The sequence below is a fragment of the uncultured Massilia sp. genome (genome assembly GCF_913773735.1).
Classification (GTDB): domain Bacteria; phylum Pseudomonadota; class Gammaproteobacteria; order Burkholderiales; family Burkholderiaceae_D; genus Telluria.
Genome location: NZ_CAJYEB010000022.1, coordinates 115343 through 171523 on the forward strand (window position 1 = coordinate 115343; position 56181 = coordinate 171523).

A 56181-nucleotide genomic window follows, 5' to 3' on the forward strand; every position below is an offset into this window, starting at 1 on the left:
GCTGGCGTAGTCGCGCCAGGTGCCGGCGACGACGAAGTCGCGGCTGCGCCCGCCCAGCGGCAGCGCCAGCGCCTGGCCGGGGCGCAGCCCGTACAGGTCGGCCAGCGCTTCCGAGATCCAGGCCGGGCGCGCGCCGGCCGGCACCGGCGCGCTGGGGCCGACCAGGGCCAGCAGGCGGCCCGGGTCGCGCGGGTCGATGTCGCGCGCGACCAGCGTCACCGCGGGCCGGGCGGCGTCCAGCGACAGCGCCCGCGTGCGCAGGAACTGTACGTCCTTCACGCCGGGCAGCGCGGCCAGCGCCGCCTGCTCGCGCGGACCCAGCGCGCCGGTGCCGCCGCCGCTCCTCACGTACAGGTCGGCGGGCAGGATGTGCAGCATCCAGTCGTCGACCGAGGCGCGGAAGCTGGCGACCATGATGCCCATCGCCACCATCAGGCTGAAGCTGGCGAGCACGCCGCCCAGCGCGACCGCCGCCTGGCCGGGCGCGTTGGCCAGGCGCGCCAGCGTCAGGGCCGGCACGGGGGCATGTGCGAGGCGCCCGCGCGCCAGGCGCTGCAGCGCGCCGAAGCTGGCCGCGGCCAGGCGCGGCATCAGGCCGATGCCGCCGACCAGCAGCAGCGCCACGGCGACGTAGCCGAACAGCGGCAGGCCCAGCACCGGCGGGGCGAACGCGCAGGCGCCGGCCAGGCCCAGGCACAGCAGCGAAGGCCAGACGCGCGCCAGGCGCGCCAGCGCGGCCTCGTCGTTGCCGGACTTGAGCGCGATCGCGGGACGGGCGCGCGCCGCTTCCAGCGCCGGGGCCAGGCAGCCGAGCAGCGCGACGCCCAGGCCCAGCGCGAAGAACACGGCGGCCGCCAGCGGCGCGAAGCGCACCTGCGGGCGCACGCCGGCGAAGTAGCCGGCGCCCAGGTCGCCGCCGAACAGCGCCAGCGCGCCGGCGGCCAGCAGGTAGCCGCCCAGGATGCCGAGCAGGGCGCCGAGCACGCCCAGGCTGGCGCCTTCGAGCAGCACCTGGCGCAGCAGCGCGCGCCGTTCCAGTCCGAGGGTGCGCAGCAGCGCGAACTGGCTGCGCCGGCGCAGCACGGACAGGGCCTGGGTGGAAAACACGAGGAAGGCGCCGGTGAACAGGGCCACGAGGGCGAGCACGGTGAGGTTGACGCGGTAGGCGCGGCTCAGGTTGGCGTTGCGGCTTTCCTGGTCGGCGTCGTTCGGGCGCGCCACCGTGAAGCGGCCGGGAAAGTCGCGTTCCAGCTCGGCCGCCAGCCGGCGTTCGAACCCGGCGCGGTCGACGCCGTCGCGCAGGCGCAGATCCACGCGCGACAGCTTGCCCAGCTGGCCCAGGCGCCACTGCAGGGCGCCGATGTCCATCACCGCGAGGCGCTGCCCGGCGCGCGCGCGCACGATGGAACCGGCCACGCGCAGCGGCACGTCGGCCGTGCCGGCGCGCAGCACCAGCGTGCCGCCGTCGTCGCGCACGCCCAGCCAGGCCCGGGCCGCCGGCGACAGGAACACGGCGTCGTCGGCCAGCACGTCGAACGGCCGGTCGGCGGCCGGCACCCCCAGCAGGTCGGGCGCGATGAAGCCGGCGCGCAGGGCGTCCAGGCCGATGACCTTGAGCGTGCCCCGGGCGGCCGGCACGGCGGCATCGACTTCCAGCACGGGCGAGGCGACGGCGACGCCGGCGTGCGCGGTCAGGCGCGGATAGATGCCTTCGTCGAACTGGGGCTCGCGGCCGAGCACCTGCACGTCGGCCTGGCCTGCCAGGCTCTGCACGGCGCTGGAAAACTCGTTGAACGCGGCGGCGTTGATCAGGTGGATGGCGAAGCCCATCGCCACGCCCACGGCGATGGCGACGACGGCCAGCAGCGCGCGCATCGGGTGCGCGCGCCACTCGCCCAGCAGCAGCCAGCGCCAGAGTGGACGGGCCGCGCGCGCGTTCAAGCCGGGCATTCCACGGCCAGCGCCTCGGCCTGGCGCCGGGCCTTCAGCTGGGCGGCCTCGCGCTTGGCGCCGCGCGCCCTGGCGGCGTCCTCGGCGGCCCAGCGCTGGCGCAGCTTCAGGCGCTCGCACTGCTTGTGGCGTGCGCCCGCGGCGCGGTCGGCGCGCTGGCGTGCGCGCTCCTGGCGCTCCTGGCGCTGCGCTGCCCGCTGTGCTGTCTGTTCCCTGGCGATGCGCAGCTTTTCGATCTCCAGCAGCGTGCGCGCATCGTTGCCCGGCACGGTGTTCTTGCCTTCCGGATCCACGCCGGCGGCGGGCGGCGGCAGTGCCATGGACGGGCCGTGCGCGCACGGGCGGTCGCCATAGCTGACCTTGCCGCCGTGGGTGCATTTGTAGACGGGCGCGGCGCCGGCGGGCGCGCTGGCCAGCGTCGCGACGGTCATCGCGGTGAAGAAAGCGAGGAAATGGCTACGGATCATGCATCGTCTCCCGGTCAAAGAATTTTGCCAGGATTCATGATGCCGAGCGGGTCGAGGGCGGCCTTGAGCGCACGCATCAGCGCCAGCTCGACCGGGGCCTTGTAGCGCGGCAGTTCGTCGCGCTTGAGGGCGCCGATGCCGTGCTCGGCCGAGATCGAGCCGCCGCAGGCGGCCACGCGGTCGTGCACGATGCGGTTGACCGGTTCCTGCTGCGCCAGGAAGTCGTCGTGCGCCACCCCCGGCGGCGGGGCGACGTTGTAGTGCAGGTTGCCGTCGCCCAAGTGGCCGAAGCACACCACTTGCACGCCCGGGTAGGCGGCGTCCAGCGCGGCGTCGGTGCCGGCGATGAACTCGGCCATGCGCGAGACCGGCAGCGAGATGTCGTGCTTGATGTTCTTGCCGGCCCTGGCCTGGGCCAGCGGGATGTGCTCGCGCAGCGCCCACAGGCCGCGCGACTGGGCGATCGAGGTGGCCACGACGGCATCGCGCGCGATGCCGGCCTCGAGCGCCTTGCCGATCGCCGCTTCCAGCAGCGCGACGCCGTGCCGCTCGGATTCGTGGCTGGACAGTTCCAGCAGCGCGTACTGCGGATGGCGTTCGCGGAACGGGCGCGGCAGCGCCGGGTAGTGCGCGGCCACCAGCTGCAGGCAGACGTCGCTCATCAGTTCGTAGCCGGTCAGCGTGGGGCCGCATTCGGCATCCATCAGCGCCAGCAGGTCGAGCGCGGCGGCGGGCGCGTCCAGCGCCACCAGCGCCGTCAGCGCCGCCTTCGGCAATGGGAACAGCTTCAGGACGGCGCCCGTGATCACGCCCAGCGTGCCCTCGGCGCCGATGTACAGGTCGCGCAGGTCGTAGCCGGTATTGTCCTTGCGCAGGCCGCGCAAGCCGTCCCAGACCTCGCCCTGGGCGGTGACGACTTCCAGGCCCAGGCACAGGTCGCGGGTATTCCCGTAGCGCAGCACGGCGGTGCCGCCGGCATTGGTCGACAGGTTGCCGCCGATGGTGCAGCTGCCTTCGGCCGCCAGCGACAGCGGGAACAGCATGCCCGCGTCCAGCGCGGCCTGCTGGACGGCGTGCAGGATGCAGCCGGCGTCCACCGTCAGCGTGCGGTTGGCGACGTCGACGGCGCGCACGCGGTCCAGGCGCCGCAGCGACAGCACGATGGCGTTGCCGGAGGCGTCCGGCACGCTGCCCAGCACCAGGCCGGTACGCCCGCCCTGGGGCACCAGCGGCACGCGGTGCGCGGCGCAGGCGCGCACGACGGCCGCCACGCCGGCGGTGTCGGCGGGCAGCACGACGGCGCGGGCGCTGCCGGTGAAGCGGCCGCGCCAGTCGGCCAGGAACGGCGCGGCGTCGGCGCCCGTCAGCACGTGGGCGGCGCCGGCGATCGCGCGCAGTTCGTCGAGGAAGCGGTCAGTCATGCGGCACTTTGACCTTGTCGAGCAATTCCTTGGCGAGCTGCTGCGCCTTTTTCTTGTACGGGCGCAGGTACAGCAGGGCGAAGGCGAAATACGCGCACACCAGCAGGGTTTCGCCCAGCGCCATGATGCGCGACAGCTCGCTGCGGTCGCTCCAGGCGCGCACGACGCCTTCGATGAAGTACACGAGGATCACCATCGACGACCATTGCAGCGTGTACAAGTCGCGCTTGAGGACGCCGCGCAGCGGCAGCAGCAGCGGCAGCGCCTTCAGGGCCAGCAGCGAGCCGCCCGGGTGCAGCGGCGCCACCACGATTTCCCAGGCCAGCAGCCAGGCGCACAGGATGACCAGGCTGGTCACCGCGCCCGTGTGGAACAACCTGTGCAATTGCATTGCCTAATCCATCCCATCCAGTTTGCCGTCCAGTGCGCGGCCGGCCAGGGCCAGGCGCCGGCCGAGCGCGACGGCGAGCCGCTTTTCGTCTTCCGTCACCGGGCGGTTGCCGTCCACGCCGGACCAGTGGGTCGCGCCGTAGGGACTGCCGCCGCTGGCGGTGGTCATCAGCTCCGGCTCGGTGTAGGGCAGGCCCATCACCATCATGCCGTGGTGCAGCAGCGGGATCATCATCGACAGCAGCGTCGATTCCTGGCCGCCGTGCAGGCTCCCCGTCGACGTGAACACGGCGGCCGGCTTGCCGGCCAGCGTGCCCGACAGCCATTGGCTCGACGTGCCGTCGAGGAAATACTTCATCGCCGCCGCCATGTTGCCGAACCGCGTCGGCGAACCGAGGGCCAGGCCCGCGCAGGCCGCCAGGTCCTCGGGTTCGACGTAGGGCGCGCCGCTGCGCGGGATGTCCGGTTCGGTCGCCTCGGTCACCGTGGACACCGCCGGCACCGTGCGCAGCCGCGCCTCCATGCCGGGCACGCCGTCGACGCCCTGGGCGATGAGCTCGGCCAGGCGGCGCGTCTTGCCATGCCGCGAGTAATACAAAACGAGGATAATCCGATTGGTTGGGTTCATCGTTGGTATTATAGGGCGCTTTATACAATGACACGAAGCGCGCGGCACGCTTTTTGGGGCCGTGCGTCCCGACCGTCCGCCTCGCCCCGTGCCCTGCCGATGCCCGTGAATTCCGTCGACAACCTGCCGCCCGCCCTGGCCGTCGCGCCCGACGCGCTCCCCGACCGCCCGCGCGCGCTGACCCGGGCCGAGGTGCGCGACCTGGTGCGTTTCGCGCGCCGCCGCCTCACCGAGGAGAGGCTGCCCCAGGTGGCGGCCAGCCTGACCTTCACCACCACGCTGGCGATCGTGCCGCTGCTCACCATCGTGCTGGCGATCTTCACCACCTTCCCGATGTTCGGCCGGCTGCGCCTGGCGCTCGACAACTGGTTCGTGCAGATGCTGATGCCCAAGGCGATCGCCAACACGATCATGGGCAACCTCACCCAGTTCGCCAGCAAGGCGACCGGCCTGTCGGCCGTTGGCGGCGTCGCGCTGCTGTTCACCTCGGCCGCGCTGATCGGCACCATCGAGCGCGCCTTCAACCAGATCTGGCGCGTGCGCCAGCCGCGGCCGCTGGTGCAGCGCGTGCTGGTGTACTGGGCGCTGGTCACGCTCGGGCCGCTGGCCATCGGTATCTCGCTGACGATCACGTCGCAGCTGTTCACCGCCACCAATGGCCTGACCGACGGCTTGCCGGTGCTGGGCGCGCTGTTCTATACGGCGGTGTCGGTGGCGCTGATCACGGCGGCCTACGCGCTGCTCTACATGACCGTGCCCAACCGCACCGTCGACTGGCGCGACGCCGCCTGGGGCGGCCTGCTGGCGGCGCTGGCGTTCGAGGTCGCCAAGCGCGTGTTCGCCATTTTCATCCGCCAGTTCCCGACCTACGCCATCATCTACGGCGCGCTGGCGGCGCTGCCGCTGTTCCTGCTGTGGCTCTACCTGTCGTGGATGATCACCCTGGTCGGCGCGCTGCTGACGGCCGCGCTGCCCATCGTCAAGTACGAGCGCTGGTGGTACGAGCCGGTGCCGGGCGGGGCCTTCGTCGACGCCATGGCGATCCTCAAGGTGTTGCACGGCAGCGCGCGCATGACGGGCACCGGGCTGGTGTCCTCGGCGCGCATCCGCCTGCATACGCGCATCGGCTACGACGAGATGACCGAGCTGCTGCAGCAGATGGTGGCGGCCGGCTGGGTCGGCCGGGTCCAGGCCGAGGCCCCGGCGCGGGGCCGCTGGCGCATGCAGGCGATGCGCACCGTGCGCGCCGGCAGCGACAACTGGGTGCTGCTGGTCGACCCCGGCCTGGTGCGGGTGGCCGACGTCTACCGCGTGTTCGCCTTCGGTGGCGCGGGCGAGCCCGATTTCTCGGCCGGCCCGGCCGGCGAACCGGCGCCGGACTCGCCGCTCAGGCTCGATACGGCGGCGCTCGCGCGCCGGGTCGAGGCGGTGGTGGAGGGCGGCCTGGACCAGACGCTGTCCGACCATTTCGGCGGCCCGCCGTCCGCGCCGCCCCCGCAGCCCGCTCCGGCCCGCTGAACCCCCGCCGCGGCGCGCGGTCCCACGCTGGACGGGGCCCGCACGACGGGGGGGCGCGTCCGCGCCCGCCGCCGGCCCCGCATCGTTCTTCATTCGACGGGGGAGGTTGCGATGGACATCCAAGTCAGGCACATCCAGGAAGCGCTGCGGGCGGCGGGGTGCGATCCGGGTCCGGTGGACGGCATCTGGGGCCGCCGGACCATTGCCGCGGTGACGGCATTCCAGCGCCGCGAGGGACTCGCGGCGGACGGCATCGTCGGACCGCGGACGTGGGCCGCCCTGCAGCGGGTGCTGCCGGCGGACGGCGCGGTGCGCACGCCGCTGCCGTGGCTGGCGGAGGCGCGGCGCCTGCTGTACACGCGCGAGATCCTGGGCGCGCGCGACAATCCCGACATCCTGCGGTGGGCCGACGAGCTCGACATCGCCTATGCCGGCGACGAGGTGCCCTGGTGCGGACTGTTCGTCGGCCACTGCATCGGCGCCACGCTCCCGGCCGAAGTGCTGCCCGCCGGCCTGCTGCTGGCCCGGTCGTGGACGGCGTTCGGCACGGCGGTGACGCCACGCGAGGGCGCCGTCATGGTGTTCTGGCGCGGCGCGCGCGCGTCCGCGCTGGGCCACGTGGGCTTCTACGCGGGCGAGAGCGGCGAGGCCTACTGCATCATCGGCGGCAATCAGGGCGACAGCGTGTGCTACATCTGGATGCCGAAGGCGCGCCTGCTGGGCGCGCGCTGGCCGGGGACGGCCGCGTTGCTGCAGGAGCAGGCCGGACCGATCCAGATGGCGGCGGGCAATGTCGAGGAGACGAAGATGAGCTGACGCGGTTCACCAGCTGAGTTTGCCCGTCAGCATCTGCCAGTACATGACCCAGTCGGCCCGGAACGCGTACCACGGGTAGCCGAACGTGGCGGGCCGGTTCTTTTCGTAGAAGGCATGGCCGATCCAGGCGCCGCCGTAGCCGCTGGCGAGGGCCACCAGCAGCCACCACGGATTCAGGCTGTCGACGTACTGCGCGATGCCGGCGATGGTCGACGACGTGCCGAGGAAGTGGGCGCGCCGGCACAATCGGTGCGCGTGCTGGGCCAGGTAGTACGGGTAGAACTGCGCGAAGCTGTCGTAGCGCACGGCGGCCATGGCCGGTCTCCTTGTCATGGGTGCGCGGCGTCGGGCTGCGCGTGGCGGCGTTCTTCCGCGAACACCGCCAGCGCCTCCAGCACCGCGTCGGGCTGCTCGGCCATCATCGCGTGGCCGGCGTCCACCGTGGCGATTCTGCCATGGCGCACGGCTTCCGTCAGGATCTGCGCGGATCGTGGCGGGGTCATCCTGTCGCGTTCGCCCATCACGAACAGGACCGGGCAGTGCAGCGCGGATGCCGCCGCCATGCCGCCGGCATAGGCGTTGCAGGCGGCCAGGTCGACGTGCAGCAGGCCCGGCGCGCGCGCGGCCAGCCCCAGCATCAGGCGCCGCGACGCCTCGCGCAGGCCGGCCTGCGCGCCCACGTCCGAATGCGACCACTTGGCCACCATCTCGATGGCGCCCGCGACGTCGTCGCGCGCCGCGGCGAGCAGCGCGTCGGCCACCTTCATCGGCCAGGCGGTGCCGAGCAGGGCCACGGCATCCACGCGCTCGGGGAAGCGCGCGGCGGCTTCCAGCGCCACCAGCGAGCCCATGCTGTGTCCGGCCAGCACGGCCTGGCGCGCGCCGGCGGCGTCGAGCAGCGCCGGCACCCAGTCGGCCAGCGCCTCCACGCTGGCCAGCGCGGCGCCGCCGCTGCGGCCGTGGCCCGGCAGGTCGGGCGCGCACACGTTCCAGCCGTGCGCCGCCAGCCAGGCCGCCTGCACGTTCCAGACCGAATGGTCGTTCAGCGCGCCGTGCAGCAGCACGAAGGTCGGCAGCGCGGGATCGAAGGCGCGCCCGGCGTCATTGCACCAGACTGGGGAGCCCTGCACGTGCAGGACGGTTTGCGCGGGAACGTTCATGGTCTTGCCCATCCATGGAAAGGGAAACGGCCGCATGCTAGCACCGGTTAGCGCTAACCGTAGCATTTACTCATCGTTGACATAAAAAAATTGGCCGGATGCGCACCCGGGCGGTGCGCAGCGCTGGATTTTTTGGGGAGCATCGGATAGAGTCCGATTATGAGTTCTACAACGCCGCAATCCTCTCCTATCAAGGGGGTCAACATGAAGGTTTCCGAGATCCTGCAGGTCAAGGGCGACATTCTGTACACCGTGTCTCCGGACACGCCGTTGGCCGACGCCGTCAATACCATGTCCGAGCACGACATCGGCTCGCTCGTCGTGATGGAATACGGCGACCTCGTCGGCATGCTGACCTTCCGCGAGGTCATCAAGGCGCTCAATGCCAACGGCGGGTCGGTCGGCGCGGGCACGGTGCGCAAGCACATGGACGAAGCCCCGATCACCGTCACGCCGGACACCGAGGTCAACGAGGTGCGCCGCATCATGCTGGAAAAGCATGCGCGCTACCTGCCCGTGATGAACGCGCGCACGCTGCTGGGCGTGATCTCGTTCTACGACGTGGCCCGCGCCGTGCTCGAAGCGCAGAGCTTCGAGAACCGCATGCTCAAGGCCTACATCCGCGACTGGCCTGCGGAGCAGATGGCCGAAGACTGACGCGGCCGCCAGGCCCGTTGCTGGAATGAACCGTCGCCCCGGCGCAGGCCGGGGCCTGGTGTCGCTCGCGCGATCGAACCGCGTGCGAACCAGGCCCCGGCACGCGCCGGGGCGACGTGCTTGCGCCGGGACTGCGAATCAGGCCGCGTGCGTGAGCGCGTCGCGGCCCAGCCATTCGATCAGGGCCTGCGGCGCCAGCGGGCGCGCGAACAGGAAGCCCTGGGCCAGCGGGCAGCCGAGCGCTTGCAGGATCTGCGCCTGGCGCTCGTCCTCGACGCCCTCGGCGATGATCGACAGGCCCAGGTTGCGGCCCAGTTCGATGACCATCTCCGCGATGCTGCTGCCGCGCGCCGAGCCGGTGATCTCGGTGACGAAGGCGCGGTCGATCTTCAGGCGGTCCACCTGCAGGCGCTGCAGGTAGGACAGCGAGGAGAACCCCGTGCCGAAGTCGTCGATCGCGATCGACACCCCGGTGCGCTTGATCTCCGCCAGCCGCTCGATCAGCAGGTCGGGCTCCTCCATCGCCATCGATTCCGTGATTTCCAGCTCGATCCGCTCCGGCGGCGCGCCGCTTTCCTCGATCGCGCGGCGCAGCATCGGGATGAACTGCGGATGGCGGAACTGCACCTGCGAGACGTTCACCGACATCGTGAAGTCCAGGTGGCCGGCCGCGCGCACGCGCATCAGCTCGGCGCAGGCTTCGCGCAGCACCCACGCGCCGATCTCGATGATCAGCCCCGAATACTCGGCGATCGGGATGAAGCGGTCGGGCGGCACGAAGCGGCCGTCCTCGGTGCGCCAGCGCAGCAGCGCCTCGGCGCCGAACGGGTGGCGCGTGGCCAGGTCGATCTGCGGCTGGTAGGCCAGGAACAGTTCGCCGCGCGCGAAGCCGCTGCGCAGCGCATGCATCAGGCGCACGCGTTCGCGGATCTCCACGCCCATGCCGCGCGAAAAGTAGAAATGGCCGCCGCGCTGCTGGGTCTTGGCGCGCTTGAGGGCGATGTCGGCATCCTTGAGCGCGTCGGCGGCGCTGCCGTCGTGCTCGCGCAGGCGCACCAGGCCCAGCGTGGCCGACACGCGCACGTCCTGGCCCTCGATCGAGAACGGTCCCGTGAACATCGACTGCAGCGCCAGCGGATCGAGTTCGGCGCACGGCCCCAGCACGGCGAAGATGTCGCCGCCGATGCGCGCCAGCGCCAGGCGCGCGTCCAGGCGCGCGCGCAGGCGCTGCGCCACGGCCACCAGCAGGGCGTCGCCGAACTGGTGGCCGAGGGCGTCGTTGGTCTCGGCGAAATGGTCGATGTCGACCAGGCACAGCGTGGCATCGGGACGGCCGTGGCTGCCCAGCGCGTCCTCGGCCAGCTCGACCAGGCGGGTGCGGTTCGGCAGGCCGGTGAGCGGGTCGTAGAAGGCGGCGCGCTGCAGGTCGGTCATCAGCGCCACGTTGTCGAGGCCGACCGCGATGCTGCTGGCGAACACGTCGACCAGGCCGCGGCGCAGCGCGTCGACCGGCTCGCGCAGGCGCAGGTAGGCGGCGAAGTCGCTGTGCGACTTGCCGCGGAAGTACAGGGTCAGGTGGTCGTCGGCGTAGACGTTGGCGCGCCGTTCCAGCGTGCGGGCGATGGCGTCGGCCAGCGGCGCGGCGGCCGGGGCCAGCGCGCCGTCGGCGACCAGTGCGGCGCAGTCGCCGCAGCTGGCCAGCACCTGCCAGGCCGCGGGCCGGCCGGCCGGGGCGCAGGCGCACAGCAGGCCGTCGGCCGGCTGGCCCAGCAGCAGGGCCGCCTCGCGCAGGATCCCCTGGGTCATCTCGCCCATCGAATGCAGTGCCATCAGCTCGGCGTTGGCGCGCACCACCTGGGCCAGCCCGGTGCGGCTCGCATCGAGCGCGCGCAGCTGCTCGTAGGCGCGGATGGCGGCCGCCACGCTGGTGTACAGCTTGGTGCGCGTGAGTTCGGACTTGGTGCGGTAGTCGTTGATGTCGTAGCCGCGGATCGCGTCCATCTCGGGCGCGTAGCCGGGCTGGCCGGTGCGCAGGATGATGCGCACGTCGTGCAGGCCGAGCGTGTCGCGGATGTAGCGCACCAGGTGCAGGCCGGCGTCGGCCTGTTCCATCACCACGTCCAGCAGGACGACGGCGATGTCGCGCTCGCGTTCGAGCACGCGTTCGGCTTGCGCGCGCGAATAGGCGTGGAGGAATTCCAGCGGGCGCCCGTGCATTTCCAGGCTGCCGAGCGCGAAGGTGGTGGTCGAGTGGACGTCGGCGTCGTCGTCCACGATCAGGACGCGCCATGCGCCCCCGGGGCCGCTTCCTGGCGCCGCGGGCGTCTCGTCGACGAACACCAGGTCGTCGTCCTGCACGGCGCCTGATAACGTGTTCGATGGGGGCATTGCTGCGTCTCCAGTAAGCGCGGTCGGATGGGGCTAGTATATATGCAATATTCTCGCCCATGGAAAAAATTCTTCACGGCAACACTCTTTCCGGGGGCCGGCGTTGCCGGGGTACCGCAGGGCCGGCATGCTGGTAGAATCGTCCATTCCTTTCCCACCACTTTCCTCTGAATTCATGTCCGGCAATACATTTGGCAAACTCTTTACCGTCACCACCTTCGGCGAATCGCATGGTCCCGCGATCGGCTGCGTCATCGATGGCTGCCCGCCGGGCATGGCCCTGTCGGAAAGCGACATCCAGCCCGAGCTGGACCGCCGCAAGCCGGGCACGTCGCGCCACGTGACGCAGCGCCAGGAGGCGGACCGGGTGGAGATCCTGTCGGGCGTGTACGAGGGCGTGACGACCGGCACGCCGATCGCGCTGCTGATCCGCAACGAGGACCAGCGCAGCAAGGACTACGGCAACATCGCCGAGACCTTCCGCCCCGGCCACGCCGACTACACCTACTGGCACAAGTACGGCGTGCGCGATCCGCGCGGCGGCGGCCGTTCCTCGGCGCGCCTGACGGCGCCCGTGGTGGGCGCCGGCGCCGTGGCGAAGAAATGGCTGCGCGAGCGCTTCGGCACCGAGTTCATGGGCTGCATGGGCGCGCTGGGCGACATCGACGTGCCGTTCCAGGGCTGGGAGCACGTGCGGGCGAACCCGTTCTTCGCGGCCACCGGCGACGCCGCCCTGATCGCGCGCATGGAAGCGGCGATGGACGAACTGCGCCGCGCCGGCGACTCGATCGGCGCGCGCATCGACGTGGTGGCGAAGAACGTGCCGGTGGGCCTGGGCCAGCCGCTGTACGACAAGCTCGACGCCGACATCGCCTACGCGATGATGGGCATCAATGCCGTCAAGGGCGTGGAGATCGGCGCCGGTTTCGCGTCGGTGGCGCAGAAGGGGTCGGAACACGGCGACGAGCTGACGCCGCAGGGCTTCGTCGGCAATCATGCCGGCGGGGTGCTGGGCGGGATCTCGACCGGGCAGGACATCACGGTGTCGCTCGCCATCAAGCCGACGTCCTCGATCCGCACGCCGCGCCGCTCGATCGACAAGGCCGGCAACCCGGTCGAGGTCGAGACCTTCGGCCGCCACGACCCGTGCGTGGGCATCCGCGCCACCCCGATCGCCGAGGCGATGCTGGCGCTGGTGCTGATCGACCATGCGCTGATGCACCGGGCGCAGTGCGGCGACGTCAGCGTCGGGACGCCGCGCATCGCGGCGCGCTAGCACGGCGCCACCCCGGCCCGCGCCGGGGGAGGCGGTTCAGGCGCGGCCCGCCACCGCCTCCACCTGCTGGCGGCGCTCGACCGTCCTGACGACCAGCGCGCGCAGGTCGTTCAGCAGCGAGAACTCGGTCTGGCTCAGGTAGACGGACGGGAAGCGGTCGTCCCAGTCGCCGTAGATGAAGCCCACCGGCTCGCCGTGCGTGCACAGCGGGATGATCACGAAGCAGCGCGCCTCGGGCAGCGCGTCCTTCCACCACTGCGGCAGCTTGCTGGCGAACTTCGGGTCGCGCGCGTTCTCGATGAAGATCACGCGGTCGCTGCCCAGCGAGGCGAAGAACACGTTGGCCTCGTAGGCGTCCTCGAACACCAGCTGCGGCAGCAGCGCCTTGGCGTGGTCGCCCAGGCCGATCTTGGCCGAGTACTTGCCGTCGCGGCGGCTGCGCAGGAAGCCGAAGGCGCGCGTGAACGACAGGCCGTGGTAGGCCGTCTCGATCGCCATCGACATCATCTGGCCCGGGCTGGCGCCGGCGCCGGCGTCGCGCATGTCGGCCACGCCGCGCATCAGGATCTTGTTGCCGGCCTCGCGCATGCGCGTCACCGCGGCGGTGCGGGCGCGCTTTTCCGGCGGATTCGCCAGCGGCGCGAGCGACAGGTCGGCCGCCGCTTCCGCCTTGGCCTTCTCGATGGCGCCGACGATGGTCTCCGGCGCGATGCCGATCAGCGGCGCGAAGCCGGCCGCCAGTCGCTGCACCTGCTCGGCGCCGGCCTCGTCGTTGTGCCACAGCGAGTCGGCGCACTGCGAGGACATGGTGCCGAGCGCGGCGAGCCAGTCGTCGTGGCCGAACTGCTCGCCCCGTTCGCCCGGCTCGACGCGGCGCATGCCGGCGATCAGGTTGCGCGGCAGGCCCCAGTGCTCGGCGGTGGCGCGGCCCACCTGTTCCAGCGTCAGGCCCAGCTGCGCCTTCGTCGCGGCGTCCACGGCCCCGGCCCCGGCGTCCTGGCCGGCCACGGCCTGCTGCAGCAGCACCCACTGTTCCGGCAGGTAGAAGGTGACCATCATGCGGCCCAGCGAATGCAGGATCGAGCACACCACGGCTTCCTCCGGGTCGCGCGCCTGCGCCTGCGCCGCGACCTGGTGCGCCACCATCCCGGCCAGCACCGCCTTTTCCATCTCGATGTGGGCCGGCAGCGAGTCCGGCGTGGTCTTGCTCAGTTCCTCGATCAGCTTCAGGCCCAGCGCCAGGTGGCCGATGGCCTCGGTGCCCAGCACCAGGATCGCCTTGGACACGGTGTTGATGCGCTGGCCGAAGGCCGAATACATGCCGCTGTTGGCCAGGCGCAGCACCTTCTGCGTCAGCACGGGATCGGACAGCACTGTCTCGGCCATCGAGAAGTCGCGCTCGTCCTCGCCGCGCATCGAGGCCAGGATCGCGTTGATGGCGCGCGTGAAGCCGGGCATGTCGCCGCGCCGGCGGATGCGCTCCCACAGCAGCGCGAGGGTGGCGTCGGCCTTCGGCGACCGTTCGATGCTGGTCTGGTTCATGGTTTGACCGCCTTGAGTTCGTCCGGCAGCAGTTCGGCGTACAGGTTTTCCTTCAGCGCGGCCATGGCCACGTTGGCCGGCATCGGCTTGCCGGTCAGGTAGCCCTGCACGTAGTCGCAGCCGCGGGTTTGCACGTACGCGAGTTGGTCCTCGGTCTCGACGCCTTCGGCCACGACCGACAGGTCGAGGTGCTTGGCCAGGTCGAGCACGGCGTTGCAGATGGCGGCGTCCTTGGCCGACGCCGGCAGGTCCTTGATGAAGGCGCGGTCGATCTTCAGCACCGAGATCGGGAAGCGCTTCAGGTAGGCCAGCGACGAATAGCCGGTGCCGAAGTCGTCGATCGCGATGCGCGCGTGGCGCTCGGTCATCTTGGCCAGGATCGCCTCGGCGTGCAGCGGGTCGACCATCAGCGTGCCCTCGGTGATCTCGAGCACCAGCTTGTCGCCCGGCGTGCCGGAAAACGCCAGCGCGTCGTCGAGCACGGCCAGGAAGCGGTCGCTGCGGAACTGGCGCGGACTGATGTTGACCGAGATGTAGAGCGTGCGCTTGGCCACTTCCTCGAACTGGCGCAGCTGCACCAGCGCCGCCTTCAGGGCCCAGGCGCCGAGCAGGTTGATCAGGCCGTTGGTCTCGGCGATCGGGATGAAGCGCACCGGCGGCACCATGCCCAGCACCGGGTGCTTCCAGCGCATCAGCGTCTCGAAGCCCTCGATCTGGCGCGAGACGGCGCTGACGATGGGCTGGTAGTAGAGCAGGAACTCGCCTTCGCGCACCGCCTGGAACATCGCCGCCTCCAGCGAGATGTCGTGCTGCGGCGTCCCGCCCGCCTTCATGTCGTGGACCACGCTGCGCCCGCCGCCGGTGTCCTTGCTGCGGCCCATGGCGGCATCGGCCATCGCCAGCAGGCGCACCTCGTCCTCGGCGTGTTCCGGGTAGATCGACACGCCGATCGAGGCGCCCAGGTAGACCGTGTGGCTGTCGACCTCGAACGGCGACTGCAGCGCGGCGAGCAGGCGCCCGGTCACGAGCTTGATCTGGGCGGGGTTGAAGGTGCCCGGCAGGACCGCGACGAATTCGTCGCCGCCCACGCGCGCCAGGGTGTCGCTGTCGCGCAGCGTGCGGCGCAGCCGGGTGGCGGCCTGGCGCAGCACGGCGTCGCCGACCGGGTGGCCGAGGCCGTCGTTGACCTTCTTGAAGCCGTCCAGGCCGATGGTGGCGACCGAGAAGCCCTGGCCGGAGCGGCGCGCATTCGCGATCACCATGCGGATGCGGTCCGACAGCAGCAGGCGGTTGGGCAGTTCGGTGAGGGCGTCGTGCGTGGCCATGTGGCGCAGGCGCTGCTCGGTGGCGCGTTGGCCCGCCATGTCGCGCCCGGTCACCAGCAGTTCGCGCGTGCCGGGCAGGGCGGCGATGCGCAGCTCGAACCAGTTCTCGGCGGCGGCGGCGCGCAGGCGCACCTCGACCAGCACCGGATTCTGGGCCCCCTGCGCCGAGGCGGCATCGACGATGGCGTTGCGCAGCGCCGGCTGGTCGGGTTCCGCGGCCAGCGCCAGCAGGGTCGTGCCGGCCAGCGGGGCGCCGGCGCCGAGGGCGCGCAGCGTGCGCTGGCTGGAGGCGCGCACCATGCCGCCCGGGTCGATGCGCAGGGCGATGTCGCCCATGGCTTCCAGGAAGACGTCCAGGCTCGCCGCGTCGGCCGCCTGCTGCGGGACGTCCTGCGGTACTGCGGTTGAACTGGCGCGCATTGTGGGAATATCTGCTTTCTGAACTGGGCGGGGACGCGTCCCCTGGAACCATGCGAGTGTACCAAATCAACAACCAATGTATCACCGAAAGATTCCAGCAGGAATTAAATAACACAAATCCCCGCATGCTGCCGGTACACGCTTGATGCACCGCAGCCGGCCATCGCCCATGCTCGTGCTTGCCCGGCCGACGCCTTTCGGCTAGCCTGGTTGTCTTGCCGATAAGATAATTCGCCGGTCGAACTGGAGCATTGTCGCTGATGTAGTGCAAATAGGAAACTTTTTCATTGTATATATGATGCTTAGTTGCAACAATAGCCGTATTCAATTGCATTTTGTTCATTAAATCGGCAATAAAATTGCGTGGGCGGCAGCTTCCTCGTCAAGGAGATGGGCATGAACCGATTCGACACCCATGAAGTCTTCAATCAGGCGCCGGCGTTCGCCGGCGTCAACCTGTTCCGCTGCGACCCCGCACTGCGCGAGGCGCTGGCGCGCGAAGGCGGCGGCTGGGCGGCCCCTGCGCTGGAGCAACTGGGCGAACGCCTGGGCAGCGCGGCCTGGCAGGAGCAGGCGCGCCTGGCCAACGCGCATCCGCCGCGGCTGGCGGGTACCGACGGCCAGGGCCGGCGCATCGACGAGATCGAATTCCACCCGGCCTGGCATGCGCTGATGGCGCTGCTGGTCGAGCAGGGCGCGCATTCGCTGCCGTGGGAAGCGCCGCGCGCCGGCGCCCAGGTGGCGCGCGCGGCCATGTACCTGCTGTTCGGCCAGCTCGAGAACGGGTCGCAATGCCCGGTCACGATGACCTATGCGGCGGTGCCGGCGCTGCGCCGGGCGCCGGCCATCGCCGCGCACTGGCTGCCGAAGATCCTGGCGCGCGCCTACGATCCGCGGTCGCTGCCGGTCGAGCACAAGCGCGGCGCGCTGGTCGGCATGGGCATGACGGAAAAGCAGGGCGGCACCGACGTGCGCGCCAACACCACGCGGGCGACGCCGCTCGCGCCCGGCGCGGCGCGCGCGCGCTTCGGCGCCGCGTTCGCCGACGCCTGGTCCCTGGTCGGCCACAAGTGGTTCTTCTCGGCGCCGCAGGCGGATGCCCACCTGGTACTGGCGCAGGCCGACGTCGACGGCCGGCCGGCGCTGTCGTGCTTCTTCGTGCCGCGCTACCTGCCGGACGGCAGCCGCAACGCGATCCGCGTGCAGCGCCTGAAGGACAAGCTGGGCAACCGGTCCAACGCCTCGTCCGAGGTGGAGTTCTGCGACGCCGTCGGCTGGCTGGTGGGCGAGGTCGGACGCGGCGTGCCGACCATCCTGGAAATGGGCAGCCACACGCGGCTCGACTGCGTGCTGGGCAGCGCCGGCATCATGCGCGCCGCGCTCACCCATGCGCTGCACCACGCGCGCGGCCGCGCCGCCTTCGGCCGGCCGCTGGCGCAGCAGCCGCTGATGCGCAACGTGCTGGCCGACCTGGCGCTGGAGTCGGAGGCGGCGACGGCGTTCGCGCTGCGGCTGGCGCGCTGTTTCGACCAAGGCAGCGACCAGGGCGGCCAGGCCGCCGACCCGCGCGAAGCGCTGCTGGCGCGCCTGCTGACGCCGGCCGGCAAGTACTGGATCTGCAAGCGCGGCCCGGCCTTCGGCGCCGAGGCGATGGAAGTCATGGGCGGCAACGGCTACGTCGAGGACGGGCCGCTGGCGCGGCTGTACCGCGAGTTCCCGGTGAATTCGATCTGGGAAGGCTCCGGCAACGTGATGTGCCTGGACGTGCTGCGCGCGCTGGGCAAGGGGCGCGAGGTCGCCGACGCGCTGGCCGCCGAGCTGGCGCTGGCGGCGGGCCGGGCGCCCGGCTACGACGCGTACTGCGCGGCGCTGCTGGACGACCTGGCGCGCGCCGCCACCGACGAGGGCGGCGCGCGCCGCCTGGCCGAGCGGCTGGTGGTGGCGGTGCAGGCGGGGCTGCTGCTGCGCCATGCGCCGCAGGCGGTCGCCCATGGCTTCCTCGTCTCACGCATCGGCGCCGACGCGGGCGGCGCGTTCGGACGGCTGCCGGCGGACGTCGATTGCGCGGCCATCCTCGCGCGCGCGCTGCCGTCGTGACGGGCGCATCGGCGGCGATATTTGCCGGGCAAGCGCCGGCGCCGACGACAAACGCGGGACAAACGGCGCCGCGGCTGGGATAATGGCGCCCTGATGCCGTCGCGGCGCCGCCGCCGGCGCGAACTCATCCTCCAGATTCTTCATGTCGACAATGAAACAAGATCCGCGCTTTCCGAACCTCTTCATCACGAACCATCCCCTGATCCAGCACAAGCTGTCCCACATGCGCGACCGCGGCACCTCGACCCGCACCTTCCGCGAGCTGCTCAAGGAGATCACCCTCCTGATGGGGTACGAAATCACGCGCGACCTGCCGCTGACGACCCGCGAGATCGAGACGCCGCTGCAGACCATCGACGCCCCGGTCATCGCCGGCAAGAAGCTGGCGATCGTGCCGATCCTGCGCGCCGGCGTCGGCATGAGCGACGGCCTGCTGGAACTGGTGCCGTCGGCGCGCGTCGGCCACATCGGCGTGTTCCGCGATCCGGACACCCACCTGCCGGTCGAATACCTGGTGCGCCTGCCGGACACCAACGAGCGCACGTTCATCCTGTGCGACCCGATGGTCGCGACCGGCAACTCGGCCGTGTACGCGGTGGACGTGCTCAAGAAGCGCGGCGTGCCGGACGAGCAGATCATCTTCCTGGCGCTGGTGGCGGCGCCGGAAGGCGTGGCGGTGTTCCACAAGGCGCATCCGGGCGTCAAGCTGTACGTGGCGTCGCTCGATTCGCACCTGAACGATCATGCGTACATCATCCCGGGCCTCGGCGACGCCGGCGACCGGATCTTCGGCACCAAGTAAGGCGACCACGGAGGCAGACACGATGAGCAACGGCGGTGCGGATGCGGAATTCTTCGAACGCCTGGCAGAGCTGAACGACAAGTTCGCACGCAGCCTGCCGCAGACCCTGGGGCGGCTGGCGCAAGCGCGCGCCGTCTTCGATCCGGCGGCGCCCCAGCCCGCGCTGGTCGAGCAGCTGCAGGCGGTGCTGCACACGCTGGCCGGCTCGTCGGCCACGTTCGGCTTCCATGTCCTCGGGCGCCAGGCGCGCGCGCTGGAGCAGCGCCAGCAGGTGCTGGCCACGTTCGACGACGCGGGCGCGCGCGAGTGGGAAGCCTGGCTGGCGGCGCTGGACGTGTTCATCGCCTGGGGACTGCGCGATCCCAAGGCCGCGTATCCCGAAGATGAGTCCGCCACCTAGATGTTGAACAAGTTTGTTGTCCGAAAGCCGTTTGATCCAACACAAACTTGCCCCCCATCGATCTCCTATATTCTGCTTACAGCCGAAGCAAAGACAGGCGGGTAAAAAGTTGGGCCAAGGAATCACTCAACAATCGTTACGTGCTTGTGGTGTATTTTTGCGAAAACCGTGTACATTCGGTTTTATTCGGTATAATGCGGGATCGTTGGATTCGAGGTAGTAGTGCAGTTAGTCTGTCATTTCTTTCTTGCTTCTTCAAACGATCATAAACGGACGACAGTCCACTTTAACTGAAATAGGAAATTGTAATGGCAACTGGCATCGTAAAATGGTTCAATGACTCCAAGGGTTTCGGCTTCATCACCCCGGACGAAGGCGGCGAAGATCTGTTCGCGCACTTCTCGGCGATCCAAACCCAGGGCTTCAAGTCGCTGCAAGAAAACCAGCGCGTGTCCTTCGACGTGACCTCGGGTCCGAAAGGCAAGCAAGCATCGAACATCCAGCCGCTGTAATGCGCTGAATCGCACATGCTAAAAAATCCCCGGAATTCCCGGGGATTTTTTTTATCCGTGCGCTGCCGGACATTCCCGATTCCGGCAAATTTGTGGCTCAGGCCTTGCGCGCATCGCGCCAGTAATCCGGCCGGGCGTACGCGCGGCGCAGGAAATCGACGAAAAGCCTGATCCGCAGCGGCAGGTGGCGGCGCTGCGCGAACACCGCGTAGATATCGTTGCCGGGCGCCGCGTGCGCTTCCAGCACCGGCACCAGCAGGCCCGCCTCGATCTCCGAGCCCACTTCCCACATCGAGCGCCAGGCCAGTCCGCGCCCGGCCAGCGCCCAGTCGTGCAGCACCTCGCCGTCGTTGCAGACCATGTTGCCGGCCACCTTGAGCGTGACGGTGCCGCCATCCACGCTGAAGGTCCAGCCGCGCTGGCTGCCCTCGCTGCTGATCGCCAGGCAGTTGTGGCGCGCCAGGTCGTCCAGCGTCTGCGGCGTGCCGTGGCGTTTCAGGTAGGCGGGCGCCGCCACGACCACCCGGCGGTTGTCGGCCAGCTTGACGCCCACCAGGTTCGAGTCCGACAGGCCGGCGATGCGGATCGCCACGTCCACCCCTTCGCCCACCACGTCGACGATGCGGTCGTTCAGGTTCAGGTTGACCGTGACGTCGCGGTGTTCGGCCAGGAAGGAGGGCAGCAGCGGCGCCACGTGCTGGCGCCCGAAGCCGGCCGGCGCCGACACCAGCAGGTGGCCGCTGGCGCGCGCGCTGCGCTCGGAGACGGCGGATTCCGCCTCTTCCAGCTCGGCCAGGATGCGCTGGCAATCCTCGAGGAAGGCGGCGCCCTCGTCGGTCAGGGCAAGCTTGCGCGTCGTGCGCTGCAGCAGCTTGACGCCCAGGCGCGCCTCGAGCGCGTCCAGGCGCCGGCCGATCATGGCGGGGGCGATGCCCTCGGCGCGCGCGGCCGCGGACAGGCTGCCGCGGGCGACGACCTCGACGAAGGTGGAAATCTGGCGGAACTGTCCCATCGGTATGCACGCTTCATCTGTGACAAAAACGCACAAATGAATGTATTTTTTGTCTCGTTTAGGTAGGCTGGAGTGAATATACTTGACGGGATAGCAAACGCCAAGCCCGATGCATCGGGCGCCTGGCGCAGCAGCGGATCTTCAACGACGACAACAGGAGCACGCCATGACCATCGCCACCCCAGCCGGAATGGAAATCCGGGCCGAGATCAAGCCCGGCTACGACCGGATCCTGACCCCCGACGCCCTCGCGCTGGTTGCCAAGCTGAGCCGCGAATTCGAACCGCGCCGCCAGCAGTTGCTGGCGGCCCGCGTCGCGCGCGCCAAACGCCTGGACGCCGGCGAGCGCCCGGACTTCCTGCCGGAGACGGCCGCCATCCGCGACGGCGACTGGCAGATCGCCCCGATCCCGCCGGCGCTCGCCTGCCGCCGCGTCGAGATCACCGGACCCGTCGAGCGCAAGATGGTCATCAATGCGCTCAATTCCGGCGCCGACAGCTACATGACCGACTTCGAGGATTCGAACACGCCGAACTGGGACAACCAGATCACGGGCCAGCTCAACATGATCGACGCCGTGCGCGGCACCATTGCGCTGGAACAGAACGGCAAGCAGTACAAGCTGAACGACAAGGTCGCGACGCTGCTCGTGCGTCCGCGCGGCTGGCACCTGGACGAGAAGCACGTGCTGGTGGACGGCAAGCGCGTGTCCGGCGGCATCTTCGACTTCGCGCTGTTCATGTTCCACAACGCCGGCGAACAGCTGGCCCGCGGCGCCGGTCCGTATTTCTACCTGCCGAAGCTGGAATCGCACCTCGAGGCGCGCCTGTGGAACGACATCTTCGTCATGACCCAGCAGGAGCTCGGCCTGCCGCAGGGCACCATCAAGGCGACCGTGCTGATCGAGACGATCCTGGCCGCCTTCGAGATGGATGAGATCCTGTACGAGCTGCGCGAGCACAGCGCGGGACTGAACGCCGGGCGCTGGGATTACATCTTCTCGTGCATCAAGAAATTCAAGCTGGACAAAGATTTCTGCCTGGCCGACCGTCCGAAGGTGACGATGACCGCGCCCTTCATGCGCGCCTATGCGCTGCTGCTGCTCAAGACTTGCCACAAGCGTGGCGCACCGGCGATCGGCGGCATGTCGGCCCTGATCCCGATCAAGAACGATCCCGAAAAGAATGCGGTCGCGATGGCCGGCGTGATCGGCGATAAATCGCGCGACGCCACCGACGGCTACGACGGCGGCTGGGTCGCCCACCCGGGCCTGGTCGAGCCGGCCATGACGGAATTCAAGAGAGTGCTGGGCGACCGGCCGAACCAGATCGACAAACAGCGCCCGGACGTCGAAGTGACGGCAGCACAATTGCTCGACTTTAAGCCCGAAGCGCCGATCACGGAAGCGGGCCTGCGCTACAACATCAATGTCGGCATCCACTACCTGGGCGCCTGGCTGGCCGGCAATGGCTGCGTGCCGATCCACAACCTGATGGAAGACGCGGCCACCGCCGAGATCAGCCGTTCCCAGGTGTGGCAGTGGATCCGCTCGCCGAAAGGCGTGCTGGACGACGGCCGCAAGGTTACCGCGCAGATGGTGCGCGAGATGATCCCGCAAGAGCTGGCCAATGCCAAGGCGGCCGCGCCGAACGGCGACAACCCGAGCTATGCGCGCGCGGCCGAGATCTTCGAGCAGATGTCGACGTCGGAAGACTTCGCGGAATTCCTGACCTTGCCGTTGTACGAGGAAATCTGACGGTCGGGGCGGTGCGCACCACCGGGGTCAGCGCCCGCCATTGACGTTCGCGGGCGCCGACCCCGGTGCGTGCCGCAGCCGCGCACAATGCGTGGCCCTCGACACCCTCAAAACACGTTCTTCCACTCGCGCAAGGCCGCAAACGCGGCCACCGCATCCCCGCCCGGCGCCAGCCTGCCCGCCGCCACGAGCGACGCGACGATCCCCGGTTCCGTCGCCCGCAGGAACGGGTTGGTCGCCTTTTCGATGGCGATGTTCGACGGCACCGTCGGCAGGTTGGTGCCGCGCATCCTGCTGTCGTTTTCCACCCGCATCTTCAGCGCCACGTTGCCGGGCTCGACGGCCTCGGCGAAACGCAGGTTCGACAGCGTGTACTCGTGCGCGCAATACACCAGCGTGTCGTCGGGCAGGGCGGCCAGCTTGGCCAGCGACGCGGCCATCTGCGCCGGCGTGCCTTCGAACAGGCGGCCGCAGCCGGCGCCGAACAGCGTGTCCCCGCAGAACAGCCAGTGCGCGCCCGGCGTCTCGCGCACGTAGGCGATGTGGCCCAGCGTATGGCCGGGCACGTCCAGCACCGACAAGGCCAGGTCCAGGCCGGGCACGCTCACGCGCTCGCCTTCCCCGAGCGGATGCGTGACGGCGTCGATGCCGTCGTTGCGCGGCCCGAACACGGGCACGCTGGCGTGCTCGAGCAGGCGCGCCACGCCACCGATGTGGTCAGCATGATGATGGGTGAGTAGAATGGCGGTCAGGGCGAGTCCATGCGCCTGCAGCGCTTGCAGGATCGGCTCGGCATCGCCCGGATCGACGACCGCCGCATTGGCGCCATCGTGGATGATCCACAGGTAATTGTCCTTGAAGGCCGGGACCGTCAATACGGACAGGTCGGTGCGTGCCGGGGGCAGCGATGGGGTCGGCGTGGAAGTCGGCGATGAGGTCATGGGAAGTTTGGAGTAAGGGTCATGCATGGATAGCACGGTATCCGAAAAATCCATTATAGCGCTCGACCACTGGCTGCAATCGCCGGCGGGCGCCTACGTGCGCGCCTGGGAGCAGGCGTGCCTGGACGAATTGACGGCCGATATCTTCGGCTTCAATGCCGTGCAGATCGGCCTGCCGCAGATCGATGCGCTGGCGGCCAGCCGCATGCCGAACAAGTGGCAGGCCGCGACGCGCACATCCACCGAGGACGAACTTGCCTTCGCCGGCGGTTGCAAGCAGATCGCCGTGGCCGTCGATTTCGAGGAGCTGCCGTTCGCCTCGCAGAGCCTGGACCTGGTGGTGCTGCCGCACGTGCTCGAATTCGCCGACGAGCCGCACCAGGTGCTGCGCGAGGTGGAGCGGGTGCTGATCCCGGAAGGGCAGTTGATCATCTGCGGCTTCAATCCGGCCAGCCTGTGGGGCGTGCGCCAGGGCATGGGACGCCTCACCAGCAGCGACTACCTGCCGAATGCCGGCGAGTTCATTTCTTTGCCGCGCCTGAAAGACTGGTTAAAATTGCTGAATATGGGCGCCACGCGCAGCCATTTCGGCTGCTATGCGCCGCCGTTTCGCACGACGCAGTGGCTGAACCGGTTCGCCTTCGTCGAGGGCGCCGGCCGGCGCTGGTGGCCCTACCTGGGCGCCGTCTACGTCGTGCACGCGATCAAGCGCGTCAAGGGAATGCGCATCATCGGGCCGGCCTGGAACAAGAAGTCGGCCAAGGCCCCGCAAACGGTGCCGGCCACGAACCGCAACGACGGCAACCGCTAACATCAATCAAGGAAACGAAGCAGCATGACCAAAGTAGAGATTTTCACCGACGGCGCCTGCAAGGGAAACCCGGGCACCGGGGGCTGGGGCGCGCTGTTGCAGGCCGATGGCGGCCACGAGAAGGAAATCTTCGGCGGCGAGGCGAACACGACCAACAACCGCATGGAACTGCGCGCCGTCATCGAGGCGCTGACCCTGCTCAAGCGCCCCTGCCAGGTGGTGCTGCATACCGACAGCCAGTACGTGCAGAAGGGCATCTCGGAGTGGATCCACGGCTGGAAGGCGCGCGGCTGGAAGACGTCCACCAAGGAACCGGTCAAGAACGACGACCTGTGGAAGGCGCTCGACGCCGCCCAGCAGCAGCATGCCGTCGAGTGGCGCTGGGTGCGCGGCCACAACGGCCACCCGGGCAACGAGCGGGCCGACGTGCTGGCCAATATGGGCTGCGCTTCCGTCAAGCGCTGACCCCGTCGTCATCCTGCCGCCCGCCGCGTCTGGCGCGCAAGGCGCGGGGCAGGGCGCCGCCACGCCGCCATGCGCGGTGTGCGACAGCCTCCGCCGGCGCCGCCGGGACCCCTTTGGTATACTCGGGGGTCTTTTCTTTTCATCCCTGAGAGTCCCACGCGCATGCGCCAAATCGTCCTCGATACCGAAACCACCGGCCTGAACCCGCGTACCGGCGACCGCATCGTCGAAGTCGGCTGCGTCGAAATCCTCGACCGCAAGATCACCGGCAACCACTTCCACGCCTACATCAATCCGGAACGCGACTCGGACGAGGCGGCGCTGGCGGTGCACGGCCTGACCACGGAGTTCTTGAGCGACAAGCCGAAGTTCCACCAGATCGCCGACGAACTGCGCGACTTCGTCCAGGGCGCGGAAATCATCATCCACAACGCGCCGTTCGACCTCGGCTTCCTGAACCACGAATTCCAGCGCATCGGCCTGCCGCCGTTCGTCGAGCATTGCAGCAATGTGATCGATACCCTGGTGCAGGCCAAGGAACTGCATCCCGGCAAGCGCAACTCGCTGGACGCCCTGTGCGACCGCTACGGCATCTCGAATGCCCACCGCAAGCTGCACGGCGCCTTGCTCGACTCGGAACTGCTGGCCGACGTCTACCTGGCGATGACGCGCGGCCAGAACTCGCTGTCGATGGACGTCGAGGTCGAAGTCGCGGGCGGCGGCCTGGTGCTGGAAGCGGGGCCGCTGGGCGAGATCGTCGTGCTCGCGCCGGCCGCGGACGAGCTCGCCGAGCACGAACTGGTGCTGGCCGCGCTCGACAAAGGCGTGAAAGGTGAATGTGTTTGGAGAAAATATTCCATTCAGGGGTGACAGAACGCAAGAACTCCCCTATAATGCACGTCATTGCAGCGACACAAACGCAGCAAAGCAGTAAAAAGCAGCATGAAGTAGCGATGCTGCGGAAAACAGCGGAAAAATAGTAGCAAGCAGGGCGGTTAGCTCAGGGGTAGAGCACAGCATTCACACTGCTGGGGTCGCAAGTTCGAAACTTGCACCGCCCACCAGGATTCCACGAAAAGGCCAGCGCAATGCTGGCCTTTTTGCGTTTGCACCGGCGCTCGCTGCCGGCACGTTGCAGCGGCGCGCGACCAGGAGAGGACAGCAGTGAGCGCAATCGAAAAAGCCAGCACCTTCGTCGGCAAGACCTTTTCCGTCTGGGTGCTGCTGTTCGCCGCCCTCGGCTATGTGGCGCCGGAGCTGTTCGTCGGCTTCCGGGCCTGGATCGCGCCGCTGCTCGGCATCGTCATGTTCGGGATGGGGCTGACGCTGTCGGCCGCCGATTTCCGCGACGTGTTCCGGCGGCCCGGCGACGTGGCGATCGGCGTCGTCGGCCACTACCTGATCATGCCGGGCCTGGCCTGGCTGCTGGCCGTGGGCTTGCGGCTGCCGCCCGACATCGCCGTCGGCGTGATCCTGGTCGGCTGCTGCCCGAGCGGGACCGCGTCGAACGTCATGACCTTCCTGGCCAAGGGCGACGTCGCGCTGGGCGTGTCGATCGCCTCGGTGTCGACCCTGGTCGCGCCGCTCGCCACGCCGGCGCTCGTGTCGCTGCTGGCCGGCACGTGGATGACCATCGATACCGGTTCCCTGTTCGTCGACATCCTGCAGGTCGTGATCGTGCCGATCGTGCTCGGCCTCGTCGCGAAGGCCCTGTTCCGCCGCCAGGCCGAGGCCGGCGCGCGCGCGCTGCCGCTGGTGTCGACGGTGGCGATCGTCGCCATCATCGCGATCATCGTCGGGCTGAACCGGACCGGGCTGCTGGCGAACGGGCCGCTGATCCTGGCGGCGGTCGTCCTGCACAACCTGCTCGGCTTCGCGCTCGGCTACCTGTTCGCCCGGCTGTTCGGCATGGACCTGGCCAAGCGCAAGGCGGTCATGATGGAGACGGGCATGCAGAATTCCGGCCTCGGCGCGGCGCTCGCGTCGGCGCACTTCAGTCCGCTGGCGGCCGTGCCCAGCGTGTTGTTCAGCGTCTGGCACAACCTGTCCGGCGCCGCGCTGGCGACCTGGTTCGCACGCCGCGACCGGTAGCGCGGCCGCGCCTCGCCTACGATACCGCCAGCACGATCTTGCCGCGCAGGTGTCCGCGCGCGGCCCGCGCATGGGCGCTGGCGGCATCCGCCAGCGCGAAGGTGCTGTCGATGGCCACGCGCAGCGTCCCGTCCTCGAGCAGGCGCGCGATCTGCGCGAGCTGGGCGCCGTTCGAGCGCACCTGGGCCGCGGACACCGTGACGCCCAGTTCCCTGGCCTGCTCGTGGCCGGCGAAGCCCAGCGGATACACGAGGTAGAGGGCGCCGCCTGGCGCGAGCGTCGGCAGGAAGCGGCTCGCGGCGGGGCCGCCGACCGTGTCCAGCACGAGGTCCACGCCGCGCACGGCGGCCGGGTCGTCCTGCGTGTAGTCGATGTGCGCGTCGGCGCCGATCGCGCGCAGGAATGCGCCGTGCCCGCCGGAGGCCACCGCGATCACGCGCGCGCCCTCGCGCTTGGCCAGCTGCACCGCGAGGTGGCCGACGCCGCCGGCGGCGCCGTTGACCAGTACCGTGCGGCCGGCGAGCGGCAGCGGGCGGTGCGGGTGCGCCTGGAACGGATTGGGCTGCGCGTGGCCGGGGTCGACGAGGAACTGCCAGGCCGTCAGCGCGGCCATCGGCGCCGCCGCGGCCGTCACGTGGTCGATGCCGGCCGGCTTGTGCGCGAGGTCGGTCGCGGGCGCGGCGACGTACTCGGCATAGGCGGCGCTGTCACCGAAGCTGGGGAAGCGCAGCATGCCGAACACCGCGTCGCCGACGGCGAAGTCGCGCACGTCGGCGGCGACGGCCGCGACCACGCCCGAGACGTCGGATCCGGGGATCGCGGGGAGGGACACGGCCGGGCGCCAGTCCGGCGGCAGCGTGCGGTAGCCGTCGCGCAGGTACCAGTCGGGCGGGTTGACGCCGGCCGCGTGGACGCGCACCAGCACCTCGCCCGGCCCGGGCGCCGGCATCGGCGCGTCCTCGTAGCGCAGCACGTCGGGGCCGCCGAACGCGTGCAGGCGCACCGCTTTCATGGTCTGGGTTGACATGGATGACTCCTTCCTCAAGAATGGACGATTGAACGGAACGGTGCTCCGTATAAACGGAACACTGCTCCGGTTGTGTCTTCAATATACGGAGCGACGCTCCGCTTGTCAAGGATGGCCATGCGCGCAGACGCCCGGAAGAACTACGACCATTTGCTGGAGATCGGACGCGACGTCGTCGCGGAGCAGGGCGCCGACGCGTCGATGCGCGACGTGGCGCGCCGGGCCGGCGTCGGCATCGGTACGCTGTACCGGCATTTCCCGACCCGGGAAGCGTTGCTGGAAGCCCTGTTGCGGGGCAGTTTCGACCGTGTGACGGCCGGCGCGGCAGAACTGGCGGCGCGGCACGACAGCGGCGCGGCGCTGCTCGCGTGGCTGCGCGACATGGTCGCGCTGACCCACAGTCACCGCGGGGTGATCGCCGCGATGACGAGCGCCATCGCGGCGCCGGAATCGGCGCTGCACGCCTCGTGCGTGGCGCTGCGCGCCTCCGGTGCGCAGTTGCTGGCGCGCGCCCAGGCCGACGGCAAGGCGCGCGCCGACATCGACGGCACCGACCTGCTCGCGCTGGTGAGCGCGCTCGCCTGGCTCAACGACCAGCCGCCGTTCGCCGAGCGCGTCGACAGGCTGCTGGACGTGGTCGCGCGCGCGATCATGGTGTAGGCCGGCAGGGAGGCCGGCAGGGAGGCCGGCAGGGAGGCCGGCAGGGCGGGCGGGCCGGCGCGGCCGGCCCGCGGGCGTCAGCGGAACGCGTAGTTGACGCTGGCGTAGAAGCGCCGTCCGCGCGGATCCGTGTAGGTCGGGTCGTAGCCGGACAGGAAGTAGTAGGCCTGGTTCGAGTACGGCGGGCTGCGGTCGAACAGGTTCTGCACGCCGGCGCGCAGCTTCAGGCCCGGGTTGAACACGTAGGCGGCCGACAGGTCCCACAGCGAATACGCCTTGACGCGGTTGGCGGCCACCACGCTGCCGTCGTCGATGTTGATGGCGGTGTTCTGGTCCTCGTAGCCGCTCGACCAGGTGTTCGACAGCGAGGCCGACAGCGGGCCGCGCTCCCAGTCGACGGTCAGCGTATGGCGCCAGCGCTGCACCACGCTGTCGGTGACGAAATGGTTCAGGTTGCTGACGTAGGCGTCGCCCGGCGCGTTCTGGATCTTCGAGTCCAGCACGTAGGTGCCGTTCAGGCGTCCGCCGAAGCGGCCGACCGGGGTGTCGACGCCGCGCACCGTGACCGCCAGGTCCAAGCCCTTGGCGATCTGGGCGCCGCGGTTCTCCTTGCGCAGCTCGACGTAGTCGATGATGCCGTCCTCGTCGCGGTGCACCAGGTCGCCGTACTTGGCCAGGTTGCCGAGAATGATGTCGTCGCCGATCTCGCTGATCAGGTCCGTCCGCTTGATGTTCCAGTAGTCGAGCGAGGCGTTGACGTGGCGGCCGGCCGCGAACACCGCGCCCAGCGAGAACTGGCGGCTGCGCTCGGGCTTCAGGTCCGGGTTGCTGTAGCGGCGCGTGTCCCAGTTGTCGGCGCAGTCGGCGTAGTTGTTGTCGACCGTGGCGCAGTACACCGGGTCCGGCAGGGTGGCCGTGCTGCTGTAGACGGTCGGGCGATGCAGCTCGGTCATCGACGGCGCGCGGAAGCCGCGGCCCGCGGAGCCGCGCAGCAGCACGCCGTCGGTCGGGCGGTAGCTCAGGCCGATCTTCGGGCTGGCGGCGCCGCCGACCTGCTGGTAATGGTCGTAGCGCGCCGACAGCTGGGCTTCCCACTGCCTGGCGAAGGGCAGCAGCACCTCGCCGTACACCGCCTTGATATTGCGGCTGTCGTGGGTCGCGCGGCCGCCTTCGGGCGCGGCGTCGTTGTTGATGTTGTCGCTCAGGAGCAGGGCGGACGGGGTGAAGTCGTTGCGCTCGCGGCGCAGCTCGCCGCCCACCGCCACCGCGAGGTCGCCGCCGGCCATGGGCAGCAGGGCGCGCGAGAGTTTGACGTCGAACGAATCCATCGTGCCGCGCGCATGGCGTACGTCGTCGTTCACCTGGATGCTGTCGAGCAGCGCCTTACCTTCCGGGCCGGACGGGCCGAACGGGTTGATGCGGCCGTCGGCGATCCCCTCCAGCAGCTCGTTGTACAGCACGTAGCCGTGCGTGTCCTTGTCCTTGACGGTGTTGACGCTGTGGTTCAGCGCCGTGTCGTAGTCCCAGCCGGCCACGGTGCCGGTCAGGCCGGCCACCACGCGCACCCCTTCGCTGGTGAGGGTGCTGGTGCGGCGCCCGGCTTCGCTCAGGCGCATGCGCAGTTCCAGTTCGCCGGGGATGTCGTCGTCGAGCTGGTCCAGGCCGGTGTTCGCCAGTTGCGGCACCTTGCGGTAGTCGATGTAGCCGGTCACGCGCGCCGAGGAGCCGACGTAGTTGGTCCTGGCGCGCGCCAGCGCGATTTCCGCATAGGCCTGGTGGCCGCCGCCGAGCTTGAGCACGCCGCGCGAGAGCAGGCTGGCCTTGTCCGACTTCGGATACAGCTCGGTGTCGTTCATGTAGTTGTAGGTGCAGGCGTCGACGCCGCCGGTGCCGTTCGGCAGGTAGACGTTGTCCGGCGCCGCGCAGCCGGGAACCGACAGGTTGATCAGGCGGTTGGTGATCGGCTGGCCGTTGATCGTGAAGCCGATGTCCTGCAGGTGGTCGCGCTGCGCCGAGGTCAGGCGGATGTTGGCCGGGCCGGTGTAGCCGGACAGCAGGTGGCCGAGGCGCTGCTCGACCTGCAGGCCCTGGATGAACTTGCGCTGCGACGTGCTCAGCGCGTCGGTGCGCTGGAAGTCGGCCACCGCGAACACGTTGTAGCCGTCGCGTTCCAGGTCGCCCTTGCCGGCCGCGATGCTGGCGGTGCGCTTGCCGGCGCCGCCCTCGCGGGTCTTGAGGCCGTAGGCGTTCAGCTCCAGGCCCTGGAAGTCCTTGCGCGTGATGAAGTTGATGACGCCGCCGATCGCGTCGGTGCCGTACAGCGCGGAGGCGCCGTCCAGCAGCACCTCGACGCGCTCGAGCGCGGCGGCCGGGATGTTGTTCAGGTCGACGCCGGTGTCGTCGCCGGGCGAGGCGAAGTTGGCCATGCGGCGGCCGTTGAGCAGCACCAGGGTCGACGAGGTGCCGATGCCGCGCAGGTTGGCGCTGTTGAAGCCGCGCTGGTCGCCGCCCACGTTGATGCTGGCGCCGTCGGTCAGGCCGCCCACGTTGGACGAGATGCGCGTCATCAGTTCGGCGGCGGTGGTCACGCCGGCCTTCTCGATCTCGGCGCGGGTCACGGTCTGCACCGGCAGCGCCGTTTCCGCCAGCACGCGGCGGATCGCCGAGCCGGTGATCTCCACCGTCGCCATCTTGTCGCCCGTGCTCGTCGCGCTGTCCTGCGCCGCTTCCTGGGCCGCCGCCTGGCCCGACAGCGCGCCGGCCGCGATCCATGCACCCCCGAGTATCGCGCCGCGGACGGCGCGCGCTGCCACTGTCATCTTGGTGTTCATCTGCTCTCCGCGACGGTCCGTGCCGCCGTTCAATCGTTTTGTTGAATGCGTTTATGACGAAACGAAATTCGATTTCCGTTCATGATGTCATCATAGTGGAAGCGAGGTTCCATATTTGCAATTTTTCCAAAAATGTCGTGACGGCGTTGTATGGATTCGACAAGATGGGGCGCGCCGGCCGCATGCTATACTCGGCCCACCATGGTCCGCCGCCTCGCCCACCGCTGCCTGCACGTCCTCATGCTCGTGATGGCCTTCCAGCTCAGCTGGAACGTCGTGACGGCGTACTGCATGCACGAATCGGGCCGCGCCGCGAACCACCTCGGGCACCACCGGCATGCCGCCGACGCCGACGAACTGGCGCACGCCGCCGACGCGCCCGATCCCGCCAAGCCGTCCGCCGTGCACGACGTGCACTGCGTCTCCTGCGCACACATCGCGCTGGCGGCGCCGGACCTCGCCGCGTTGCCGTTCGGCCCGGGCGCCGGGGCCGCCGCGCCGGCCGGCGCGCCGGCGCTGCCGGCCTCCGTCTTCGCACCGCCTCCCGAACGTCCCCAATGGGCCGGCCGCGCCTGATCCGCGGCTGACCCGGTCCCTGCGACCCCGCTTCACCGATATCGCACGGCGCGCTCGCGCGCGCCCTGGGCTGCCGCCGGCTATGTCATCCCTATCGTCACCGGAGTCATCATGCAATCCATGCACCTCGTGCTGGGGGCGGCGCTGCTGTCGTGGCAGGCCGCCGTCCCCGCTGCCCATGCGATGGGGCAGCAATCCGTATCGACCTCCCCGCCGGCGCTGACGCTCGAGCGGGCCGTCGCCATGGCCATGGCGGCCAACCCGTCGCTGCGCGCGGCGACACGCGCGGTCGGCATCGCCGACGGCGCCGTGCTGCAGGCCGGCGCGCGCCCCAATCCCGAACTGTCGGTGTCCACCGAAGGCACCGAGCGCCGGACCCGTACCGAGACGGCCCAGCTCAGCCAGGTGCTGGAGCTGGGCGGCAAGCGCGCGGCCCGTGTCGCCGTCGCGCGGCAGGAGCGCGGCGCCGCGCTGGCCCAGGTCGCCGTGCGCCGCGCCGAACTGCGCGCCGACGTCGTCGCGGCCTACCTCGACGCGCTCACCGCGCAGGAACGCCAGGCGCTGGCGCTCGCCGCGGTCGACCTGGCGCACCGCGCGACGCTGGTCACCGGCCGGCGCGTGGCCGCCGGCAAGCTGTCGCCGGTCGAGGAAACCCGGTCGGCGGTCGCCGAAGCGGGCGCCCGCCTCGACCTCGAGCAGGCCCGCGCCGACCTGGCCCTGTCCCGGCGCCGCCTGGCGGCGCTGTGGGGCGCGACCGCACCCTTCACGCAGGCACTGGACGAACCGGATGCGGCGCTGCTGCGGCTGCCGCCCTGGGACGACCTGCAGGCGCGGCTGGAGGACGCGCCGCAGCTGCGCGCGGCGCACGCGGCGCTGGACGGGCACGCGGCCCGGGCGCAGCTGGAACGCACGCGCCGCGTCCCGGACGTGACGCTGAGCGTGGGCGCCCAGCGCGAGCGCGACGCGGGACGCAGCCAGGGCGTGCTCGGCGTCGCCGTGCCGCTGCCGCTGTTCGACCGCAACCAGGGCAACCTGCTGGCGGCGCTGCGCCGCACCGACCAGGCGCGCGACGAGCTCGAGGCCGAGCGCCTGCGCCTGCGCGCGGCGCTGGCCGACGCCTACGAGCGCGCGCAGCTCGCCGCCGCCCAGCAGGACGCGCTGCGCGAGCGCATCGTGCCCGCGGCCCAGGGTGCCTACGACGCGGCCGTCACCGGCTTCGAGCTCGGCAAGTTCGCGTTCACCGACGTGCTCGACGCCCAGCGCACGCTGTTCCAGGCCCGCACCCAGGCGCTGCGCGCGCTGGCCGACCGCTACCGCGCGCTCGCCGAGCTGCAGCGCCTCGTTCCCACCCGCCCCGCCGACGCGGATGCCGACTACCATGAAGGAGCGCTCCGATGACCGCCCCGCAGCAGGCAAGACCCTGGAAAGCCGTCGCGGCGATCGTCGCCGTGGGCGTGGTGCTGGCCGCCGCCATCCTGTCATGGAAGACCGGGCCCGCGGCCTCCGGCGGGGCCGGGCACGCGGATGCGCCCGCGGCAAGCGCGCCGTCCGGTGCGCCCGCAGCCGACGAGGTGGTGCGCCTCGACGCGGCGCAGATCGCGCGCGCCGGCATCGCGTTCGCGGTGGCGGGACCGGCGACCATCGCCACCAGCGTGCGCCTGCCGGGCGAGGTGCGCTTCGACGACGACCGCACGGCGCACGTGGTGCCGCGCCTGCCGGGCGTGGCCGAGGCGGTGCCGGCGCGGCTGGGCCAGTCGGTGCGCAAGGGGCAGGTGCTGGCCGTCATCTCCAGCCCGCAACTGGCCGAGATGCGCAGCACCCTGGACGCGGCGCGCACGCGGCTGGCGCTGGCGCGCACGCTGTACGAGCGCGAGAAGACGCTGTGGCAGGACCGGATCTCGGCCGAGCAGGATTATTTGCAGGCGCACCAGGCGTGGCAGGAAGCGGAGATCGCCGTGCGCAATGCCGAGTCCAAGCTGACCGCGCTGGGCGTGGCGCAGGGGGCGGAGCCGGCCGGCGCCCTCAACCGCTACGCGCTGCGCGCGCCCTTCGACGGCATGATCGTCGAGAAGCACATCAGCCTGGGCGAGGCGGTCAAGGAAGACGCCAACGTGTTCCTGCTGTCGGACCTGGCGCGGGTCTGGGTCGACGTGATCGTCACGCCGCGCGACCTGGACGCCGTGCGCGTGGGCGCCGATGCGCGGGTGACGGCGGCGGCGACCGGGGCGAGCGCCACCGGGCGGGTCGCCTACGTCGGCGCGCTGGTGGGCGAGCAGACCCGCTCGGCCAGCGCGCGCGTCGAGCTGCCCAACCCGGGACTGGCCTGGCGCCCGGGACTGTTCGTCGACGTCGAGCTGGCGCAGGCGCCGCGCCAAGTGGTGGTGGCCGTACCCGCGGCCGCGCTGCAGACGGTCGAGGACCGGACGGTCGTGTTCGTGCGCGGCGCGCAGGGCTTGCGCGCGCGCCAGGTGACCGTCGGCGCCGCCGACGGCAGGTTCGCCGAGATCCGCGCCGGCCTGCGCGCCGGCGAGACCGTCGCCGCCGCCGGCAGCTTCGTCCTGAAGGCGGAACAGGGCAAGGACGGTGCCGACCATGGCCATTGAGCAGAACCCATCCATGTTCGAGCGCATCATCCTGGGCGCCATCCGGCAGCGCTGGCTGGTGATGGTCGCCGCGCTTGCGCTGGCGGCCGTCGGCGTCCACGGCTACCAGCGCCTGCCGATCGACGCGGTCCCGGACATCACCAACGTCCAGGTCCAGGTCAATACCGCGGCCGAGGGCTACGCGCCGCTGGAAGTCGAGCAGCGCGTGACCTACCCGGTCGAGGCGGTGCTGGCCGGCCTGCCGGGGCTGGAGCAGACCCGTTCGCTGTCGCGCTACGGCCTGTCGCAGGTCACCGCCGTGTTCCGCGACGGCACCGACCTGCATTTCGCGCGCCAGCTGGTCAACCAGCGCCTCCAGGAAGCCCGCGCCGGGCTGCCGCCGGGCGTGACGCCGGCCATGGGCCCGATCTCGACCGGCCTGGGCGAGATCTACCTGTGGACCGTCGAGAGCGCGCCGGGCGCCAGGAAGGCCGACGGCACGCCGTACACGCTGGCCGACCTGCGCGAGGTCCAGGACTGGATCGTCAAGCCGCAGCTGCGCCAGGTAGCGGGCGTCACCGAGATCAACACGATCGGCGGCTACGCGAAGGCGTACCACATCACCCCGGATCCGGGCCGGCTGAGTTCCTACGGCCTGACGCTGGCCGCGGTGGCCGAGGCCATCGAGCGCAACAACGGCAACGTCGGCGCCGGCTACATCGAGCGCGGCGGCGAGCAGTTCCTGGTGCGCGCGCCGGGCCAGGTGCGCAGCCTGGACGACATCCGCGACACCGTCGTCGCCCACGTGCGCGGCGTGCCGGTGCGCGTGCGCGACGTGGCGCAGGTGGGCCTGGGACGCGAGCTGCGCACCGGCGCGGCCACCGAGAACGGGCGTGAGGTAGTGCTGGGAACGGCGTTCATGCTGGTCGGCGAGAACAGCCGCACCGTGGCGCGCGCGGTGGCGCAGCGGATCGACCGGGTGGCCGCCACGCTGCCGCCGGGCGTGCGCCTGGTCTCCGTGTACGACCGCACGACGCTGGTCGACAAGGCCATCGCCACCGTCAGGAAGAACCTGCTGGAAGGCGCGGCGCTGGTCGTCGCCATCCTGTTCCTGTTCCTCGGCAACCTGCGCGCCGCGCTGGTCGCGGCGCTGGTGATCCCGCTGGCGATGCTGTTCACCTTCGCCGGCATGGCCGCGTACGGGGTCAGCGCCAACCTGATGAGCCTGGGCGCGCTGGACTTCGGCATCATCGTCGACGGCGCCGTGGTGATCGTCGAGAACTGCGTGCGGCGCCTGGCGCACGCGCAGCGGGAACGCGGGCGCGCGCTGACGGCGCCGGAGCGCTTCGCGCAGGTGTTCGAGGCGGCGCGCGAGGCGCGCCGGCCGCTGCTGTTCGGCCAGCTGATCATCATGGTGGTGTACCTGCCGATCTTCGCGCTGGGCGGCGTCGAGGGCAGGATGTTCCACCCGATGGCCATCACCGTCGTGCTGGCGCTGGCCGGGGCGATGCTGCTGTCGGTGACCTTCGTGCCGGCCGCCGTCGCCCTGTTCCTCGGCGCGCGCGTGGCGGAGCGCGACAACCGCCTGGTGGCGCTGGCGCGCTCCGCCTACGCGCCGCTGCTGGCCGCGGTGCTGCGCAACGGCGCGGCGGTGGCGACGGCGGCCGTGGTGCTGGTGGTCCTGTCCGGCCTGCTGGCCACGCGCCTGGGCAGCGAATTCATTCCCCACCTGGACGAGGGCGACGTCGCGATGCAGGCGCTGCGCATCCCGGCCACCAGCCTGAGCGCGTCGCTGGAGATGCAGAAGGCGCTGGAGACCGGCCTGACGGCGAAGTTCCCCGAGATCGAGCGGGTGTTCGCGCGCACCGGCACGGCGGAAATCGCGTCCGACCCGATGCCGCAGAACGTCTCGGACGGCTACATCATGCTCAAGCCCGAGTCGGCCTGGCCGGCGCCGAAGAAGACCCGGGCCGAGCTGGTGGCGGCGATCCGCGCCGAGGCCGGGCGCTACGCCGGGAACGCCTTCGAGTTCTCCCAGCCGATCCAGCTGCGTTTCAACGAGCTGATTTCCGGCGTGCGCAGCGACGTGGCCGTGAAGGTCTATGGCGACGACATGGCGGTGCTGGCCCGCGCCGGGGCGCAGGTCGCCGCCGTGCTGCAGCGCATTCCCGGCGCGGCCGAGGTCAAGGTCGAGCAGACCGAGGGCCTGCCGATGCTGTCGGTGGCCGTCGTGCGCGAGACGGCGGCGCGCTACGGGCTGAACATCGCCGACGTGCAGGAGGCCGTCGCCGCCGCCACCGGCGGGCGCCGTGCCGGCGTCGTGTTCGAGGGCGATCGCCGCTTCGACATCCTGGTGCGCCTGCCGGAGGCGCTGCGCGGCGACGTCGACGCGCTGCGGCGCCTGCCGATCGCGCTGCCGGCGGGCGCCGACGGCAAGGTGTCCTACGTGCCGCTGGCCGAGGTGGCGACGCTGGCGTTCGCGCCGGGCCCGAACCAGGTCAGCCGCGAGGACGGCAAGCGCCGCATCGTGGTCGGGGCCAATGTGCGCGGGCGCGACGTCGGCAGCTTCGTGGCCGAGGCGCAGGCGGCGATCGCGCGCACGGTGGCGCTGCCGCCGGGCTACTGGACCGGCTGGGGCGGCACCTTCGAGCAGCTGCAGTCGGCCACGCGGCGCCTGGCGCTGGTGGTGCCGCTGGCGCTGGCGCTCGTGCTGGCGCTGCTGTTCCTCATGTTCGGCAACCTCAAGGACGGCCTGCTGGTGTTCACCGGCATCCCGTTCGCGTTGACCGGCGGCGTGGCCGCGCTGGCCCTGCGCGGGATCCCGCTGTCGATCACGGCGGCGGTCGGCTTCATCGCGCTGTCCGGCGTGGCGGTGCTGAACGGCCTGGTGATGATCTCGTTCATCCGCGCGCTGCGCGCGCGCGGGATGGGGCTGGACGAGGCGATCGTCGAGGGCGCGCTGGTGCGCCTGCGTCCGGTGCTGATGACGGCGCTGGTCGCGTCGCTGGGCTTCGTGCCGATGGCGCTGGCCACCGGCACCGGCGCCGAGGTGCAGCGGCCGCTGGCCACGGTGGTCATCGGCGGCATCCTGTCGTCGACCGCGCTGACGCTGCTGGTGTTGCCGCTGCTGTACCGCATGGCGCACCGCCGCGCCGGGCCCGCGGCCCAGGGTGTCGCGGCGGGCTCCGCGCACGGCGGCGAGCCGGGCTGGTAGCCCGGCGGCGCCACGGTGGCGCCGGTGGTGGCCATGGGCCGCTGCACGCGCGGGTCCACCGGCGGCGTCCCGCCCTGGTCGATCATCGGCGTCGGCGCCAGGTCGTCGATGCGCACGTGCTGGTCGGTCACCGGGGCGCCGAGCAGCAGGCCGCCCGGCCTGTCGCGGAACACCGCGTCGCGCCCGGGCTGGTGCCATCCAGCTCGCGCGCCGCGGCTCAGGCGGACGCGCCGTGGACCTCGCCGTCCGCCGGCACGGGAATGCGCAGCGTCGCCCGCAGCCCCGGCCGGTTGTCTTCCAGCAGCAGCGCGCCGCCGTGCAGGCGTGCCACGGCCGACACCACGCTCAGGCCGAGGCCGACGCCGGGCGTGCCGCGGCTGGCGTCGCCGCGGTAGAAACGCTGCGCGACCTTCGGCCGCTCGGCCTCGGCGATGCCGGGGCCGTCGTCGGCCACGGCCAGCTCCACGGCGCCGGCGCGGCGCCGCGCCGAGATCGCGATGGTGCCGCGCTGTGGCGCATACTTGAGCGCGTTCTCCACCAGGTTGCCCAGCGCCTGGGCCAGCAGCACCGGGTCGCCGGTGGCCTGCAGCACGCCCTCGGGCGCGAACGTCAGGGCGATGTCCTTCAGTTCCGCCACCGGCAGGTAGAATTCGGCCACCTCGGCGCCGAGCCGCCCGAGGTCGACCGAGACGAAGCCGCCGCGCCGGCTGCCGCTGTCGATCTCGGCCAGGCGCAGCAGCGCATTGAACACGGCCATCACCCGGTCGACGTCGTCGATGGCGGCGTCGATCTCGGCGAACGCCTGCTCGGCCGGCGGCCGCTCGACCGCCAGTTCTTCCAGGCGCGCGCGCAGTTCGGACAGCGGCGTGCGCAGGTCGTGCGCGATGGCGTTCGAGACGTCCTGCACGCCGGTCACCAGCTGCTCGATCTGGTCGAGCATGCGGTTCACCGTGCGCGTCAGCAGCTGCAGCTCGTCGCCGTCGCCGGGGCCCGGCTCCGGCAGGCGGCGCGACAGCTTGCCCTCGATGATGGCGGCGGTGGTCTGGCCGATGCCCTGCACGCGCGCCAGCAGCGCGCGCCGGACCAGTACCGCGCCCAGCACCGCGCCCGCCACCACGGTGGCGGCGCATCCCAGCAGGCCGTAGGCGAACAGCCGCTCCAGCTCCTCGAAGCGGTGGGTATTGCTGGCGACGAGCAGCCGGTAGCCGCCGGCGAGGGTGACGCGCACCAGTTCGACGCTGCGCGGCGCGCCGTCCACGCGGATCGCCAGCGTGCAGACGCCGTCGCGCTCCGGCACGCCGTCCGGCCAGCGCGCCAGGTTGCCGGCCAGGCGGGCGCCGTCCGGTCCGACCAGCAGCATGCTCTTGCTGATGCCGTCGATGGTGCCGATGACCTGGGTGTCGATGGCGGCGGCCAGCGCCTGCGGCCCGCTGCGCTCGAACAGGCCGGCCAGGCGCGTGGCGTCGGACTTGATCAGCTCCGTGCGCACCTGCTGGATGTTGGTGTGCCAGGCGTACCACAGCGGCGCCGCGAACATGGCCAGCACCAGCAGGGTGCCGGCCGCGTAGGCGACGGCGACGGTGCGCGCCGAAAAGCCGGGCAGCCGCATCCGGGACGGCCGCGACAGGGACGGCCAGCTCATGGCCGGTCGGTCAGCATGTAGCCGGCATTGCGCACGGTGCGCAGCAGCGGCGTGTCGAAGCCGGCGTCGATCTTCTGGCGCAGCTTGCTGATGTGGACGTCGATGACGTTGGTCTGCGGGTCGAAGTGGTAGTCCCAGACGTTCTCCAGCAGCATGGTGCGGGTCACGACCTGGTTGGCGTGGCGCAGCAGGTAGGCCAGCAGCTTGAATTCGCGCGGCTGCAGCGCGATGGCGCGGCCGCCGCGCACGACCTTGTGCGCCAGCATGTCGACGCTCAGGTCGGCCAGCGCCAGCGTGGTTTCCGGCGCCTGCGACTGGCTCTGCGAGCGGCGCAGCAGGGCGTCCAGGCGCGCCAGCAGCTCGCCGAACGCGAAGGGCTTGACCAGGTAGTCGTCGCCGCCGCGCTTGAGCCCCAGGATGCGGTCGTCCACGCCGTCCAGCGCCGACAGGATCAGGATCGGCACGCCGTTGCCCTGGGCGCGCAGCGCGGCGACGATGGCCAGGCCGTCCACGCCGCCGGGCAGCATGCGGTCCATGACGATGGCGTCGTAGGTCTCGCTGACGGCCAGGTACAGGCCGTCGCGGCCGTTGTCGGCATGGTCGACCGTGTGCCCGGCCTCGCCCAGCCCTTTCTTGACGAAGCGCGCGACGCGCTCGTTGTCTTCGACCAGCAGCAGTTTCATGTCAGCTCGCCTCCCGTTTTTCCAGCGCGACGGCGGGCGCGGCGCCCGGAGCGTCGGCCCCGGGCTTGCCCAGGCGCCCGGCGATCAGCACGAAGAACAGCGGGATCAGGAAGGTGGCCAGGAAGGTCGCCGTCAGCATGCCGCCGATCACGCCGATGCCCAGCGCGTTCTGGCTGCCCGAGCCGGCGCCGCTGGCCAGCGCCAGCGGCAGCACGCCCAGCACGAAGGCCATCGAGGTCATGACGATCGGGCGCAGGCGCAGCTTGGACGCTTCCAGCGCCGCCTCGACCACGCCGCGGCCCTGCAGCTGCAGCTCGCGCGCGAATTCCACGATCAGGATCGCGTTCTTGGCCGACAGGCCGATGGTCGTGAGCAGGCCGACCTGGAAGAACACGTCGTTCTCCATGCCGAAGGCGCTGGCGGCGCCGAGCGCGCCCAGCACGCCGACCGGCACCACCATGATGACCGACACCGGGATCGCCCAGCTCTCGTACAGCGCGGCCAGGCTCAGGAACACCACCAGGATCGACAGCGCGTACAGCAGCGGCGCCTGGTTGCCGGCCTGGACCTGCTGCAGCGAGATGCCGCTCCACTCGAAGCCGATGCCGGCCGGCAGCTGCCGCATCAGGCGCGTCATCGTGTCCATCGCCTCGCCGGTGCTGTGGCCGGGGGCCGGCTGGCCCTGGATCTCGGCCGACTCGATGCCGTTGTAGCGCTGCATGGAGGGCGAACCCCAGCTCCAGTGCGCGCTGGCGAAGGCGGAGAAGGGCACCATGTCGCCGGCCTTGTTGCGCGCGTAGAGCAGCTTGATGTCGTCCGGGTTCATGCGGAACCGGGCGTCGGCCTGCACGTAGACGCGCTTGATGCGGTTGTCGGTGTCGAAGAAGTTGTTGACGTAGCGCGAACCCCAGGCGGTGGCGAAGATCTGGTCGACGTCGGACAGGTTCACGCCCAGCGCCGCGGCCTTCTCGTGGTCGATCTCGATCTTGTAGGTGGCGTTGTCGGGCTGTCCCGAGAAGCGCACGCGCGCCAGGCCCGGCTCCTGCTTCGCCAGTTCCAGCAGGCGGTCGCGCGCCTGCGCCAGGGCGTCGTGGCCCAGGCCGCCGCGGTCCTGCAACTGCAGCGAGAAGCCGGTGGCGGAACCCAGGCCGCGGATCGCCGGCGGCTCGACCGGCGTCACCTGGGCGCCCTGGTAGCCGGCGTAGCGCGCCGCGATGCGCTCGCTCAGCGCCGCCACGGTCGAGGCGTCGCCCTTGCGTTCGTCCCACGGCTTCAGGCGCACGAACAGGCGGCCCTGGTTCTGGCCGCGGTTCGGCTGGCTGGCGCCGTTGGTCATGAAGGTGGAGTCGACCAGCGCCGCCTCGTCCTTCAGCAGGTACTGGTTGACGTCTTCGAGCGCCTTGCCGGTCATTTCCGTGGTGCTGCCGGCCGGGGTCTGGACCTGCACGAACATGTAGCCCTGGTCTTCCTTCGGCAGGAAGCCGCCCGGCAGGCGCGCGAACAGCAGGGCGACCACGCCGATCAGCACCACGTACAGGATCATCCACAGGCCGCGCCGGTCGAGGATGCGGGTGACGCCGCCCAGGTAGCGGTCGCGGCTGGCTTCGAACGCGCGGTTGAACCAGCCGAAGAACCCGCGCTTGTGCGCATGGCCGGGGTCGGGCTTGCGCAGCAGCGTGGCGCACAGGGCGGGCGTGAGCGTCAGCGCGATGAACACCGACAGCAGCATCGAGGCCACCACCGTCAGCGAGAACTCGCGGTAGATCGCGCCCACGGTGCCGCTGGAAAAGGCCACCGGCACGAACACGGCCGACAGCACCAGCGCCACGCCGATCAGCGCGCTGCTGATCTGGCCCATGGCCTTCTGCGTCGCCTCCAGCGGCCCGAGGCCGTCCTCGTGCATCACGCGCTCGACGTTCTCCACCACCACGATGGCGTCGTCCACCAGCAGGCCGATCGCCAGCACCAGGCCGAACATCGACAGGGTGTTCACCGTGAAGCCCAGCGCCGCCATGATGCCGAAGGTCCCCAGCAGCACCACCGGCACCGTGATCGACGGGATCAGGGTGGCGCGCACGTTCTGCAGGAACAGGTACATCACCAGGAACACCAGCACGATGCCCTCGATCAGGGTCTTGAGCACCTCGTGGATCGAGACCTCGATGAACGGGGTGACGTCGTTCGGGTAGACCACGCGCAGGCCGTGCGGGAAGAAGGGCTTGAGCTCGTCCAGGCGCTGGCGCACGGCCTGCGCGGTGGCCAGGGCGTTGGCGCCGGGCGCCAGCGAGATGCCCAGGCCGGACGCCGACTTGCCGCTGTAGCGCGTGTCGACGTTGTAGTTTTCCGGGCCGAGCGCGACGCGCGCCACGTCGCCGATGCGCACGCTGGCGCCGTCCGGCTGCACCTTCAGCAGGATGCGGCGGAACTGCTCGGGCGTGCGCAGCAGGCTGGCCTGGCTGATGGTGGCGTTCAGCGCCTGGCCCGCCACCGCCGGCACGCCGCCCAGCTGGCCGCCGGAAACCTGTACGTTCTGGGCCTGGATGGCGGCGTTCACGTCCAGCGGCGTGAGCGCGTAGCTGCGCAGCTTGACGGGGTCGAGCCAGATCCGCATCGCGTACTGGGTGCCGAACAGGTTCATGCTGCCCACGCCGGGAATGCGGCTGAGCGGATCCTGCACGTTCGAGGCCACGTAATTGGCGATGTCGAACTTGGTCATGCTGTCGTCGTCGGAGACGAACGCCGCCACCATCAGGAAGTCGCTGGTCGACTTGGTCACGCGCAGGCCCGACTGCTGCACGTCGGCCGGCAGGCGCGGCACGGCCGACTGCAGTTTATTTTGTACCTGGACCTGGGCGATGTCGGGATCGGTGCCGGCCGCGAACGTCAGCGTCGTGGTCGACTGGCCGGTGTCGTCGCTGGAGGACGCCATGTAGAGCAGGTTGTCGATCGCCGTCATCTGCTGCTCGATCACCTGCACCACCGTGTTCTGCATGGTCTCGGCCGAGGCGCCCGGGAACGACGCGGCGATCTGCACCGTGGGCGGGGCCACCGGCGGGTACTGCTCGATCGGCATGCGGTGCAGCGCCAGCGCGCCCACCAGCATGACGAGGATGGAGATGACGATCGCGAAGATCGGCCGGCGGATGAAGAATTGTGCCATCGGCCGGCTCCTCAGCGCTGCGCCGTGGCGGGCGCCGCCGCCGGCGCGGCGGCGGCGTCGCGCACCTTCACCGCGATGCCCGGCCGCAGCTTCTGCACGCCGCTGACGACCACCCGCTCGCCCTCCTGCAGGCCGGCGTCGACCAGCCACTGGCCGTCGACCAGGGCGCCGGTGCGGATCGTGCGCTGCACGGTCTTGCCGTCGGCGCCGACCAGCATCACGGTCGCCAGGCCCTGCTGGTTGCGCGTCACCGCCGGCGCCGGCACGCGCAGCGCGTTCTGGCGCACGCCCTGGCTGACCGCGGCGTGCACGAACATGCCCGGCAGGAGCAGGTGGTCGGGGTTCGGGAAGCGCGCGCGCAGCGTGACCGAGCCGGTGGCCGGATCGACGTTCACGCCGCTCACTTCCAGCGTGCCGGTGCGCGCGTAGGTGCTGCCGTCTTCCAGCCGCAGGCTGACCCGGGCGCGGTCCGGGCCGTCCATGCGCACGTTGCCGGCGGCGATCTCGCGGCGCAGCGCCAGGCCCTCGACGCTGGACTGCTGCAGGTCGACGTACATCGGGTCGATCTGCTGGATGGTCGTCAGCAGGGTGGCCGAGCCGCCCTGCACGTAGGCGCCCTTGGTCACCTGCGAGACGGTGCTGCGGCCGGCGATCGGCGCGCTGACGTTGGTGTAGCCCAGGTTGATGCGGGCGGTGGTCGCCGCGGCCCTGGCGCCGGCGACGTCGGCGGCGGCCTGCTGCTCGTCGGCCTTGGCGTCGTCGTATTCTTGCTTGCTGATCGCATTGCTGCCGACCAGCGCATCGTAGCGCTTGCGCTTCGCGCCGGCCGTCGCCAGGTTGGCCTCGGCGCGCAGCAGGGCGGCCTGGGCGCTGGCCAGCGCGGCCTGGTAGGGCGCCGGGTCGATGCGGTACAGCGGCTGGCCCTGGCGCACGTCCGCGCCCTCGACGAAGCTGCGCTCCTGCACGATGCCGTCGACCCGGGCGCGCACCTCCGCCAGCAGGAAGGGCGCGGTGCGGCCCGGCAGGTCGACGCTGAGCGGCACGCTCGCCGGGCGCAGCGTCAGCACGGTCACTTCGGGAACGGGGGCGGGGGCGGGCTTGTCGTCGCGCTTGCAGGCGGACAGCGCCAGGGTAATGGCGGCGCCGGCGGCGATCGCCAGCGCGCTGCGGAACCGGTGGGTCATCGGAGGCATGGAGTCGGTGGTCGGGTTGGCGAGGATGGATCTGGAACTGCACTATGCCGTCCCGCGCCTTAAACGGGGGTGAGCAATTCATTAAATTTCGTTAATGTTAGCGCGAGACGTCCTTGCCGGGGGCGGGGCCATGCGTTCCTGCCGTGCGCGCCTCGCGGCGGCGCCCGCCCTATAATCGACCTTTGCCTGTTGACAATCTTTCCGGCCCGCGGTCCTGCATGTTCTGGCGCTTTCTCATCGCAATGTTCTGTGCCTCCAGCGTCGGCATGGCGGCGTTCGGCATCGCCATGCACGTGATCGAGGCCGCCCGCACCCGCGACGCGCTCGAATCGCCCGCCTTCGTGACGCATGCGCGCGCCTCCTTCGTTGCCGCCGCGCCGCTGCTGCGCGCCGCGGCGCGCGACCCGGCCGCCTGCGCGTACGGGCTGCGCCTGCTGCTGGCCGACCTGCTGCCGCCCGGGACGCTGCCCAGCGACGGCGCCAATGCCCTGGCGCGGCTGCTGGCCGACGGACGCGCCGCCGTCACCTACGTCGACGCCGGGGGCGCCGCCTGCACCTATCCGCGCGGCGTTCCCGCCGTGGACGTCGCGCCGACGCCCGGCGGCGCGGTCCGCACGGACACGGGCCGCAAGCGCGGCTACCGCGCCGCGCTCGACGCGGGCGGCGCGCGCCTGGCCTTGCGCCTGCGGCTGCACGGGCCGGTCGGCGCCATGGCCCATTCGCCCAGCGCCACCTGGACCGTCGGTTTTTCCTTCATCGTCGTCCTGAACCTGCTGTGCGCGCTGACGCTGGTGCCGCTGCTGGTGCGGCGCATCCGCCGCGCCCAGCGCGCGGCGCGCGCCTGGACGCATGGCGACACCCGTACCCGCATCGTCGACGCCACGCCCGACGAATTCGGCGACCTCGCGCGCTCGTTCAACCGCCTGGCCGACTCGTTCGAGGAAGTCATCCGCGTCAAGCAGGACCTGGCCGCGGCCGAGGAACGCAACCGCCTGGCGCGCGAACTGCACGACACGGCCAAGCAGCGCGCCTTCGCCCTCAGCCTGCAACTGACGGCGCTCAAGTCCGCCGCCGCGACGGCGCCCGGGCAGCGCGAGCACCTCGTCGCCACGTCGGTGCGGCTGGTGCGCCAGCTGCAGAGCGACCTGGCCGGCGTGATCCAGCGCCTGTCCGGCGCCACGCTGGCCGAGCGCGGCGTGCGCGCGGTGCTGGCCGAGGAAGTGCCGGCGCTGCTGGGCGGCGCCGGCATCGGCTGGACGCTCGACATCCCCGACGCGGTCGACGCCGCGCTGCGCGGCGCCCCCCACGTCACGCAGCAGGTGCTCCTGATCGCCATCGAAGCCGTCGCCAACGCGCGCGAGCACGCGCACGCACGCGCCCTGGCGGTGACGCTGTCGGCCAGCGGCGCCGGCTACCTGCTGGCCGTGCGCGACGACGGCCAGGGGTTCGACCCGCGCGCGGGCGCCGGCGTCGGCATGGGCCTGGTGAACATGCGCGCCCGCGCGCACGCGCTGCCGGGCGGCGCCTTCCACGTCGACAGCGGTCCCGGCGCCGGCACCCGCGTGAGCGTTGCCTTCCACCTCGAACCGGAGAAAGTCCCCGCCTGATGTCCACCGTCCTTCCTTCGCGCCAGGCCGCCGCGGCGCCGTCCATCCTGCTCGTCGACGACCACGCCGTGGTGCGCGAGGGCCTGGCCAGCCTGCTGGCCATCTCCGGCCAGTACGGCGAGATCGTCCACGCCGCCGACGGCGACGGCGCGATCGCGGCGGCCGAGCGCGCGCGTCCCGACATCGTCGTCATCGACCTCCTGATGCCGGGCATGCCGACGGCGGGCGCGATCCGCATCCTGCGCGCGCTGCTGCCCGCGGCGCAGATCGTCGTGCTGACGTCGAGCCAGGACCGCAAGGCCGCCTTCGCCGCGCTGGAGGCGGGCGCCCAGTCCTTCCTGCTCAAGTCGATGGGCGGCGACGAGATCCTCGACGCGCTCGCGCGCATCGCCGCCGGCACGCCGGTGATCCATCCGTCGGTCACCGCCGGCATGGTCGACATGCTGCGCACGCGCGGCGCGCGCCAGGACCCGTTCCACGCACTCACCCCGCGCGAACTGGACGTGCTGGCCGAACTGGCCAAGGGCGCCAGCAACCTGCGCATCGCGGCCTCGCTCGACATCACCGAGCGCACCGTCAAGGCCCACGTCAGCAGCGTGCTGGCCAAGCTCGGCCTGCACGACCGCACCGAGGCCGTTGCCTTCGCCTGGCGCCACGGCCTGGTGACGGCAGCCGACACCGACTGACGCATCGGCCGCGCGGCCGACCGGATATTGTACTTTCGTACAAGGTCGGTCCCAATCGTGCGCATTAGCATAAATGCATCTATTCCGCATGGATCCCGACGCATGCGGTGGATCGACATCGACTAAAGGCCAACACCATGACACGCACGACTTCCGCCACTTCCTTCTTCCGCACCCTCCCGCTGGCCGCTTGCGCGACCCTGTCGCTGCTGGGCGCCAGCAATGCCGCCTTTGCCCAGGCCGCGCCGGCGCTGGACCGCTTCAGCATCGCCGCCGGCGGCTTCTACGTCGAACCCAAGGTCAAGGTGGACGCCGAGACGCAGTACGGCAACGTGCGCACGCCCGAAGGCGAGGCCGACCACACCACGCTGCCGCGCGTGAAGGCCGAGATGCTGATCGGCGATTCGCACGGCCTGTCGCTGGACTACTTCCGCTACCACAAATCGTATTCGCCGGAGTACGCCGGCAGCGCCGTCGTCGACGGCCAGACCGTCACCGGCAGCGCCAGCGGCAGCGCCAAACTGGAACTGGACCTGGCCAAGCTGGCCTACAAGTTCTGGATGGGCCGCGGCAACGATGTCTTCGGCGTCGGACTGGGCGCGGCCTACTACCGCGCCGCCTACGACGGCCGTGGCACCGCCACCGCGACCACGAGCGCCGGGGTGTCCGAGACCGTCGACTTCAGCGGCCACGACAGCGAGAGCGCGTTCGCGCCGCTGGTCGAGCTGGCGTGGCGCCACCAGTTCTCGCCGCAGCTGCGCATGGTGGCCGAGGCCTCGGGCATCAAGAAGAACGGCGGCCGCATCAACGGCCACATCTACGGCGGCTCGCTCGGCCTGGAATGGTATCCGGTGCAGAACGTCGGCCTGATGGTCGACTACGGCACCCAGAAGATCTCCCTGAACCGCGACGCCGAGCGCGACGCCAGCCTGGACGTGCGCCTGACCGGGCCGTCGGCCTACCTGAAAGTGCGGTTCTGACGCCGGCCTGCCCACCGCCGCGCGGTCCTTTCCGGTGCGGGAGGCCGCCGGCACTTGCGCGTGCGTGCATCCGTACGCACAATAGGGCGACGGGCTTGGCCCGGTTCACGTCCTGTCCATGATCATTTCCTCCGCCACCGACTACCGCGAAGCCGCCCGCCGCAGGCTGCCGCCGTTCCTGTTCCACTACCTCGACGGCGGCGCCGGCACCGAGGGCACGCTGCGCGCCAACGTCGGCGACCTGCAGCAGGTGGCGCTGCGCCAGCGCGTGCTCAAGGGGTCCGCGCAGCTCGACCTGGGCACGACATGGTTCGGCGAGCGCCACGGCCTGCCGCTGGCGCTGGCGCCGATCGGCCTGGCCGGCATGTACGCCCGCCGCGGCGAGGTGCAGGCGGCGCGCGCCGCCGCGGCGCGCGGCATCCCGTTCATCCAGTCCACCGTGTCCGTGTGCGCGCTGGACGAGGTGGCCGCCGGGTGCGAGCGCCGTGCCTGGGCCCAGCTGTACGTGCTCAAGGACCGCGGCTTCATGCGCGACTACCTGGAACGGGCGCGCCGGCTGGGCGTGCGCACGCTGGTGTTCACCGTCGACATGCCGGTGCCGGGCGCGCGCTACCGCGACGCCCATTCCGGCATGAGCGGCCGCCACGGCCCGCTGCGCCGCATGTGGCAGGCCGTGCGCCGTCCGCGCTGGGCCCTCGACGTCGGCCTGCTGGGGCGGCCGCACGACCTGGGCAACATCTCGGCCTACCGCGGCAACCCGACCGGCCTGGCCGACTACATCGGCTGGCTGGGCGCCAACTTCGACCCCGGCATCGACTGGGCCGACCTGCAGTGGATCCGCGACGAGTGGGACGGCCCGATGGTCATCAAGGGCATCCTCGACGCCGACGACGCGCGCGCCGCGCAAGCCTTCGGCGCCGACGGCATCGTGGTGTCGAACCACGGCGGACGCCAGCTCGACGGGGCGCTGTCGACCGCCAGGGCGCTGCCGGCGATCGCCGCCGCCGTCAAGGGCGAGCTGACGATCTTCGCCGATTCCGGCGTGCGCACGGGGCTGGACGTGGTGCGCATGCTGGCGCTGGGGGCGGACGGGGTGCTGCTGGGGCGGGCCTATGTCTATGCGCTGGCGGTCGGCGGCGCGGCCGGCGTGGCGAACCTGCTGGCGATCTTCGAGAAGGACATCCGCACCGCGATGGTGCTGACCGGGGTGAAGTCGGTGGGAGACATCGGGCCGCAGATCCTGGCCGCCGGCGCGCCCGGCTGAGCCGGGGGAGCGCTGCCGGCCGCCACGCGGCGCCCCATGCGCCGCCGGTGGCGCCACATGGGGTATAAAGGAACGCATCCGGTCGCGCACGTCATCGCACCGTTCGGCTGCGGCAACGCCTGTTGCCGCACTTGCCATCTTGGCGTTTCGACCATCCCGGCGGCGCCTGTGTAAGATGGCGGGTCCGGCCGATTCGAACCGAACGAGAAAGAGGAGAAACATGTTCAACCCATCAGACCATCCGCACCGCCGCTACAACCCGCTGTCGGGCGACTACGTGCTGGTCTCGCCGCACCGCGCCAAGCGCCCGTGGCAGGGCCAGCAGGAAAAAGTCGACGACGGTCCGCGCCCGGCGCACGATCCGACGTGTTACCTGTGCGCGGGCAATACCCGCGTCAACGGCGTCAAGAATCCGGACTACACGGGCACCTATGTGTTCGAGAACGATTTCGCGGCGCTGCTGCCCGACACGCCCGAGGCCGAACCGTCCACCGATCCGCTGTTCCAGACGATGAGCGTGCGCGGTACCAGCCGCGTGATCTGCTTCTCGCCGGACCACGGCAAGACGCTGCCGGAACTGCCGCTGCCGGCGATCGAACAGGTGGTCGACACCTGGTGCGCCCAGACCGCGGAGCTGGGGCAGACCTACCGCTGGGTCCAGGTATTCGAGAACAAGGGCGCCGTGATGGGGTGCTCGAACCCGCACCCGCACGGCCAGGTCTGGGCGTCGAGCTTCGTGCCCAACCTGCCGGCGGCGGAAGACCGCAAGCAGCGCGACTACTTCGCTGCGCACGGCCGCCCGCTGCTGCTGGACTACGCGCAGCGCGAGGCCGAGTCGGGCGAGCGCACCGTCGTGCAGACCGCGCACTGGCTCGCGGTTGTACCCTACTGGGCGAGCTGGCCGTTCGAGATCCTCCTGCTGCCGCGCTTCGCCGTGCGCCGCCTGGAAGACCTGGCGCCGGAGCAGCGCGCCGACCTGGCGCTGGCACTCAAGCTGCTCACCACCCGCTACGACAACCTGTTCCAGACCTCGTTCCCGTACTCGATGGGCTGGCACGGCGCGCCGTACGACGGCAGCGACAGCGCACCCTGGCAGCTGCACGCCCACTTCTATCCGCCGCTGCTGCGCTCGGCGACGGTGCGCAAGTTCATGGTCGGTTTCGAGATGCTGGCCGAGGCCCAGCGCGACCTGACCCCGGAACAGGCCGCCGACCGGCTGCGCGCGCTGCCCGACGTGCACTATCTGCATGCCGTCGACCCGACCCAACCCTGAACATCCGACAAGACCAATGAGCGAATCCCTGATTTCCCGTACCCGCGCCGCCTTCGTCGCGCAGTTCGGCGCCGAACCCGCGCTGACCGTGCAGGCGCCGGGCCGGGTCAACCTGATCGGCGAGCACACCGACTACAACGACGGCCTGGTGCTGCCCTGCGCGATCGACTATCGCACCGTGATCGCCGCGCGCGCGCGCGACGACCGCATCGTGCGCGTGCTCGCCGCCGACTACGACGGCGCCATCGACGAATACGCGCTGGACCAGCCGATCGAGCGCCGCGACGACGCCATGTGGGCCAACTACGTGCGCGGCGTCGTGCGCGAGCTGCTGCGCCGCGGCCTGCCGCTGCAGGGCATGGACATGGCCATCTCCGGCGACGTGCCGCAGGGCGCCGGCCTGTCCTCGTCGGCCTCGCTGACCGTGGCCGTGGGCCGCCTGTTCGCCACCCTGCCGGGCCTGGAGGGCCTGTCGCCGATCGACATCGCCCTGGTGGCCCAGCATGCCGAGAACGACTTCGTCGGCACCCAGTGCGGCAACATGGACCAGATCATCTCGGCGTCCGGCGTCGAAGGCCACGCGCTGCTGATCGACTGCCGGTCGCTGGAGACGCGCCCGGTGGCCGTGCCCGACGACGCCGCCATCATGATCCTGCACTCGCACGTCAAGCGCGGCCTGGTCGACAGCGAGTACAACACGCGCCGCCAGCAATGCGAGGCGGCCGCGCGCCACCTGGGCGTGCCCGCGCTGCGCGACGCCGACATGGCGCTGCTGGCCTCGCGCGGCGCCGGCCTGGACCCGGTGACGTTCCGGCGCGCGCGCCACGTGATCACGGAGAACGCGCGCGTGCTGGCGGCGGCGGAGGCGCTCGCCGCCGGCGACCTGGCGCGCATGGGCAAGCTGATGGCGGCGTCGCATGTGTCGATGCGCGACGACTTCGAGATCACCGTGCCGCCGATCGACCGCCTGGTCGAGATCGTGGGCGGCGTGATCGGCGAGGCCGGCGGCGTGCGCATGACGGGCGGCGGGTTCGGCGGCTGCGTGGTGGCCGTGGTGCCGCAGGGCCTGGTGGAGGACGTGCGCGCCGCCGTGCTGCGCGACTACCGGGCGCCGGGCGGCGAGCAATCGACCATCTATGTGTGCAAGGCGGCGGCGGGGGCCGGCGTCGTCGACCGCTGATACAGGCGCGTCGCCCCGGCGCAGGCCGGGGCCGAATTTCGCCGCGTAGCCGGGCGTCGGGATTGGACCCAGGCCTGCGCCGGGGTGGCGGGTTCAGTTGATCCGGTACGCACGCCCCAGCCTGGCCACGCTGGCCGCGCACGGCACCGGCCGCGCGCCCGGCATGCCGGGCAGGTGGAAGGTCGTGCGCGGCAGGGCGTCCAGGCGCGCGCCGAGCGGCTGGCCCTGCGGGCCGGGCAGCTGTTCCGACGCGATCATCCAGACCACCGGCACGTCCAGCGTGGCCGGCAGCACCGTATCGATCATCACCATCAGGTTCCAGTCGGCGCACTGGGCGTCGTCGATCGCCAGCAGCAGCGGCTGGCGCCGCGCGCGCTGCCGCACCAGGGCGCACAGGGCGGCCGCATTCAAGGCCTGGGTCGCCGGCAGCGGCCACGCCTGCGGCCCGTCCAGCATGCCCAGGCAGGCGTCGACGTGCTCGGCGCACAGGCCGAGCGCGCGGCAGCGGCTGCGCACCATGTCGTCGACGTCGCCGCCGTCGTCCGGACCGATGTAGAGCAGGGCGCGCACCAGCCGGGCCAGCGGGGCGCCGGCGCGCGCGTCGAGGTCGGCGGCGTGCTGGCCCAGGCCCAGGTTGATGGCCGAGAAGCCGCGCCGGCGCGCATCCTCGGCGCACTCGACCAGCATCGCCGACTTGTCCGAACCTGGCGCGCCGCGCACGTCGACCAGCCGTCCGGCGCCGGTCGCCAGCACGCCGTCGTACAGTGCCGCGCACTGCAGGCGCTCCACGCCGAAGGCCTTGCCGGTCAGCGCGGGCGCGGCGCCGGCGGGGGGCGCGATCAGGGCCTCGACGCCGACCCCGTAGAACGCCGCCAGGTGGCGCACGGTGCGAAAGCGTACCGGCCGTCCCGACTCGGCGCGCTTGAGCGCGGCCCGGGTCAGGCACTGGCGGCGGCCGAGGAAGCGTTCGGAGACGGCCTCGTCGCCCTCGGCGGGCCGCTGGCGCAGCAGGTTCAGGCGGTTGACGTCGAGCGTGACGCGGACGTCGGCGGGCGGCATGATCGAAGCGGGGCGGGACGTAGGCATGTCGTGGTTCGCTTGTTGGGTTGGCCGCGGGGTTGCGGCGGCAACATGGGTATTGCAAGCGCCATGCCATACGGTTTTGGTCACGTTTCAGTTGGTTTTACCGGAAAATGCCGTCTTTTTTACACCCCGACTGACATTGCCGCGTGTAAAATTGCCATGTTTTTTACATGTAAAGCATGCGCGGGGCGACGAACCATGAACGACTTTGACGACTTCACGCTGACCTCGCCCTTGTCCGCGCCCGGCGGCGCCGACCGTCCGCTGCTGGCGCTGACGATCGTCTGGCATCCGGACGCGGGCCGCATCGGCGAGCAGTACGTGGGCGACGCCGGCATGCTCGAACTGAACCGCTACGCCCCGCAGTTCAGCCGTCCCGGCCACGACGGCCTGCCGCTGGGCCATGGCGGCATCTCGCGCGAGCCGCTGCGCTTCGCGCGCAACCGCGCCGACGAAGTGACGCTGCAACTGCCGGCCAGCCGCATGACGGTGGAGCTGAACGGCTGCCCCGCCGAAGGCCTGTTGCGCTTCGACGCCGCCGCCGTGGCGGCGGGCCAGATCCTGACGCTGGGCCGCGCCGTGGTTCTGTGCCTGCACTGGATGACCTGCCTGCCCAAGCACAACCCGGTGCCGGGCCTGGCGGGCGTGGGCAGCGCCGCGATCGGCCTGCGCGACCAGGTGCGCATGGTGGCGCCGACCGACCTCACCGTGCTGCTCCTGGGCGAGACCGGCACCGGCAAGGAAATCGCCGCGCGCGGCATCCACGCGCTGGGCGCGCGCCGCGCCGAGAAGCTGGTGACGGTGAACATGGCCGCCCTGAACGAATCGCTGGCCGCCGCCGACCTGTTCGGCGCCGCCAAGGGCGCCTACACCGGCGCCCAGGCCGACCGCAAGGGCCTGTTCGCGGAAGCCGACGGTGCGACGCTGTTCCTCGACGAGATCGGCAACGCGCCGGCCAGCGTCCAGCCGATGCTGCTGCGCGTGCTGGAGGGCGGCGACTACCGTCCGCTGGGCGCGGCCCAGGAACGCCGCACGACGGCGCGCCTGGTCGCCGCCACCGACCAGAACCTCGACAGCGCCGCCTTCAACCAGGCGCTGCTGCGCCGCCTGGAAGGCTTCACGATCCAGCTGCCGCCGCTGCGCGCCCGGCGCGAGGACATCGGCGTACTGATCGTCCACCTGCTGGCCGCGCAGGGTCCGCTGCCGCCGCTGCCGGCAAGCCTGGTGACGGAAATCGCCTGCTACGACTGGCCCGGCAATATCCGCCAGCTGGCGCACACCCTCAAGCGTGTGGCGCTGCTGGTGGCCAACGGCGGGGTGCCGCACCTGGAGCAACTGGTGCGCATGGGCGCCATGGCCGTGCCGAGCGCGGCGCGGGTGACGGTGGCCGAGCAGGCCACGGCCGCCGTTGCCCCGGTGGTTGCCCCGGCCGTCGCGCCGGTGGCGGCCGACGTCGCGTCGCCGGCGCCAAAGCGCAAGCCGTCCGCGTTGACGGACGACGACGTGCTGGCGGCGATGGTGGACAACGAGTGGAACGTGCAGGCGGCGGCGCGCGCGCTGGGGATTTCGCGGCCGAGCATGTACAAGCTGCTCGACGCGCATGGGCAGATCCGCTGGGCGGAGAAGATTCCGCCGCAAGAGATCGCGCACGCCATGTGCGCGTCCGGCGAGGACGTGGCGCGCGCGGCGGCGGCGCTCAAGACGCCGTCGGAGTCGTTGCGTCGGGAAGTCCGGCGCTTGCGGGAGATCGCCTAGTCGCCCTTGGAGCCGACATCGACCTCCGGATCCGGAACGTAATAGAACGACGTCGTCGCGTCGACGTTGCGCGCGGAGAAGGCGATCGAGAATCCCCACAGCCCCATTTGCTGGGCGACCGTCAAGGTACGATGCTCTTTCAGGTTGATGTGGTTTCCTTCGACGAATGCACTGGAGGACAGGCCTTCCTGCATCTGGCCGCACAGCAGCACGCCTTCGGCAAGGTGGCCAGGACCGTCGAACGTCAGGTTGATCTTGTCGCCGGGAAGCACGTTGCAGCACTTTTCGGTGCCTTTATCATCGAACTCCCACGAGGCCAGTTCGCGGCCTTGAGAAAACGTGATTTTCAGTTCATGAGTGACGGACATTTTCTAATTTCTCCCTGTTTTGGCACGGCGGTTGAGCGGAAAATCCGCAGTTGAAATCCATTAGTCGTCCTGATACGCTGGATCGCGACGCAGGTTGATGAGGTCGGGTTCTGCATCGATGAGCTTGCTCGGATAGCCGAGGCGCCTGGCGGCGCCGATGGCCTGCAGCGCGAGGTCGCGCTTGCCGAGCAACTCATAGGCCAGGCCGGCGCGGAACTGGACCTTCGCGTCCTTCGGCGCCAGCGCGACGGCATGCTGCATCAACGCGATGGCCTGCGCCTGCTCGCCCGCGCGGGCCGCGTAGAGTCCCATGCGCGATACCAGCACGACATCGTCGGGCGAGCGCTGCAACTGAGGCGCGAGCAAGTCGCGCGCCCTGGCGTAGGCCTGCCTGGCCTGCTGTTCGCGGCCCGGCAGCCATAGCAGCGTGTCACCGAGGTTGGCCCAGTACAAATATTTTCCCGGTGCGCCACGGGTCGGCGACACGGCGTTCTCGAACGCTTCGGCGGCGCCGACATAGTCGCCACGCAAGAACAGCGCGTTCCCGAGATTGCTGTACAGCTTGGCATTCGGGCGTACCTGCAGCCCCTGCTGTAGCACGCGCAACGCTTCGTCGTTGCGGTTCTGGTGCAGGAGGACGGCGTTCAGGTTGGCATAGGCGAGTACGGCGTCGGGCTGCAAGGCGATGCTGTGACGAAACGCCTGTTCCGCCGCCTGGTAGTTTTCCTGGGCAAAATACGTCGTGCCCAATTCGTCCGCAAATACACGTTCTTTCGGGAATCGCTTGATGGCATCCGCAAGCGCAGCCAACGCTTCGGGATAGCGGCGGGCGTGGCGCAGCGATTCCACCTTGCCATACCATGCAAAGTAATTGCCCGGATCCAGGCGCAGCGCATGATCGTACGCGCCCAGGGCGCGGTCGAACTGGCCTTCGCTATCCATGACGGCGCCGTTGGCGATATGGCCGAGCGCGAGCTGGGGGTCGAGCTTCAGCGACAGTTGTGCGCTCGCGCTGGCCTTTTGCAGCCAGATCTCGTCCTGGCGGTCTCCCGCATAGCGCAGGTTGTAGGCCAGCGATATGCCGGCCGCGGCGCCGGCACTGTCCGGATTGTGGTCGAGCACCTGCTTGAATGCGGCTTCCGCCTTTTCCAGTTCGCCCGGGCGATCGAACAGTTTCAGGGCGGCGAGACCGCGGCCCATCTCGTTCGCTTCGGAATAGAACAGCCGGTGCTGGTCGATGGGGCCCGCGCGAAAATCGGCCATCCACCAGGCGCCGCCGGCCGCGAGCACGACGGCGGCGGCCGCGCCGGCGACGAGGGACGCGCGCGAGCGCGGCGCCCATAGCGCGCGGGGCGCCGCACCGGCGTCGACGGGAACGACGGGGACGGCGACCGGACCGCTGGCATCCTGGCCGATCCGCCGCAGCACATCGGCCATCGTCGGAATACGATGCTCGGCTTGTCGCGCAGTCATCGCGCGAATCAGCGCAATCAAGGGCGTGTCGATGCTGTCGGGGTATTCCCAGCTGTCGGAGGACGACTGGACATGCGCGGCGGCGAGGGCCAGCCCATT

46 protein-coding genes and 1 tRNA gene (2 of these 47 only partly in view) are annotated in these 56181 nt (G+C 70.7%); 26 read left to right on the forward strand and 21 right to left on the reverse strand.

All coding sequences use genetic code 11. From position 1 onward, the window contains the following. The 5 genes in view from QZ749_RS09270 to wrbA are tightly spaced (at most 14 nt apart) and all read right to left on the reverse strand, a layout consistent with a single transcriptional unit that may run on beyond the window. A protein-coding gene (locus QZ749_RS09270) for an FtsX-like permease family protein (protein ID WP_296945735.1) crosses the window boundary here: on the reverse strand, window positions 1-1950 show its 5' portion. The gene continues 612 nt to the left of window position 1, outside the view; 1950 of the gene's 2562 nt are visible here — the first part of the coding sequence; its start codon is at window positions 1948-1950; its stop codon lies beyond the left edge, outside the window. After that, window positions 1938-2417 (reverse strand): DUF4124 domain-containing protein, encoded by a 480-nt coding sequence (locus QZ749_RS09275; protein WP_296945737.1) that lies wholly within the window; start codon window positions 2415-2417, stop codon window positions 1938-1940. The genes QZ749_RS09270 and QZ749_RS09275 overlap by 13 nt, the downstream gene beginning before the upstream one ends. Window positions 2418-2431: 14 nt before the next feature. After that, window positions 2432-3838 carry an FAD-binding oxidoreductase gene (locus tag QZ749_RS09280; RefSeq protein WP_296945739.1) on the reverse strand — a complete coding sequence of 469 codons (1407 nt, stop codon included), beginning with the start codon at window positions 3836-3838 and terminating at the stop codon, window positions 2432-2434. Then, entirely contained in the window at window positions 3831-4229 is a 399-nt protein-coding gene (locus QZ749_RS09285) for a DUF2069 domain-containing protein (protein ID WP_296945741.1), read from the reverse strand. The genes QZ749_RS09280 and QZ749_RS09285 overlap by 8 nt, the downstream gene beginning before the upstream one ends. Window positions 4230-4232: 3 nt before the next feature. Beyond that, window positions 4233-4856: an NAD(P)H:quinone oxidoreductase gene (gene wrbA, locus QZ749_RS09290; protein ID WP_296945742.1), complete on the reverse strand. Its 624-nt coding sequence runs from the start codon at window positions 4854-4856 to the stop codon at window positions 4233-4235. Between the two features lie 135 nt (window positions 4857-4991). Here wrbA and QZ749_RS09295 point away from each other — a divergent pair, with 135 nt between their 5' ends. Together QZ749_RS09295 and QZ749_RS09300 are read left to right on the forward strand one after the other, a co-directional pair. Then, the gene (locus QZ749_RS09295; protein WP_296945923.1) at window positions 4992-6374 is read left to right on the forward strand and encodes a YihY family inner membrane protein; all 1383 of its coding nucleotides are present in this window, start codon (window positions 4992-4994) and stop codon (window positions 6372-6374) included. A gap of 111 nt (window positions 6375-6485) precedes the next feature. Continuing rightward, window positions 6486-7190 carry a TIGR02594 family protein gene (locus tag QZ749_RS09300; protein ID WP_296945744.1) on the forward strand — a complete coding sequence of 235 codons (705 nt, stop codon included), beginning with the start codon at window positions 6486-6488 and terminating at the stop codon, window positions 7188-7190. A 6-nt stretch (window positions 7191-7196) separates the two neighbouring features. Here the strand turns inward: QZ749_RS09300 and QZ749_RS09305 are convergent, their stop codons facing one another. Then, entirely contained in the window at window positions 7197-7505 is a 309-nt protein-coding gene (locus QZ749_RS09305; protein WP_296945746.1) for a DUF962 domain-containing protein, read from the reverse strand. A gap of 14 nt (window positions 7506-7519) precedes the next feature. Continuing rightward, complete coding sequence (locus QZ749_RS09310) at window positions 7520-8350, reverse strand: alpha/beta fold hydrolase (protein WP_296945748.1); 831 nt, start codon at window positions 8348-8350, stop codon at window positions 7520-7522. 204 nt (window positions 8351-8554) lie between these two features. Between QZ749_RS09310 and QZ749_RS09315 the strand changes: the two genes are divergently transcribed. Next, on the forward strand, window positions 8555-9007 hold the full coding sequence (locus QZ749_RS09315) for a CBS domain-containing protein (protein ID WP_296945750.1): 453 nt from the start codon (window positions 8555-8557) through the stop codon (window positions 9005-9007). Window positions 9008-9145: 138 nt separating this feature from the next. On the opposite strand, the gene QZ749_RS09320 is transcribed toward QZ749_RS09315, so the two are convergent. Then, a complete protein-coding gene (locus QZ749_RS09320; protein ID WP_296945752.1) occupies window positions 9146-11395 on the reverse strand; it encodes an EAL domain-containing protein in 2250 nt (749 codons plus the stop codon). A 175-nt stretch (window positions 11396-11570) separates the two neighbouring features. Here QZ749_RS09320 and aroC point away from each other — a divergent pair, with 175 nt between their 5' ends. Next, window positions 11571-12671 (forward strand): chorismate synthase, encoded by a 1101-nt coding sequence (gene aroC, locus QZ749_RS09325; protein WP_296945754.1) that lies wholly within the window; start codon window positions 11571-11573, stop codon window positions 12669-12671. Window positions 12672-12707: 36 nt separating this feature from the next. On the opposite strand, the gene QZ749_RS09330 is transcribed toward aroC, so the two are convergent. Next, window positions 12708-14213 carry an HDOD domain-containing protein gene (locus QZ749_RS09330; RefSeq protein WP_296945755.1) on the reverse strand — a complete coding sequence of 502 codons (1506 nt, stop codon included), beginning with the start codon at window positions 14211-14213 and terminating at the stop codon, window positions 12708-12710. After that, window positions 14210-15958, reverse strand: coding sequence for a bifunctional diguanylate cyclase/phosphodiesterase (locus QZ749_RS09335; RefSeq protein WP_296945758.1), 1749 nt, complete (start codon window positions 15956-15958; stop codon window positions 14210-14212). Before QZ749_RS09335 ends, QZ749_RS09330 begins: the two co-directional genes overlap by 4 nt. A 396-nt stretch (window positions 15959-16354) precedes the next feature. On the opposite strand from QZ749_RS09335, the gene QZ749_RS09340 reads away from it, so the two are divergent. The 4 genes from QZ749_RS09340 to QZ749_RS09355 all read left to right on the forward strand — a co-directional run bounded on the left by QZ749_RS09340 (window position 16355) and on the right by QZ749_RS09355 (window position 19769). Continuing rightward, complete coding sequence (locus tag QZ749_RS09340; RefSeq protein WP_296945760.1) at window positions 16355-18055, forward strand: isovaleryl-CoA dehydrogenase; 1701 nt, start codon at window positions 16355-16357, stop codon at window positions 18053-18055. A 151-nt stretch (window positions 18056-18206) separates the two neighbouring features. Further along, entirely contained in the window at window positions 18207-18857 is a 651-nt protein-coding gene (gene upp, locus QZ749_RS09345) for a uracil phosphoribosyltransferase (protein WP_296945763.1), read from the forward strand. Between the two features lie 22 nt (window positions 18858-18879). Further along, the gene (locus QZ749_RS09350) at window positions 18880-19257 is read left to right on the forward strand and encodes an Hpt domain-containing protein (RefSeq protein WP_296945765.1); all 378 of its coding nucleotides are present in this window, start codon (window positions 18880-18882) and stop codon (window positions 19255-19257) included. Window positions 19258-19565: 308 nt separating this feature from the next. Beyond that, window positions 19566-19769, forward strand: a complete 204-nt coding sequence (locus QZ749_RS09355) for a cold-shock protein (protein ID WP_036231758.1) — start codon at window positions 19566-19568, stop codon at window positions 19767-19769. Between the two features lie 97 nt (window positions 19770-19866). Here the strand turns inward: QZ749_RS09355 and QZ749_RS09360 are convergent, their stop codons facing one another. Then, window positions 19867-20781, reverse strand: coding sequence for a LysR family transcriptional regulator (locus tag QZ749_RS09360; protein ID WP_296945770.1), 915 nt, complete (start codon window positions 20779-20781; stop codon window positions 19867-19869). Between the two features lie 166 nt (window positions 20782-20947). Here QZ749_RS09360 and aceB point away from each other — a divergent pair, with 166 nt between their 5' ends. Next, window positions 20948-22537 (forward strand): malate synthase A, encoded by a 1590-nt coding sequence (aceB, locus tag QZ749_RS09365; protein WP_296945772.1) that lies wholly within the window; start codon window positions 20948-20950, stop codon window positions 22535-22537. A 107-nt stretch (window positions 22538-22644) separates the two neighbouring features. On the opposite strand, the gene gloB is transcribed toward aceB, so the two are convergent. Next, entirely contained in the window at window positions 22645-23478 is an 834-nt protein-coding gene (gloB, locus tag QZ749_RS09370; protein WP_296945773.1) for a hydroxyacylglutathione hydrolase, read from the reverse strand. 25 nt (window positions 23479-23503) lie between these two features. Here gloB and QZ749_RS09375 point away from each other — a divergent pair, with 25 nt between their 5' ends. From QZ749_RS09375 to QZ749_RS09395, 5 genes are all read left to right on the forward strand, one after another. Next, a complete protein-coding gene (locus QZ749_RS09375) occupies window positions 23504-24289 on the forward strand; it encodes a class I SAM-dependent methyltransferase (protein WP_296945775.1) in 786 nt (261 codons plus the stop codon). Window positions 24290-24313: 24 nt separating this feature from the next. Further along, entirely contained in the window at window positions 24314-24754 is a 441-nt protein-coding gene (rnhA, locus tag QZ749_RS09380; protein WP_296945778.1) for a ribonuclease HI, read from the forward strand. A gap of 162 nt (window positions 24755-24916) precedes the next feature. Then, window positions 24917-25624: a DNA polymerase III subunit epsilon gene (dnaQ, locus tag QZ749_RS09385; protein WP_296945780.1), complete on the forward strand. Its 708-nt coding sequence runs from the start codon at window positions 24917-24919 to the stop codon at window positions 25622-25624. 119 nt (window positions 25625-25743) lie between these two features. Further along, window positions 25744-25818: transfer RNA gene (locus tag QZ749_RS09390), tRNA-Val, on the forward strand. Window positions 25819-25918: 100 nt separating this feature from the next. Next, a complete protein-coding gene (locus tag QZ749_RS09395; protein WP_296945782.1) occupies window positions 25919-26845 on the forward strand; it encodes a bile acid:sodium symporter family protein in 927 nt (308 codons plus the stop codon). Between the two features lie 16 nt (window positions 26846-26861). Here the strand turns inward: QZ749_RS09395 and QZ749_RS09400 are convergent, their stop codons facing one another. Further along, window positions 26862-27872 carry an NADP-dependent oxidoreductase gene (locus QZ749_RS09400; RefSeq protein ID WP_296945784.1) on the reverse strand — a complete coding sequence of 337 codons (1011 nt, stop codon included), beginning with the start codon at window positions 27870-27872 and terminating at the stop codon, window positions 26862-26864. A 117-nt stretch (window positions 27873-27989) separates the two neighbouring features. Here QZ749_RS09400 and QZ749_RS09405 point away from each other — a divergent pair, with 117 nt between their 5' ends. Next, the gene (locus QZ749_RS09405) at window positions 27990-28532 is read left to right on the forward strand and encodes a TetR/AcrR family transcriptional regulator (RefSeq protein WP_296945786.1); all 543 of its coding nucleotides are present in this window, start codon (window positions 27990-27992) and stop codon (window positions 28530-28532) included. Between the two features lie 77 nt (window positions 28533-28609). On the opposite strand, the gene QZ749_RS09410 is transcribed toward QZ749_RS09405, so the two are convergent. Then, window positions 28610-31363, reverse strand: coding sequence for a TonB-dependent receptor (locus QZ749_RS09410; protein WP_296945788.1), 2754 nt, complete (start codon window positions 31361-31363; stop codon window positions 28610-28612). Between the two features lie 201 nt (window positions 31364-31564). Between QZ749_RS09410 and QZ749_RS09415 the strand changes: the two genes are divergently transcribed. The 4 genes from QZ749_RS09415 (at window position 31565) to QZ749_RS09430 (ending at window position 37735) form a co-directional block, all read left to right on the forward strand. Further along, window positions 31565-31939 carry a hypothetical protein gene (locus tag QZ749_RS09415; RefSeq protein ID WP_296945790.1) on the forward strand — a complete coding sequence of 125 codons (375 nt, stop codon included), beginning with the start codon at window positions 31565-31567 and terminating at the stop codon, window positions 31937-31939. A 111-nt stretch (window positions 31940-32050) separates the two neighbouring features. After that, complete coding sequence (locus tag QZ749_RS09420; RefSeq protein ID WP_296945792.1) at window positions 32051-33337, forward strand: TolC family protein; 1287 nt, start codon at window positions 32051-32053, stop codon at window positions 33335-33337. Beyond that, the gene (locus QZ749_RS09425) at window positions 33334-34542 is read left to right on the forward strand and encodes an efflux RND transporter periplasmic adaptor subunit (RefSeq protein WP_296945794.1); all 1209 of its coding nucleotides are present in this window, start codon (window positions 33334-33336) and stop codon (window positions 34540-34542) included. The genes QZ749_RS09420 and QZ749_RS09425 overlap by 4 nt, the downstream gene beginning before the upstream one ends. 13 nt (window positions 34543-34555) lie before the next feature. Beyond that, window positions 34556-37735, forward strand: coding sequence for an efflux RND transporter permease subunit (locus QZ749_RS09430; RefSeq protein WP_296945796.1), 3180 nt, complete (start codon window positions 34556-34558; stop codon window positions 37733-37735). Window positions 37736-37952: 217 nt separating this feature from the next. Here QZ749_RS09430 and QZ749_RS09435 read toward each other — a convergent pair whose 3' ends face one another. From QZ749_RS09435 to QZ749_RS09450, 4 genes are read right to left on the reverse strand one after another with little or no spacing between them, the layout of a single operon-like run. Continuing rightward, window positions 37953-39377 carry a HAMP domain-containing sensor histidine kinase gene (locus QZ749_RS09435; protein ID WP_296945798.1) on the reverse strand — a complete coding sequence of 475 codons (1425 nt, stop codon included), beginning with the start codon at window positions 39375-39377 and terminating at the stop codon, window positions 37953-37955. Then, window positions 39374-40060: a response regulator transcription factor gene (locus QZ749_RS09440; RefSeq protein WP_296945800.1), complete on the reverse strand. Its 687-nt coding sequence runs from the start codon at window positions 40058-40060 to the stop codon at window positions 39374-39376. Before QZ749_RS09440 ends, QZ749_RS09435 begins: the two co-directional genes overlap by 4 nt. Before the next feature lies 1 nt (window position 40061). Further along, window positions 40062-43220: an efflux RND transporter permease subunit gene (locus QZ749_RS09445; RefSeq protein ID WP_296945801.1), complete on the reverse strand. Its 3159-nt coding sequence runs from the start codon at window positions 43218-43220 to the stop codon at window positions 40062-40064. 11 nt (window positions 43221-43231) lie between these two features. After that, entirely contained in the window at window positions 43232-44413 is a 1182-nt protein-coding gene (locus tag QZ749_RS09450; protein ID WP_296945803.1) for an efflux RND transporter periplasmic adaptor subunit, read from the reverse strand. A 242-nt stretch (window positions 44414-44655) separates the two neighbouring features. On the opposite strand from QZ749_RS09450, the gene QZ749_RS09455 reads away from it, so the two are divergent. The 6 genes from QZ749_RS09455 to galK all read left to right on the forward strand — a co-directional run bounded on the left by QZ749_RS09455 (window position 44656) and on the right by galK (window position 51403). Next, a complete protein-coding gene (locus tag QZ749_RS09455; protein WP_296945804.1) occupies window positions 44656-46020 on the forward strand; it encodes a histidine kinase in 1365 nt (454 codons plus the stop codon). Continuing rightward, window positions 46020-46706, forward strand: coding sequence for a response regulator transcription factor (locus QZ749_RS09460; protein ID WP_296945807.1), 687 nt, complete (start codon window positions 46020-46022; stop codon window positions 46704-46706). Before QZ749_RS09455 ends, QZ749_RS09460 begins: the two co-directional genes overlap by 1 nt. A 137-nt stretch (window positions 46707-46843) precedes the next feature. Beyond that, entirely contained in the window at window positions 46844-47686 is an 843-nt protein-coding gene (locus QZ749_RS09465) for a hypothetical protein (protein WP_296945810.1), read from the forward strand. Between the two features lie 118 nt (window positions 47687-47804). Beyond that, complete coding sequence (gene lldD / locus QZ749_RS09470) at window positions 47805-48950, forward strand: FMN-dependent L-lactate dehydrogenase LldD (protein ID WP_296945811.1); 1146 nt, start codon at window positions 47805-47807, stop codon at window positions 48948-48950. Window positions 48951-49170: 220 nt separating this feature from the next. Next, complete coding sequence (locus QZ749_RS09475; RefSeq protein WP_296945813.1) at window positions 49171-50223, forward strand: UDP-glucose--hexose-1-phosphate uridylyltransferase; 1053 nt, start codon at window positions 49171-49173, stop codon at window positions 50221-50223. A gap of 16 nt (window positions 50224-50239) precedes the next feature. Beyond that, complete coding sequence (gene galK / locus QZ749_RS09480) at window positions 50240-51403, forward strand: galactokinase (protein ID WP_296945815.1); 1164 nt, start codon at window positions 50240-50242, stop codon at window positions 51401-51403. A gap of 93 nt (window positions 51404-51496) precedes the next feature. Here the strand turns inward: galK and QZ749_RS09485 are convergent, their stop codons facing one another. After that, on the reverse strand, window positions 51497-52489 hold the full coding sequence (locus QZ749_RS09485) for a hypothetical protein (protein ID WP_296945816.1): 993 nt from the start codon (window positions 52487-52489) through the stop codon (window positions 51497-51499). Window positions 52490-52684: 195 nt separating this feature from the next. On the opposite strand from QZ749_RS09485, the gene QZ749_RS09490 reads away from it, so the two are divergent. Then, entirely contained in the window at window positions 52685-54241 is a 1557-nt protein-coding gene (locus QZ749_RS09490; RefSeq protein ID WP_296945817.1) for a sigma 54-interacting transcriptional regulator, read from the forward strand. Here QZ749_RS09490 and QZ749_RS09495 read toward each other — a convergent pair. Beyond that, window positions 54238-54609 carry a hypothetical protein gene (locus QZ749_RS09495; protein WP_296945820.1) on the reverse strand — a complete coding sequence of 124 codons (372 nt, stop codon included), beginning with the start codon at window positions 54607-54609 and terminating at the stop codon, window positions 54238-54240. The two genes, QZ749_RS09490 and QZ749_RS09495, sit on opposite strands and share 4 nt — an antisense overlap. A gap of 60 nt (window positions 54610-54669) precedes the next feature. Next, window positions 54670-56181 carry the 3' portion of a serine/threonine-protein kinase gene (locus tag QZ749_RS09500; RefSeq protein ID WP_296945823.1) on the reverse strand. It continues 675 nt past the right edge of the window, so only the last 1512 of its 2187 coding nucleotides appear in the window; the start codon falls outside the window, past its right edge; it ends in the stop codon at window positions 54670-54672.

What these genes read in the sequence shown, in the direction of transcription:
- QZ749_RS09275 (WP_296945737.1), bottom strand. Translation starts at nt 2,417, where the DNA reads ATGATCCGTAGCCATTTCCTCGCTTTCTTCACCGCGATGACCGTCGCG.
- QZ749_RS09280 (WP_296945739.1), bottom strand. Translation starts at nt 3,838, where the DNA reads ATGACTGACCGCTTCCTCGACGAACTGCGCGCGATCGCCGGCGCCGCC.
- QZ749_RS09285 (WP_296945741.1), bottom strand. Translation starts at nt 4,229, where the DNA reads ATGCAATTGCACAGGTTGTTCCACACGGGCGCGGTGACCAGCCTGGTC.
- wrbA (WP_296945742.1), bottom strand. Translation starts at nt 4,856, where the DNA reads ATGAACCCAACCAATCGGATTATCCTCGTTTTGTATTACTCGCGGCAT.
- QZ749_RS09300 (WP_296945744.1), top strand. Translation starts at nt 6,486, where the DNA reads ATGGACATCCAAGTCAGGCACATCCAGGAAGCGCTGCGGGCGGCGGGG.
- QZ749_RS09305 (WP_296945746.1), bottom strand. Translation starts at nt 7,505, where the DNA reads ATGGCCGCCGTGCGCTACGACAGCTTCGCGCAGTTCTACCCGTACTAC.
- QZ749_RS09310 (WP_296945748.1), bottom strand. Translation starts at nt 8,350, where the DNA reads ATGAACGTTCCCGCGCAAACCGTCCTGCACGTGCAGGGCTCCCCAGTC.
- QZ749_RS09315 (WP_296945750.1), top strand. Translation starts at nt 8,555, where the DNA reads ATGAAGGTTTCCGAGATCCTGCAGGTCAAGGGCGACATTCTGTACACC.
- QZ749_RS09320 (WP_296945752.1), bottom strand. Translation starts at nt 11,395, where the DNA reads ATGCCCCCATCGAACACGTTATCAGGCGCCGTGCAGGACGACGACCTG.
- aroC (WP_296945754.1), top strand. Translation starts at nt 11,571, where the DNA reads ATGTCCGGCAATACATTTGGCAAACTCTTTACCGTCACCACCTTCGGC.
- QZ749_RS09330 (WP_296945755.1), bottom strand. Translation starts at nt 14,213, where the DNA reads ATGAACCAGACCAGCATCGAACGGTCGCCGAAGGCCGACGCCACCCTC.
- QZ749_RS09335 (WP_296945758.1), bottom strand. Translation starts at nt 15,958, where the DNA reads ATGCGCGCCAGTTCAACCGCAGTACCGCAGGACGTCCCGCAGCAGGCG.
- QZ749_RS09340 (WP_296945760.1), top strand. Translation starts at nt 16,355, where the DNA reads ATGAACCGATTCGACACCCATGAAGTCTTCAATCAGGCGCCGGCGTTC.
- upp (WP_296945763.1), top strand. Translation starts at nt 18,207, where the DNA reads ATGAAACAAGATCCGCGCTTTCCGAACCTCTTCATCACGAACCATCCC.
- QZ749_RS09350 (WP_296945765.1), top strand. Translation starts at nt 18,880, where the DNA reads ATGAGCAACGGCGGTGCGGATGCGGAATTCTTCGAACGCCTGGCAGAG.
- QZ749_RS09355 (WP_036231758.1), top strand. Translation starts at nt 19,566, where the DNA reads ATGGCAACTGGCATCGTAAAATGGTTCAATGACTCCAAGGGTTTCGGC.
- QZ749_RS09360 (WP_296945770.1), bottom strand. Translation starts at nt 20,781, where the DNA reads ATGGGACAGTTCCGCCAGATTTCCACCTTCGTCGAGGTCGTCGCCCGC.
- aceB (WP_296945772.1), top strand. Translation starts at nt 20,948, where the DNA reads ATGACCATCGCCACCCCAGCCGGAATGGAAATCCGGGCCGAGATCAAG.
- gloB (WP_296945773.1), bottom strand. Translation starts at nt 23,478, where the DNA reads ATGACCTCATCGCCGACTTCCACGCCGACCCCATCGCTGCCCCCGGCA.
- QZ749_RS09375 (WP_296945775.1), top strand. Translation starts at nt 23,504, where the DNA reads ATGGATAGCACGGTATCCGAAAAATCCATTATAGCGCTCGACCACTGG.
- rnhA (WP_296945778.1), top strand. Translation starts at nt 24,314, where the DNA reads ATGACCAAAGTAGAGATTTTCACCGACGGCGCCTGCAAGGGAAACCCG.
- dnaQ (WP_296945780.1), top strand. Translation starts at nt 24,917, where the DNA reads ATGCGCCAAATCGTCCTCGATACCGAAACCACCGGCCTGAACCCGCGT.
- QZ749_RS09400 (WP_296945784.1), bottom strand. Translation starts at nt 27,872, where the DNA reads ATGTCAACCCAGACCATGAAAGCGGTGCGCCTGCACGCGTTCGGCGGC.
- QZ749_RS09405 (WP_296945786.1), top strand. Translation starts at nt 27,990, where the DNA reads ATGCGCGCAGACGCCCGGAAGAACTACGACCATTTGCTGGAGATCGGA.
- QZ749_RS09410 (WP_296945788.1), bottom strand. Translation starts at nt 31,363, where the DNA reads ATGAACACCAAGATGACAGTGGCAGCGCGCGCCGTCCGCGGCGCGATA.
- QZ749_RS09415 (WP_296945790.1), top strand. Translation starts at nt 31,565, where the DNA reads ATGGTCCGCCGCCTCGCCCACCGCTGCCTGCACGTCCTCATGCTCGTG.
- QZ749_RS09420 (WP_296945792.1), top strand. Translation starts at nt 32,051, where the DNA reads ATGCAATCCATGCACCTCGTGCTGGGGGCGGCGCTGCTGTCGTGGCAG.
- QZ749_RS09425 (WP_296945794.1), top strand. Translation starts at nt 33,334, where the DNA reads ATGACCGCCCCGCAGCAGGCAAGACCCTGGAAAGCCGTCGCGGCGATC.
- QZ749_RS09430 (WP_296945796.1), top strand. Translation starts at nt 34,556, where the DNA reads ATGTTCGAGCGCATCATCCTGGGCGCCATCCGGCAGCGCTGGCTGGTG.
- QZ749_RS09435 (WP_296945798.1), bottom strand. Translation starts at nt 39,377, where the DNA reads ATGAGCTGGCCGTCCCTGTCGCGGCCGTCCCGGATGCGGCTGCCCGGC.
- QZ749_RS09440 (WP_296945800.1), bottom strand. Translation starts at nt 40,060, where the DNA reads ATGAAACTGCTGCTGGTCGAAGACAACGAGCGCGTCGCGCGCTTCGTC.
- QZ749_RS09445 (WP_296945801.1), bottom strand. Translation starts at nt 43,220, where the DNA reads ATGGCACAATTCTTCATCCGCCGGCCGATCTTCGCGATCGTCATCTCC.
- QZ749_RS09450 (WP_296945803.1), bottom strand. Translation starts at nt 44,413, where the DNA reads ATGCCTCCGATGACCCACCGGTTCCGCAGCGCGCTGGCGATCGCCGCC.
- QZ749_RS09455 (WP_296945804.1), top strand. Translation starts at nt 44,656, where the DNA reads ATGTTCTGTGCCTCCAGCGTCGGCATGGCGGCGTTCGGCATCGCCATG.
- QZ749_RS09460 (WP_296945807.1), top strand. Translation starts at nt 46,020, where the DNA reads ATGTCCACCGTCCTTCCTTCGCGCCAGGCCGCCGCGGCGCCGTCCATC.
- QZ749_RS09465 (WP_296945810.1), top strand. Translation starts at nt 46,844, where the DNA reads ATGACACGCACGACTTCCGCCACTTCCTTCTTCCGCACCCTCCCGCTG.
- lldD (WP_296945811.1), top strand. Translation starts at nt 47,805, where the DNA reads ATGATCATTTCCTCCGCCACCGACTACCGCGAAGCCGCCCGCCGCAGG.
- QZ749_RS09475 (WP_296945813.1), top strand. Translation starts at nt 49,171, where the DNA reads ATGTTCAACCCATCAGACCATCCGCACCGCCGCTACAACCCGCTGTCG.
- galK (WP_296945815.1), top strand. Translation starts at nt 50,240, where the DNA reads ATGAGCGAATCCCTGATTTCCCGTACCCGCGCCGCCTTCGTCGCGCAG.
- QZ749_RS09485 (WP_296945816.1), bottom strand. Translation starts at nt 52,489, where the DNA reads ATGCCTACGTCCCGCCCCGCTTCGATCATGCCGCCCGCCGACGTCCGC.
- QZ749_RS09490 (WP_296945817.1), top strand. Translation starts at nt 52,685, where the DNA reads ATGAACGACTTTGACGACTTCACGCTGACCTCGCCCTTGTCCGCGCCC.
- QZ749_RS09495 (WP_296945820.1), bottom strand. Translation starts at nt 54,609, where the DNA reads ATGTCCGTCACTCATGAACTGAAAATCACGTTTTCTCAAGGCCGCGAA.